The organism is Paracoccaceae bacterium (genome assembly GCA_033344815.1).
Taxonomy (GTDB): Bacteria; Pseudomonadota; Alphaproteobacteria; order Rhodobacterales; family Rhodobacteraceae; genus Roseobacter.
Map to the genome: position 1 here is coordinate 4313491 of JAWPMR010000001.1, position 57671 is coordinate 4371161.

The following is a 57671-nucleotide window of genomic DNA, read 5'->3' on the forward strand; positions in this document are numbered from 1 at the left end:
GATCCCGTGTATCGTGCCGGGCATGACGCGGATCGAGATGTCTTTGTTGGCCTGCACAGGTCCAAAGGCTTTGGAAATACCTTTGAGTTCAATGGCCGCAGGTGTGTCTGAAGCGGCAGTTGCCTGCCGCCCCGAAGTGTCGCTGGCGTTCATGCCTTAAAAGCTCAGAGCCGGGCAGCTGTCATCAGATGTATAGTCGTGCACGGCCAGATCGCCTGACGCGATTTTGCTCGCGGCATCATCCACCGCGGCCTGCATGTCACTGCTTACGAGGTCAGCGTTGAACTCGTCCATGGCATAACCAACGCCACCATTGGCCAGACCCATGACATTAAAGCCTTTTTCCATGCCGGGGCCATCTGACATTGCCTGATAAACTGCGTTGTCGACGCGTTTCAGCATGGAGGTCAAAACCTTGCCCGGGTGCAGATAGTTCTGGTTGCTGTCCACGCCGATGGACAGGATATCTTCATCGGCCGCGGTTTGCAGAACGCCCACACCGGTGCCACCGGCCGCTGCATAGACCACATCTGCGCCCTGGCTGATTTGCGCCTTGGTCAATTCGGACCCTTTTACCGGATCATTCCAGGCGGCTGGCGTTGTGCCGGTCATATTGGAGATCACGGTGGCGTCCGGGTTCACTGCCTTGACGCCTTGGGCATAACCACAGGCGAATTTGCGGATCAGCGGAATATCCATGCCACCGATGAAGCCGACGGTGCCAGAAGCGGAGGCTTTTGCCGCCATCATGCCGACGAGGAAGGATCCCTCATGCTCGTTGAAAACAACAGAACGCACGTTCGGGGCATCAACCACCATGTCGATGATCACAAAATCGGTATCAGGGTAATCACCCGCCACCTGACCCAATGCGTCACCAAAGGCAAAGCCGGTCATAACAATGGGGTTGGACCCGGACTCGGCAAAGCGACGCAGCGCCTGCTCGCGTTGGGCCTCGGATTGCAACTCGATGTCGCGGAAGCTGCCGCCGGTTTCTTCAGCCCAACGTTCGGCTCCGCGAAAGGCAGCCTCATTGAAGGATTTGTCGAATTTGCCGCCTAGGTCAAAGATCAATGCGGGTTCGGCCAGTGCCGCGCCCGCCGTCAGAGCCAAGCCAGCCGTTGCGCCAAGGAATTTTTGCATAAGGGTCATTCAGGTGTCTCCCGGTTGGTGATTTTGGAGCGTTTGCGGACCTTTCCCAGTCCATCGTCGCCCATTATGAGCAGATTAATTCTGTTCCTGCGCAAATTAGGACCCAGGTAGGCGGCAGGGTCAACCGGTTTTTGGGCCTGAGAGTGCGGATTCTGGCCGTGGACGTGGGGGCAATGCAACCGTCATGAGCACTGCGTCCACTGCCGGGCGGCACGCGCGCACATAATACCCTGTCCGACGACCTGTTTCGACGAATCCATGTTTCTGGTACAGGCGTTGCGCGGCGACATTGTCTGCCGCCACTTCCAAAAAGGCACTTTCACCTTCAGCCTGTACCATCCAATCCGACATCAACCCGTCCGCGACGCCCTGACGTTGACGGGCCGGTTCAACCGCAAGCGTCAGCAGTTCAACTTCACCCGCAACTGCACGGATCAGGGCAAAGCCGCCGGGGCGGTGAAAGACCGACACAAAGCGGCTGGAGAGCAACGTTTCGAATTCTTCTGCCGACCAAGGTCGTTCAACATTAAAGGCCGCGTGGTGAAGTCTGGCCAGGTCCTGGGGCGTCACGCAAGAATCCGCGGTGGGGCGTCACGCGCAGGTGCGGCATCCGCGGGGCGCATGTACAAAGGTGCCGGACGTTCGGTCACGTCACGAAAACGCGTCACGCTCAGACGGGCGATGGCTTCGGCAACGGGATAGGCCGCAGGAGCGCCGCCGTGCCCAATCAAGCGCCCGTCAACGGGCTTCAGATCAAGGGCATCAAGCATCTTCGGTTCGTGCGTGGTCTTGCCATCAAAAACCTGTGCATAGACCTGTTCCCGACGGGCATCAATTGCGCAAACACAGGGCGTCTGAGCACCATATTGCAAGGCTTCAAGGCTCGAAATTCCCACGGCCGGTATACCCAGCCCCAAGGCCAGACCGCGCGCGGCTGAAACGGAAATGCGGATGCCGGTGAAATTACCCGGCCCGATCCCGACACCGATGGCTGAGAGATCATCATAGGTCAGGCCGGCCTCTGTCATCACCTCCTGGCACAACACGAGCAGCCGTTCAGCTTGACCCTTGGTCATAGGTTCGTGGGCCTGGGCAAGGATCTGATTGCCGCCGATTACGGCCACCGCGCAATGCGCCGCTGAGGTATCAAAAGCCAACACCCTGGCCGTTTCGGGACGGGATGTATCGCTGCTCATTTCGGCGCTCTTTCGGTGTTCAACGTTGCACGGCCACTGCCTGCGTGCCGTTCCAGATCGTCGCGGATGTCCAGCCATGCCAGTTGCGAACCGGTATGACTGTGCAACGCAGGTGGAAGATCCTCCGCCTGATCCATTAACCCCAGTGGAACGTAGGTCTGATCCGGCAGGTAATCATATTGCGCTGCGAGAGGGGTTCCGCATGAGGCACAAAACCAGCGTTGAACGCCCGGCGTGTGGGTCACCGGTGCCCCGAGGCCCGGCTTGAAAGACACAGCATCTTCTGGAAACGCCGCAAAAGCCGCGACCGGGGCACCGCTCAATCTGCGACAATCGCTACAATGGCAATAGCTTACGATGGTGGGTTGCCTGTTTGAATGAAACGTCGTTTTCCCACAATAACAACGCCCGGTCAGGACAGGTAACGCCTGCGGTGTCATCGCGCGAACTCACTCAGGTTGCGACGGGACGTACTTCCGTCACTTCCGGGATATAGTGACGCAACAGGTTTTCAATGCCCATTTTCAGCGTAAGGGTTGATGACGGGCAGCCCGCGCAAGCCCCTTGCATATGCAGGTACACAACGCCGCGATCAAAGCCATGAAACGTTATGTCACCACCGTCTTGCGCCACGGCGGGCCGCACGCGGCTGTCCAGCAGTTCCTTGATCTGATCGACGATCACGCCGTCCTCGCCGTCGTGCTCCGCATGGCCTGAGGCAGGCGTGTGATCTCCGGCCATAACCGGTTGACCCGATTGGAAATGCTCCATGATCGCACCCAGAAGGGCCGGTTTAATGTGATCCCAATCCACCGCATCCGCCTTGGTCACGGTCACAAAGTCTGTTCCAAAAAACACGCCTGTGACACCATCGACAGCAAACACGCGTGTTGCCAAAGGCGATTTATCCGCGGTTTCCGCCGTCGGGAAGTCGGCGGTTCCCATTTCGAGCACGGTCTGGCCCGGCAGGAATTTCAAAGTTGCGGGATTCGGCGTCGATTCGGTCTGGATGAACATGGGCTACCTCCTGAGGATACTCCAGATATGCGGACCCCTGAGGTTTAAGTCAAGGTTTGGAATCATTCTAATCTTTGGGCATTCGCAATTGTCCGAGACTTTGCATCAGGTGATTGCTTCAAGCTTCTCTTTGCTCAGATCGCCGGGGACAATGGTGATCGGGATCGGCAAGTTACCGGCACTCTTGGTCAGCTGTGTCACCAGCGGGCCGGGGCCTTTTTTGCCCGTGCCCGCGCCAAGGACCAAAACCCCGATGTCGGCGTTCTCATGGATCTGTGCCAATATTTCTTCAACAGGAGGACCCTCCCGGATCACCAATCCGGGATCAATGCCCTGACGGTCCCGCATCCATTTGGCAAACACTTCATAATGAACCTGGATGCGCTCGCGGGCTTCTTCGCGCATCATCGCGCCCACACCAATCCAGTGATTGAATTCATCCGGCGGTATAACCGACAGGATTTCAACGCCGCCACCGGTATGGGCTGCACGCATTGCCGCGAACCGCATTGCATTCAGGCACTCACGACTGTCATCCAGAACGACAAGAAACTTACGCATCCTACCATGTCCCCCTTTTTTGAAGGATCATGACGCCAGTTGTGCAGGCGCGCAATCTCTATCTACGCGCGAATGGCTCTGGACAGCACGGACATAAGGGGCGTAGGTAATGCCGAAAAGCGGGAGGTAAAAAACCATGCCCATGCTGCAACTCATCTATGTCTCACGACCCTTTGGGTATGACCTGAACATGCTGGCGTCCATTCTGGCGACATCGCGGCTCAGGAATGCGCGGGATAATATCACTGGTGCTTTGATCTGCCGTTCGGATGTTTTTTTGCAATTGCTGGAGGGGCCGCACGCGCAGGTGGAATCGACCTTTCAAAGGATATGTGAAGATGACAGGCATCTGGATGTCACAAAGCTGGTGACGGGACCCGTAGAGGACAGGTTATTCCCCGATTGGGCGATGAAACATGATCCTGCAGCAAGCTGGCTATTTTCTCCGGAGGAAATCCACGACGGGGCCCTGACCGCCGCATCCAACGTTGATATTCGTGAGATCTTCATCCGATCAGCAATGGGCGACGGCTCATAGAGGTTCCGAAGCCGCCCAATCCCAGTACATATCACGCAGACGCCGTGCCATGGGACCAACCTGATACTGTGTCTCTTCAAAGGCCTTCACCGGGGTTATTTTCGACATGTTTCCGGTCATGAAGACCTCATCCGCGTGATGGAAATCATCGAAGGTCAAGACTTTTTCGTGCACGACAATGCCATCTGCCTTCATATTCGACATATGACGCGCGCGCGTGATACCTGCCAGAAAAGTTCCGTTAGCTATGGGGGTGAAAGCCTCGCCGTCCTTGACCATAAAGATATTTGCTGTTGCTGATTCCGCCACATTGCCCATCGCATCGGCGACCAGGGCGTTGTTGAAGCCACGGTTGCGAACCTCGACCAGCATACGAGCATTATTGGGATAAAGGCAGCCGGCCTTGGCGTTGACGACAGCATCCTCCAGAACAGGACGACGAAACCGGGTCTGCCCCAAGGTCACTGCCGCCTCTGGCGGTGCCATAGGAATTTGTTCCAGACTGATGGCAAAACCTGTGTGGTCCGGATTGGGTACGATCGCAGTCGCGTCCCCATGGATCGCCCAATACATCGGGCGAATATAGACTGCATCATCGGGTCCGTAGTGCCCGAGGCCCTCGCGCACGATCTCGACCATGTCCTCGGTACTGACGGTGGGGCGGATCATCAAGGCCTCAGCCGATCGATTGACCCGCGCGCAATGGGGTGCCAGATCAGGCGCGCGACCGGCGAAATACCGGGCACCATCAAAAACTGTAGTACCCAGCCAACTGCCATGATCGGCCGCGCGCATGATCGGCACATCGCTTTTGTGCCAGCGCCCTTCAAAATACGTAGTGATATTTGTGCCAATGCTCATGAAAAAAGAACTCCGGGAATATCAGGCGGGGACGTCCGCCTGTTTTTGGGCAGTTAAGGGACGCGGTATACGCCCTCGGGCAGATTGAGAGCCGCCGTCAAATCGCGCCATTGTTCCGGCGACAGCGTGATGGAGACCGTGCGGTCGGTGCGCGGGTCGTATTGGTTCAGCAAAATCGCGCTCTCGGTGGCATGCACCGTCACGTCTTCCTGCAGGGGCGTTGTCCCGTCATCGACAAGCGTTACTACGGTCGCGTCAAATTCGTGTTCGATGGTAAACATGCGCCCAGAGTACGCCATGCAACCTGCGATGCAAGAGGACAAAGCCTTGTGATCGGGGTGGTCCCGGCCGGTGAAGATGCTAAGGTAACAATCGGTGACTTTCCGACCACAAAGGACGCAATTCGATGCGATGCAGGCCGCTTATCAAAGTTTTGAGTGCAATCGCGCTTGCCGGGTGTACTGCCACCGGCCCGGCAACCACGTCGGGGCCTTTGCGCATCGAAAATGCGGCAAGCCCGCCCCAGTCGTTTGCGCAAATCGTCAGGACGGTCGAACCCGTTGCGGAGCAGGAGTGCCGCGAACGTACAGCGCGGGTCAATTGCAATTTCAAGATCCTCGTGGACGGGAGACCGGGTCAAGCCGCTAATGCCTATCAAACGCTCGACAGTTCAGGGCGGCCGATCATCGCCTTTACCCAGGCCCTTATTGATGACGCGCGCAATGCGGATGAACTGGCCTTTGTTCTGGGTCACGAAGCGGCGCATCACATTGCCGGTCACATAGCGCGCCAGCAGCAAAACGCAGTGGCGGGTGCTGTAATCGCCGGAAGTCTTGCGGTTCTGCTCGGAGGCGGTGCGGAGGCGGTGGAATCAGCACAAAGAACCGGCGCGCAGGTCGGGGCGAGAACCTATTCCAAGGATTTCGAACTGGAAGCGGATGCATTGGGCACGATCATCACCGCACGCGCCGGGTACAATCCTTTGCGTGGCGCACAGTTTTTCGCGCGCATTCCGGATCCGGGGGACAAATTTCTCGGCACACATCCGCCAAACAGTCAGCGACTTGAGGTGGTACGGCGCACAGCCGCCGGTTTGTGACAGATCTCCCAGAATCGACGTTGACACAGTTCAAGGAATGGGAACACGGACGGCCGTTTTGCATCCATTTTGGCATTTGCTGTTCGTCATGCCGTATTGTTTCCGCGCCATCGATTTAGGTTTGCGATGATCCGACCGCCGGGTTTGGGTTGGTTGGATAGATCATTTGATTTGGTCAGTTTCGGAGAATCCACGGTGCTTCGGTGGAATGTTTCTTTTTCCGGGTCACCGACATACGTCAGATGCGCGCTGGCGGACAGAGTGCCACGATGCCGCCGCGCGATTGATGGAAGTGTCCTTCATGGATTAGGAGGCCCATTCCCGTGACCAGGAAGCATGGTTGGAATTGTGTGTGGCGTTCTTCTTGATGCAACGAACGACACCAATTGAGCGGAATCCGCAAAGGCCAGATGCCGTCTGCTCAGCCGATGGTCGCGTGGCTAATCGTCTTTACCGCGACACGAGGGACGCGACGGCTTGGAAACCACGTCACCACTCAGTTCAAGAGGGCGAAGTTAAGTGAACTCAGACTCACAACCCGAGCCCTCGCAACGCGAGTTCATTTCGCAAAAAAACACTCACGGTGAGGCGTGGGCGGCGCAGATCTGCATGGCAATGCAGCGCCTCAAGTCCCATTACGGCATTTTGATTTAGAAACACGCCTTTGGTGACTGCGGTACAGGACAGGGGCCAACATGCCGTCGTAAATCCAATTGGCCACTTGGTAGATTCCGGGCTGGCTGACAACCTTCGCCAGCCAACGGTACCTTGGCAAACTTTGCCATAAAACAATGAACGCGGGGATGCCACTGAACACCTGATCGTCTTTCAACACATGAAGACGCTGTGCGGCCTGTTCGGCGGAAATTCCCCATCCGTCCAAAAGATCAGGCCGGTTCAGATCGTCAAACCGAACCGGTAGGGATTGCGCAGTGCTCATCCGCGCATAGTGATCTATTTCGCGGCTGCACACCGGGCATTCAGCGTTATACAGAACTTTTACTTTACTCATGAGTGTCAGATAAAACGCCACGCACCGCCGTCCAGCGTCCGAAGTGTCGCAGCCTACCGGGGTTTATTGCCGTCGATCCATTTCGACATCATCACTTTGTCGCGGAAACATTCCCGCGGGATATCGCGATGTTTGAGCCGCGCAATCCTTTCGGCAAAGGCAACTTGCTTGGATGATGGGTAATTGGCAAACCGACCGCTGGGCGGCTTTGGCTTGTGAACTTCAATCCACGCGGACAGTGCAGCCCGGTTGGCTGACGCATTGCTTGGAAGCGCCGCTCCTGTTTTTACAGCAATGGACTGTGCGTAGCGTATTTGTTTTTCGGTTGCCGGTTGAGGGGATTCTACCGGCAGGGCACCTTGAACTTTGGTGAAGAGGCCCGGAAATTGGGGTTCAAAGGACATGACGTGGTCTCCTTTCTCTCCAGAAGAGATAGAACATAAGGAGAACAAAATCAATATCTGCCCGTTAAGATTTCTTTAACGGCCTAGAGTTTTGAGTGACTGCCATCGCACAACGGCGCGTTCGACGTGGCTTTGCACCCGCAAAAAAACAGCTTTTTGTCGGCCTCGGCTTCGTATTTCAAAGGCGTGAATTCGGTTTCCTTGTGGGAGCCGTCACAAAAAGGTTGTTTTGCGGATCTGCCGCAAGAGCACCAAAAGTAGGTTTTGCCAGATATCACCTCAACGGGAAAGGGAGACTTCTGGGCGATTTTAGGGGCGTCGGTCATTGTATGGCTTTCTCTGTTGAAATGGCTTGCGGTGACGTGGGGGTCAACGTGGTGTGCCAATCCAAATAGCGCGCGATACGCCAGAGGCTAATTTGCCCGGTTGGCTATCCCGTCAATCGTCCCCAAAGGTCATACTCACCGGCTTCGTCGACCTCGACCGTAACGATGTCGCCAATTGACACTGCCTCGAACCCCGCGTCGATGAACAGATTGCCATCAATCTCCGGCGCGTCGGCTTTTGTGCGGCACGTGGCGGCCTCATCGTCAATATCATCAACGATCACTTCCATCCGCTGGCCGACCTTTGCTGCCAGTTTTGTTTCTGAAATGGCTTGTGCTTTTACCATGAAACGATCCCACCGATCCTGTTTGACGTCTTCGGGCACATGATCGGGAAGCGCGTTGGAGCGGGCACCCTCAACGTTTTCGTATTGGAAACATCCCACGCGGTCCAACTGCGCCTCATCCATCCAATCGAGCAGAGTCTGGAACTCAGCCTCCGTCTCCCCGGGGTAACCCACGATGAAGGTGGAGCGCAGCGTCAGATCCGGGCAGATCGCGCGCCAAGCCGCGATTTCGTCCAGCGTTTTTGCTGCCGCCGCCGGGCGCGCCATGCGGCGCAACACATCCGGGTGCGCGTGTTGAAACGGGATGTCCAGATAGGGCAGGACTAGCCCTTCTGCCATCAGCGGAACAAGGTGTCGTACATGCGGGTAAGGATAAACATAATGCAGACGCACCCAGGCCCCGAGTGATCCCAGATCCCGCGCCAGATCGGTGATATGCGCGCGATGCCCGCGATCCGTCGCGTGCTTGATATCAACCCCGTAGGCAGAGGTGTCCTGACTGATGACCAGCAGTTCCTTCACGCCGCTTTCAACCAGTTTTTCGGCCTCGCGCAGCACCGCATGGGCCGGACGGGATTGCAGACGTCCGCGCATGTCAGGGATGATGCAGAACTTGCACTTGTGATTGCAACCCTCTGAAATTTTTAAATAACTGAAGTGTCTCGGTGTCAGGCTGACACCAGAAGCGGGGAGCAGATCCACAAAGGGATCAGGGCTGGGCGGCACGGCGACATGCACCGCGTCCAGGACCTGCTCGTATTGGTGTGGACCCGTGACGGCCAACACATTCGGATGTGCACCGGTGATATATTCCGGCTCGGCACCCAGACAGCCGGTGACGATGACCCGGCCATTTTCCTGCAATGCCTCACCAATCGCAGACAGGCTTTCAGCCTTGGCGCTGTCCAGAAAGCCGCAGGTGTTGACGATCACGGCATTGGCACCTGCATAATCGGGTGAAATGCCGTACCCTTCCGCGCGTAGGCGTGTCAGAATACGCTCACTATCCACCAGTGCTTTGGGACAGCCGAGGCTGACCATGCCAATGGTGGGTTGGCCGGGACGGATGGGATCGCTCATCCGGGCCTTTGGGGCCAGATCGGGGCGCAGATTGGGTGGGTTTGTGCTCATGTCTTGCGCTATAGTGGAAGTGACGAGCCCCGAAAAGGGGGTGTGGACAAAGGTGGAGGGTGCGCCGTGAAGTGGATTTTGCGTCTTGTGGCGTTTATCGTCGTGATCTTGGCGGTCGCGTTCGTTTCAATCTTGTTGTTACCAGCCGAGCGCATTGCGCGCATCGCGACAGATCAGTTGAGTGCCGCGACCGGGCGCGATGTGTCGATCAGCGGTGATGTTGGACTGACCTTTTGGCCGGTTTTGGGCGCACGTGCCAACGGTCTGGCGCTTGGCAATGCCGACTGGGCGGAGGGTGGGGCAATGTTTGAAGCCGCCTCCGTGGCCATTGGCGTGGATGCCATGGCGCTGATCAGTGGCGATATACGCATCAAGAACATTGAAGCCGAAAGCCCGATCATAAGGTTGGAACAACGCGCTGATGGCCGTGCGAACTGGTTGTTCTCTGAACCCGCTGCAGCATCTTCAGAAACCGCGCCGCAACCAGAATCCGCACCCGTTGCAGAAAGCGCTCCCGCACGCCAGATCAGCATCGAGCAGGTCAAGATCACCGATGCAACCTTGATCTATGCCGCAGAGGGCAGTGCCCCGATTTCATATGAGGGTGTTAATCTGACGTTGGATTGGCCGGACCCGTTGGGATCTGCAGATATTGCCCTCTCCCTGCAACCCGGCGACAGCACAGTGACCGTGCAAGCAGCCATCGACGGATTTGCGGGCTTCATTTCAGGGGAGACGCAAACCCTGCGCGCAAGCGTGGAAACGACGTCGGGAACGCTGTCCTTTGATGGCAGGGGAAGCACTGCAGGCGCAGTTGCGGGAACACTTGCGTTGAAAACGGACAGTACGGATGGGTTCTTGCGCGCCCTGGGTCAGGCTGGTGTGGACCCGCCGGACAACCTTGGTCGCCGGGTCGATATGATGACGGCTGTGACGTTGACGCCGGATATGCAACTGGCGTTGCGCGACCTTGTGGTTGATTTCGGAGGCAATAAAATCACCGGCGCTGCAGACATTGCAATTGGTGATGTCCCTCAGGTGAACGCGCAGCTGAACGTAGGGGATCTGGACCTGAAGCAGGATACCACGTCTCCTGCAAACACCGGCGGGGGCGGCGCGAGTACCCCTGATACCGGGGCCGGGAATGCCGCCGCGACAAGCGGCTGGCCGACGACAGCGATAGATGCCAGCGGTCTGGCAGCGTTCAATGGCGAAATTGCACTGGCAGCCAACAGCATTGATTTGGGGCAATTCAAGATCGGCGCAACACAGGCGCTTTTGCGCAACGACCGCTCGCGCATGGTGTTTGATCTGCGCGACGTTCAGGCCTATGGCGGCAATGTGACCGGCGAGTTTGTCATTAACAATCGCGCTGGTTTGTCGGTGGGCGGTCGTCTGGACGTCAACAACATCCAGATGCAGCCTTTGCTGACTGACGCGGCTGACATTGATCGCCTGACGGGGCAGGGTACCGTACGCCTGTCGTTCCTCGGCTCTGGACCGTCGGTCGATGCAATCATGCGGTCCCTGTCAGGGGATGGATCCCTTTCTGTGGGCCGTGGGACGATCCTTGGGATTGATCTGGACCGGTTGATGCGCTCAGGCGACACCGGCGAGGGTACAACCGTGTTTGACAGTCTGGGCGGCACTTGGACCATCGCAGGTGGCGTGCTTTCAAACACGGATCTGCTTTTGCAACTCAAGAACTATCAGGCAAGCGGAACCGGCGTTGTCGGGCTGGGCGCGCAAACGGTGGATTACACCGCAACGCCCGTCGCTCTCAGAGCCAACAGTGGGCAGGGACTCTCGATCCCGGTACGATTTGTCGGGCCATGGACAGACGTGTCGATCCGCCCCGACTTGGAAGCGGCGTTTGACGCAGAGATAGACGCCAAAACCGATGAGCTGGAGAACAAGGCCAAGGAAAAGTTGAATGAAGAGCTTGGCATTACCCCACAGCCAGGCCAATCGACGGAGGACGCGGTGAAGGATGAACTCAAGGACAAGCTGCTGCGCAAACTCTTTGATTAACCGTCCAAGGTGCCGACGTGCCCAGGCGGATCAGATGATTACGGGCGACGCTTTGGCTAATCGATCGAAGCTCATCAGGGTTTCTATCAACGCCGGCATCTGATCGAGATAGACCATATTTGGCCCATCCGAGGGAGATTTGTCAGGGTCCTCATGGGTTTCGATGAAGACCGCAGCCACACCAATGGCCACGGCAGCACGCGCCATCACCGGTGCAAACTCACGCTGACCACCTGAAGAGCCGCCGCGCCCGCCCGGTTGTTGCACGGAATGTGTCGCATCCATCACGACCGGGTATCCGGTCTGCGCCATCTGGGGCAGGGAGCGCATATCCGCGACCAGTGTATTATAGCCAAATGACGTGCCACGCTCTGTCAACAAGATCCGTTTGTTCCCGGTAGATTCGATTTTCGTGACGATATTGGGCATTTCCCAGGGGGCCAGAAACTGGCCTTTTTTGACGTTGATCGCGGCGCCTGTTGCCCCGGCTGCTAACAGCATATCTGTCTGGCGGCATAGAAAGGCCGGGATCTGGAGGATGTCGACAGCCTCAGCTGCCGCTGCACATTGCGCCTCATTGTGGACATCCGTCAAAACAGGCACTCCGATGCTGCGACCAACAGACTGCAACACCTTCAAACCCGCGTCGATGCCGAGACCCCGGACACCGCTTAGAGACGTGCGGTTGGCCTTGTCATAGGATGCTTTGAATACATATTGCGCGCCGACGGCGTCACAGGCCTCCTTCATGCGCCCGGCGATCATTTGCGCATGATCCGCGCTTTCCAACTGGCAAGGGCCTGCAATCAGAGTCAGGGGTTGGTCGTTACCAATCGTCAGATCGCCAACTGCTACATGCGTCATTTTGGGGATTTACCTGTTCGCGAGATGTGAAACGTCGCCGCGATCATCAGACAGACGTCGCCGAAGATCAACCCGGGTTTCGAAGGGGCGCTCCAAACACATCGGCTGCAAAGGCGTTCCTTTGACGCATGGCTGACGGTGGTTGCAATATGTCCAAGCGTGTCACCGGGTGCGCCGATCTGTTCGCGGGGTTTAACCCAGCGTGCGACTTCGGTTTCAACCACGCAGCGGGGCGTATCAGGCCAGCGCTTGCCAGGCCAAACCCGCAATAACTGCACCGATCAGAGCAAAGGACAAATAGGCCGCAAAAACACGGGGTTTCACCAACGCCCAGACGGCCACAGCAGCAGGAATACAGCTGACACCGCCCGCGATCACAAAAGACATTGCAGCACCCGGCGCCATCCCTTGAGTCAGCAGCGCGTCCACGAGGGGGACCGCAGCATAGCCGTTCAGATAGGCTGGTGCACCGACAAAAGCGCCCATCAGGATTGGCCAGATGCCAGTGCCGCCCAGCAGTCCGGCAATCATTTCTGCCGGGATATAAGCGAGCATTATCGACTCGATGACATATGCCAGCGTGAGCCATTTGGTTAGGAAAAGCGCGTTTTCGAGGGCTGTATCACGAAAGGTATCGCGTCGGTCTGTTTCCTGCCAGAAGCGCCAAACAGGTGCTCCGCCAAATGGTTTTTTCACGCCACAACAACCGCCTATGGCCGGACGTTCACGCAAAGGATCAGAAAAAATCACGGTTCGGGCAAACAACATGGTGCCAAATCCGCCCAAAATGCCAAGACCGATGGCAGATATCGCTTTTGCCGTCGCAAATTCCCATCCCAATGTGCCGGATGTGATGGCGAACATCGCCGGATCCATCAGTGGGGACGCCAGCCAAAATGCCATCACCGCCCCTAAGGGCGCGCCAACGGCCAAGAGGGCCGCGATAAAAGGAATGACTTCACAGCTGCAAAACGGCGACAGCCCGCCAAGAAGGGCGGCCATAACGATCATGCGGGACTGGTTGCCCGAGAATGCCTTGGCCAGGAGCGTTTCCGCACCGGAAGCCTTCAGATAAGCCACAGCGAGCACTGCAAAGAGGATAAACGGCGCCGTGCCCGCCAGTGCTTTTGCCAAAAACAAAAGGGTCGGTGTCAATTGGGCCGTATCAAAAAGCGCAATCAATACCAGTAGGGCGAATGTAAATGCCCAGGCACCGGGGCGCGGGGAGCGGCGGGCGATGGTCTGTGTCGGAGTTGCATCAGCCATCTTTGTGGTCTCCATTTGGGGTTCTGCTATCGGCGCAGCATTCATTGAGCAGGAAGCTGGACAACGTCTGTACTTCCTCGAACGCTACCGCCGCGCAGATGATGCTGCGTCCTTGTTTGGCTTGCGTCACCAGACCTGCAGATGCCAGAATTTTCATGTGATGCGTCAGCGTCGAACCGGTGACGCCAGTGCGTGTGCCTAGTGCCCCGATGCTCAGACCCTCTGGGCCTGCCCTGACCAGCGTTCGCAAGACGCTCAGACGTTGTTCTGATCCGAGAGCGGCAAATTGCGCTGCCGCGATCGTCAAGTCACCAATTTCCAGCGAATTCATTTTCATGATTCTAGAAATATGGGAATATGAGTAAGGCTGCAAGTAATATTTCGATATTTGTCGAAATAATGCTTGGGCGTAAAAACCGGCCATCTGAAGGAGCGTAGCCGGCGGCCTGCGAGCCAGTGCCAAAATGTGTAGTGTCGCCGGTTTTTACTCGCGAGGAAATGCCTTGGCCCTCGTGGTGTTTGAGAAGGACATGTCACAGGCGCAGGTTACGATTGATCCGCGTGCAAACGAGCTCTCATGCGTAGGGCCATTGAGACGAGGGATTGCGATCCGTTGCAGTCTGTTTTGCTTGTGCCTCATGCCCGAAGCTTGCGTGTGGCGCATTGTGAGGAGGGCCGTTTGACTCGTCACCAGACCTGTCGACGCATGGGCCTTACCTGGGAAATGTCGCTTCGGAAAATGCGACTTCTGTTGGAAGCTATGCTAACAATGGATTTGGGGCGCATTTTCAAGAATGGCTTTGAATGCAACGGAGGGACAAATCATGGGAATTCGAAATACAGATGGGCGTGGCCAGCTTTTTGGCTCGATCTTGGACACGATAGGAAATACGCCGACAGTGCGCATTAATAATGTCGCGCCAGACCACGTGCAAGTTTACGTAAAATTCGAAGCCTCAAACCCAGGGGGATCGGTCAAAGACCGCCTTGCCGTTAACATCATCGAGGCTGCGGAGCGAGACGGGCGGCTCAAGCCCGGCCAGACCGTGGTTGAGGCGACGTCAGGAAATACCGGCATTGGCCTTGCGATGGTCTGCGCGGCAAAAGGTTACCCGCTTGTTGTTACGATGGCAGATAGTTTTTCTGTCGAACGACGCAGGCTGATGCGATTTTTCGGGGCAAAGGTCGTTTTGACACCACGTGCCCTGAAAGGTTTTGGCATGTATAGCAAAGCCAAAGAACTGGCTGAGGAAAACGGTTGGTTTCTGGCGAGCCAATTCGAAACGCCGGACAATGCTGACATACATGAGAATACAACGGCGCGCGAAATCCTGGGCGATTTTGACGGACAGCAACTTGACTATTGGATCACGGGATACGGCACAGGCGGCACTGTATCGGGCGTCGGGCGTGTGCTGCGCAAAAGCCGGCCGGAGACAAAAATCATTCTGACTGAACCGGCCAATGCCGCTATCGTGGCATCCGGATACGTCAACAGCAGAAACGACGCACATCAGCCCACCGAAAGCCACCCCTCCTTTGAGCCGCATCCGATTCAGGGGTGGACGCCAGATTTCATTCCCTACGTGCTGCAGGAAGCTTTGGATGGATCCTATTATGACGAACTCATCCCTGTGGCCGGGCCTGATGGTATCGCGTGGGCGCGACGTCTGGCGGCTGAAGAGGGTATTTTCACCGGAATATCGGGGGGGTCGACTTTTGCGATCGCCATGAAGATCGCGCAAACCGCCCCCGAAGGCACCGTGATGTTGGTGATGTTGCCGGATACCGGCGAGCGCTATCTGTCCACGCCACTTTTTGAAGGCATCGCAGAAGAGATGACCGAAGAAGAGATTGGAATTTCCCGATCCACCCCGAGTGCGCAGATGACGGGCACGTGACGTAATCGCAAACCACAACACAAAGGTAGGCATTTCCCTGGAAAGCGCCCAAGGCCGGATAGCGACACATACGGTTTCTGTGCGGACCGGAGTCCAATTCAGGCGTTTTCATCCATCTCGATTGATGGAGGGTTTTTGTCTGATTGGTATTATTCTTCCTGATGGACGGCGTTGTAACGACCAGCTTCACTGGGTTTAGCTCGTGCGCTTTGCGCTCTGAGGTCTTCAGCGGCAACGCGCTTGCATCCTTTTTCCAGCCATTCGCTTGATCAACAGGGGGCAGTCAAAACTTGGCACAGGTCGGTGTCACAGCTTTGCAAGGGGGGCGGATATGATTTGGTGCGGATAATGTCCAAGTTGCGAGGCTGCGTCTCTTGGGATGGACTTGGTTTGTCTTTACCTGAGGGGGAAAGGCTACCTCTTCATAGCACCAAGCTCAGCAAGATCGGTAACGTCAAGATCGCCAAAAGGGTGGAAACAACCACCAAACCCGCGACGGCCTCAGCGTCGGCGTCATATTTTTCTGCAATCAAATAACTGGTTACAGCCGCCGGGGCAGCAAGTTGCAAGACCAGAATTCCAAACGCAACATCCGGCAATTCAAACCAGATACCCAGACCCCAGGCAATGGAAACACACAGGCACAGCTTTGCAACGGCGATCCACAACGAGCGGCCAAGGTTGTTTGGTGTCAGACGCGCGACAGCGACGCCGAGCGTGATGAGCATCAAAGGGATGGCCATTTGCCCCATAAGGGACAAGGTGTTTGTGACAAATACAGGCGTTTGCCATCCCTGCCATAAAAACAGGGCACCCAAAAGCGTTGCAGCCACCATGGGTTCCTTGAACATCGCCATCGGCGAATTCGCCCGTGACACGATCCAGACGCCGACCGTAAAAGCGTAAATCGCTGAGATTGCGAAGACAACGACCGCATACCCCAGACCTTCGTCACCGTAGGCGAACAATGCCAGCGGGAGTCCGATGTTACCGGTATTTCCCATCACGACAGGGGCAAGGTAGGTTCGCAGATCCAGGTGGGTCAACCGCACCAACGCCCAGGCGGCCAACGAAGCAAGTGCGTAGCCGGAAATCGCTGCAAGGCTGATGCGCGAGAGCGATTGCGTCGGAATTTCCGTTTCCATGAGGGCCACGAAAATGAGCGCGGGTACGGCGAGGGTCATGGACAAGCGCGTCACGAACTGGACACGGTATTCAAATCCCACCTTGACCCAGACAAATCCAATGGCGGCGAGGAAAAACACGGGCGCTGTAATCTCGATAACTTTCAGGAAAAGCTCCAAACGGTGGCCCCATCGCGTAAAATTGGTCAGACGTGCATACCTAGATGGATCGCTGATCTGATCCAATAGCTATTATGGAAATTCCCGGTGGTTGCCTTGGACACGTCAGCCAAAGCCTGCCGGGAGAGCGCGGTGGAGTATGAACGACGGTCATCGGGAAGAGAGGGGTGGTCAGTACCCGGCTTATTGTGACGGTGGCCTTTGCGGGGCAGTTGTCCTCGGTGTGTGGTGACTGCCAAAATGTAGATGGGCAAATGGATGATGTAACGGTCGGTGAGCTCAATGTGGTTGCGGGTTTATCACTACGCAAACTTATCGAGGCAAAAAGCGCTGGCCACGCATGCATTGGAGATGCGCTGCCAGCCTTGAGACACCCTGTTCGACCGATCCCAGGAGTGCGTTAAACTCGTTTTCTTTCGAATACGGTATCAGGATCCACAACTGTGCAGGGCGAAACAAATGTTGAGGCCAGCGTTTTTTGCACAAAAAATTCGACAATACTTAAGCACCTTTAGGTATGGCAGGAACCGTTCGCACGTCCGAGGACCGAGACCATCTGTGCGCGGTCTTTCATGCCAAAGCGTTTGATTTGCGCTGACAAACAACTTTTGACTTGAGCATTGCACGGGACTGCGGTCGGAAGACATGTGGTCGCAAGATTATCGGTGTCCGACCAAATTTGTGAGGCGCTCAATCTGGCGGTGTACGCCTTCATAGGGGTCCGTCGGGCATTCTTGGCGCAGGGATCAACGCCGTGCGCATGCGCGTTCTCAAGAAGCTGGGTTTGCACTGCACCGCGTGAGGCTTGGCTAGCCGATCATTTTGATTGTACGGCTTGCCTTGTGAGTTCGCCTCAAAATGAAGCGGCATGGTCCATGTCGATAGTGCTGCTTGGAGCGGGAACGCAATTGTTGTTGCCAACCTTTTTACATCCACCGAATTGAAATCGCGGTGTTGCTCAAATTGTCTGTGTTGAAAGTCCCGCTATGCGCTCGCACTCATCAAACCACAGGCCAAAACAGGCATTGGCCTTGCAGGATACGATCAAGGATCATGGTATAGAAAGGACTTACAAATAAGACGGATATGCCTCGACCCCCGTTGGCATATTGCAGCACCTCAAGAACATTTTGTGCAAAGAACCTTCGGACCGATCAGCGCGGCCTAACGATCATCTCAGGTAAAAGATGAGTGTCCCAATGATCCTGGCGCTGAGCGATTTGCAGGTGGCCAGGCGTCAGCCGATGCCATTTTCCGGGCCCCAATGGGCTCGTCGCTTCTGACAAGCGTTCTGGCACGCCGAGCGGGCCCGGCAAGATCACCCCGGACGACGGCTGCGTCATAAAAGTAACATATTTTGACAACCGCCGCTGGCGTGCCGGTGCCTAAAAACGCGACACCCGGGATGCAGAGGGCAAAGGCGGGCATGGTTTGCATGAAATCCATGATTGGTTAAGTGGAGGTAAAGTTCAGAGGGTGTGCAAAAAGCATGCTTATTGGGATGTCGATCAGGATCGATTGGCAATCGGCAGTGCCATGCAGACCTTGGCCGTGGTTTTTTCCAAACCGCACAACAGGCTCTTGTAAAAGAAGAAAGCAACAGTCCGGGCGTCCGCCGTCGGCCACGCTAATAGGGGTATCGCGATGGCGACAGCAATTCGCGAGATACTGAAAAAATTTAGACGCATATTTGGTTAACCGGATCGCCTATTTGATGACATCAAATAGCCGCCCGCCATTGGTGATGGCGCAGCCGGGAAAGCCACGACAGATGCACTGGTAGCCAACCAGCAGTCGGATTGGTCTGGACGCCGGTCACAAACCTAAAGCGACGCGGCCCACCATATTGAAGCATGCCAGTCGTACGATCTCACAATCAATACGACGTTGACCAAGATTTTCTGCACAGCATAGCGAGAGTGCGTAGTGTAGTCTGACAACAAGTCAGAACACCGAGCTGGCATCGTCTAAGTGGCAACCGCGGCCTGCGTGGTTACGGCAGTAATCAGTTTGCCGTCCTTGCGAAAGCATGCCGGACGTCATGATGTGCCAGAATATCGGCGTCAGCCCGAATGCCTTGGAAAGCTGCCTCCCGCGAGCCTGTGGTCCTTTGATAAACCTCAACCTTATCCGGATCCGTATTTCATGGCGGCGGCAAGTGGCCATTGTCCGAGCCTTGAAACGCCTTCAATGGAAGCGACGCGCGGGCAACGGCGGTCCGATCGCCAATAAAACCACGCGACACTTTGACAAAAGCCTCCGCCTCAATGAATTGGAACGGCAAGGCATGACCACAAAATTTGGATAACTGCGCAGGACGATTTCGATATTTTTCTTGCATGAGCCGCCAAGGCATCCGCGCATTCGGGATACACTGCGTCGCGCGGATTTTTTGGAGGCTTTTACATGTCAAATCCATCCCTTGGAGACCTCTGGACAGACTGAGGGCGATATGGGGCAACGCCTATCTTGCAGCAGAGTTTCCGCGTGGGTGTCGTCTCAGCTTTCATTTCCTTTTCGCCTACGTATCAGGCCGTTTTGAAACGGAAGAAGCTAGCACTTGTTTTAACTGAAAATAGCTAAAAGCATTTATTCACAGATAAATAGACGATCTACCTACAGTAATAGATTATCCTTTTTAGCGTTGGTTACCTGCATCATCCCTCGAAGCAGAGGAACGCCGACGCAGTGCAGCTGGCACTGTTTCTCAATGACCGTTCAGGGCTGCATATATGCCAAAGGCACCGACGACAATCAGGCTGAACGCCCACAGGAGATCAAGGTTGAACCATGTTTTTGAAAGGAACCGCAAGCCAAGCCAGAAATAGATGACTGTGGCAACAAGACCACCCGCGACGGTCATGGCGAGGGTATGCACAAAGGCGACGGCAAAAGCCGTGAGGATATTGCCTTGCATCAAATCTGCCGCCGCTTTGTGCCCGGTATCAGCATCAATGCCGCACAGGCCCAGAAACAGGGGAACCAGCATCAAACCCGCGCCATGGGCGTTCGCGGCGAGAAAGGACCAGAGCGCCAAACGGGCCGGGTGGATGCGCGCGAGGATTTTGGGGTGTCTTCGGTTGATGACCAGATAGAGGCCCATCAGGATAACCAGAATTCCCGCGCCAACACGAATTTGCACTTCCCATTCGATCAACACAAACATGACCGAGAACGGCAGCAGGATCGCCAACATCGCCAGAAAGTGACCAAATGCGAGCAGGGACAAGGCCTTGGGCAAGGCCTTGTGGTCGCGTTCCATCAGCGCGGCAGATACGGCAAGCGGCCAGCCCATGCCCGGATTGATGCCATGATAGAGGCCAGAAAAAATGACGGCCCACCAAAGGGCCGCCACGGATGTCAATTCGGAGACCATTCAGACCGACGGATAACAGAAACTGTCAGTGGAACAGTCGCCCCCTTCGAGCCGGATCTGGTGTGCTCTCAGTCCTTTCGGGAAATCGATGTAGAAATCCTTGTCGAGCTCAAGCCCACCATTCTCGCCAACATTCGCCATGACCATCTGGCCCCCTTCGTCATCGGGATAGAACTGGTCGTCCCATGTGGAATACAGCGAGTTCGTCCAGTAGACACGCTTGCCATCGCGGCTGATCTCCACCATCTGCGGGCCATAGGCAAAGGGTTGGCCGTTGGGGTGGTTGGTGCCGCGTGCGATGCCGCCCAGTTCGACCTTGCCCGCCAGAACCGGGTTCATCGGATCGGACACGTCGTATTGGTGCATCTCGCCCAGACCCCAGCACGCGACATAGAGGTATTTGTCGTCAAGGCTCAGGTCGATATCCGTCACCAGCGGCGGCACGGCTCCGAATCCCTGCAACAAAGGCGGCAAGTTTTCAGGGTCCTCCGGGCGTGGATCAATGGTAATGGTTTTCTTGGACTGCCACACCCCGTCATCATCACGCCACCAGGTGAAAATCGACCCTTGCAGGTTTGTCGTATCCACCACAACGCCACAGAACCCATAGGATTTTGTCGGGTCATGTGCCGGGCGGATTTCAAGGGCCATTTGGTGGTTTTCGCCAAGATCCATCGTCTGGATATTCTTGCGCGCGCGCAGGTCCCAGAAATGGATCGAATGCCCGTATTTGTTGGACAAGAGATCTTCGGCGACAATGCCGTTTTCAAACTGCGGCGGCAGGCCCCACTCGGAACTGACCATGTAATCCTGCGGCAGGTTCCACCAGAAGTCATAGTGTTTGTCCTGTTTGCCACGGTCCATCTCGTAGCGGCCTATGACCTCGAAGGTTTCACAATCCATAATGAAAATTCCGGGCGGGCCGTCGGTGCCATCTTCGCCCCCCCCGCCAAGCGTAGAGACATATATGCCTTCAGGCCCGCAATGGATCGTGTGCGGCCGGGAATAGCCAGTTTTCTCGAAAATCTCTTCGGGCTCGATGGTTTTATGGATTTTCGCCTTGAGGGGTTCTTTCACGTCAATGATGTAAATCCGCGACGACCGAATGCCCGGCACGATCAGATAACGGCGTTCCAGAAAGGCATGACCGGTCAGCGGGGACAGGGACGAGGAACAAGCGTTCCAGCCGAAATGGTGAAATTCATCGCCCTTGTTGGGCACGATCACCTGATGCACGATCTGGCCATAGCTGTCGGACTTCGGGTTCACATCCACGACGGCGATGCCATCGGACTGTGTGCCATCCGGGCTAAGCATGACGGTAAATGCATAATTCTCAACCGGCGCTTGCATGGCGAGTTTGGGCGACGCGTGAAACGTCGGGTCTGGTCTTAGGTTCATATTTTCCTCCCGTTAGGTTTGTAGCCCGACTGGCGAGCCGATTGTTTCGGCCCGTGAGGGCCGGGTACTGAAAGGTGCCTCCTACACCTCCGCGACGTTACAAAGCTGGATGGCGCCACTCACTTTCTGAGCGAGGCTGATCAGTTTGCCGCCGATTTCGTATCTGTATTCCTTTGCAAAACGTCGGATTGGTCCTACCGCACCGACACTAAAGGTTGCCCCGATGTTTCCCACGGTGACAGGGGCGGCGACGCTGGCAATGCCAAGGTCGATTTCCTGGTCACAATCCGCAAACCCAAGCTCGACGATTTTGCTGAATTCAGCGCGCAGATCGTCGGGCGTGATCTTGGTGTGTTCAGTGTACTGTTTCATGCTGTTGGACAGGATACAGTCCTGAAAGGCAGGTTCGGCAAAGGCCGCGATCGCCTTGGAACACGAACAGGCATGCATGGGTCGCACCCCAAGGCCCGGGTGAATGAACGCGCGCGCAGGATCATCTGGAGTCTCGACCTGTATGATCTCTACTTTTCTGTCGCGGAATCGGGCGAGAAAGACAGTTTCGTTGAATTGTACTGCCGCTGTCTTGAGCAGGGGCGCTGCACATCTGCGCACGTCCAGGTCAGCTTTCCCTAAAAGCGCGATGCGGATCAATCGTTCGCCGATAATGTATTTGCCGTCTTCGCCGGGTTGATCCAGCAGTTTTTGCTCCTGCAAAGACTGGATCAGGCGGTAACATGTGGGTTTCGGCAGGCCGGTTGCCTTTTGTATTTCAGACACAAAGACAGGTCTGCCCGCAACAGCCACAATTTCCAACACCGCAGTCAGGCGATCAAGATGCATAAAACGATTCTCAATTCATGAGAGAGGTTTTCGAAAGGTGAGACTGTCGGCGATACAATGCAAGGTTTTTAATGCCCGTGTGCCGGCCTTTTGGTTCGAAACAGCCGGGTGACCTTGGCAAAGGACATGCAATTTCCTTTATCTTGAGGCTTTTTTCGGTCCAACTTCACGTGCGGCGTTCGTGAAATTTCGCTTCTGGGGCTGGATCGCGCTGATCCTACGGCAACAACAAACGATGCATCGGCTCGAGGCGCGCAGGGGGTTTCCGCCAGTACAAATGGTGTTTCGCGTATCGGGTTTTATTAGCGGCACGGCTCACGAAGCGAACTGTTTCGTCGGTTCCCTGCGTCCGCACTCTGCTCCACTCCATGGAAGCTTTATCTGGCGGACTTGGATCTTAGAGTGTGAGGTTACACCAATCGAGGGGCTGGCAACTGCGCGTCGCATTCTTCGGTGCCTATTGAACGGAATGCTTTCAACGGCACGCTGCATAGGCTGAGCGTGACATTAGCGTTGCCGGTCATTTGCATGTCGCATCCAGGGCGGGTTTTTCACAAAGTGATGAGAGGATGCACGCGTGGGCCGTTTCATTGTCACAACTCGCGCGTTCCGGATCAGGCGACATTTGCAAACAGCCGATCTATGCCAGTTTGCAAAGGCGTTCCAATCGGACAATTCACGTAGTTCGCCTGATCCCGAGGGTAACACCCACACTATCCCAAATGGGCGAAAGAGTTTGTGATCTCGACTTTAAATCAGAGCGCGAGATCTTGAATCAAAGCTTCTTTGGAATAAGCGGATTTGGCGTTGCGCCGCTTCACACGACCACGCTCCAGAATGATAAAAATATCGCCAAGCGCATAGGCAAAGTCAGCGTTTTGTTCGACCAGCACGATGGCCATGTCTCCAACCGTTCGCAGTTTGCGCAACGCATCGCCAATCTGTTCGATGACATTGGGCTGAATTCCCTCCGTCGGCTCATCCAGAAGCAAAACCTTGGGTTTCATGATCAGCGCTCTTGCGATTGCAAGCTGTTGTTGCTGCCCGCCGGACAGATCCCCCCCCCGGCGCGCCTGCATGTCGCGCAGCACGGGAAACAGGTCAAACACCGCTTCAGGAACGAAATGTTCCGTCTTTGGCAAACATGCAAAGCCGGTTTGCAAATTTTCCAGCACGCTCATCATCGGAAAGACTTCCCGGCCCTGGGGCACGTAAGCAATTCCGGCGCGCGCTGCGAAAACCGCAGGGATCTTCCGCCAGGATTGATCGCCAACGGAAATCTCACCTTTGGAGGCAGCCTGCCGTCCGGCGATGGCCTTCAGAAGGCTGGTCTTACCGACCCCGTTGTTACCCATCAGTGCGGTGATTTCGCCCCGTGCGGCCTTTAGCGAGACATCGTAAAGGATCTGGCTTTGACCATAGTGCAGATCGAGGTTTTCCACTTCAAGCATGACCACGTCCCAAATAGACATCGATCACAGTCTGATTTGATGTGACATGATCCAGACTGCCCTCGGCCAGAACGGACCCCTCATGCAGCACGGTCACCTTGCAATCGAGGCGGCGCACGAATTCCATATCGTGCTCCACGACAACAACGGCCCGTGTCTTGGCCGCCTTTTTCAGGATATCCGTGGTTTTCTCGCGTTCCTCTACGGTCATGCCGGCGGCAGGTTCATCCACCAGCAGCAGGCGAGGGTCCTGTGCCAGTAACATACCGATCTCCAACCATTGTTTCTGGCCGTGGCTGAGTTCTCCGGCAATGCGGGTCAGGCTGTCCAACAGTCCGATTTCGCTGGCAATCTCTTCGATCCGGGCCGCGTTTCTTGAGGTCTTTTTATGCATCAGAACGGCGAATGGGCCGCGCGGGGTCTTTAGCGCCATGGCGAGGTTCTGGCGCACGGTTTGCGCCTCGAATACGGTGGGTTTCTGAAATTTGCGGCCGATCCCTTCCATCGCGATCTCGCTTTCAGACATACCCAAAAGCGAGATGTTGCGCTCACCCCAGATCACGTGGCCTTCATCCGGTTTTGTCTTGCCCGTGACGATGTCCATAAAGGTGGTTTTGCCAGCGCCATTAGGCCCGATGATGGCACGCAATTCAGCCTCGGCAAATTGGATCGACAGGCTGTTTATGGCGCGAAAACCATCGAATGTGACGGTGACACCATCGACTTCCAGAAGCGTGCTCATGAGGGTTTCCTGACCAGATAATCGAAGAGCCCGCCAATGCCTTTGGGGAAAAACAATGTGACGGCGACAAAGGAAACGCCCAACAGCACGAGCCACCAGTCGGTCCACTGGATCGTGTAGAAACCAAGGTTGATGTCTGGTGCGCCGCCCCCGGTGAACCAGCTTGACAGCAGCGAGACAAGAGCGGCACCGATCACCGCGCCGTAAAGCCTGCCGCGGCCGCCAATGGCGACCCAGACTGCAAGATAAATGGAGGTGATGGGTGCGATTTCACCGGGATTGATAATCCCCGCCTGCGGGTAATAGAGCGCGCCGGCGATGCCGGAAACCACCGCCGTGATGGTAAAGATGAAGAGTTTGTAGCTTTCGACGTGGTATCCGAGGAAACGCACGCGAGCCTCATTGTCGCGGATGCCTTTGACCACGCTGCCCATCTTTCCCGAAAGGACCCAGGCGAAGAACACATAGCCTGCGGCCAATGCCAAGGCCGAAACAATGAAGAAAACGATGGAGATTGTGGCTTGCGGCGTGGCCTCGAAACCGGGGATGTTTTGCAGGCCTGACAGGCCGTTGTTGCCGCGCAAACCACTGTCGTTCTGGAACAGATAAAGTGCCAGCGCCAATGTCATCGCCTGGGTCAGGATTGACAGATAGACGCCGGTCACGCGGGAGCGGAATGCCAGCCAGCCAAAGACCAGCGCCAGCAACCCGGGGATGAGCACGACCATGGCCAATTGCAAGAACAGGCTGTCCGCGAAGGCCCAGATCAGCGGGAATTCAGAGCTGCCAACCACGCCAAAGATCTGGTTGCCAATGGCGTCTGAAATTTCCTGCGGCGTAGCAGGGAGCGTCTGGCCTGAGAGGCTTTCCAGCACGATGCCTTCGGTGCGCGCATACATCAGCCACATGCCCACGGCATATCCACCGATCCCGAAGAAGGCGAAATGACCCAGTGACAGGATCCCGCAATAACCCCAGACCACATCCATTGCGATGGCAATGAGACACAGACAAAGCGTTTTCCCAAGCGTTTTGACGAAGGACGTGGAGATCATGCCCACGCCGGTCACCTCTGACATCAGCGTAACGATGACCGTAAAGAGACCGAGGGCGGCGAGGAACCAGAGTACGGATGGGTTTTGAGCGATGAAGGTGTTTTTCATGGGGTCAATCCGCCGCCGCACGGCCCTTGGGTGCGACGATGCCCTTGGGTCGGAATTGAATAAACAGGATAATGAAAAGGATCATATAGGTTTGTGCCGCCAATGTGTTGGAGGGGTTAAGCCATTCAATGCCTTTTTGCAGGAAGCCGATCATTGAGGCGCCCGCAAGTGTCCCCCAGACATTGCCAACGCCGCCGACAACCACAGTCATAAAGCTTTGAACGATGTATTCGGACCCCATTTCGGAAGTCACTTTGGCGTAAAGCCCAATGGCCACACCTGCAATTCCCGCGATGCCGGAGCCCAATCCGAAGGTCAGCATATTGATGCGATCCGGGTTGATCCCCACGGAGGCCGCCATGCCGGGGTTTTGCGTCACCGCGCGGACTTCAAGCCCCAACCGGGTGCGTTTGAGAACGAACAGGATGAGCGTGAGGAAAATCAAGGCCAGTACAAAGATGGCGATGCGGATGTAGCTGACCTGAATGACATCCGAGATCACCCAGGCCCCGTCCAACCAGCCCGGCGAAGTGAGGGGGCGCGCCTGTGTGCCAAAAATATTTTTAGCCAGCTGTTGCAAAGCGACGGAAATGCCGAATGTCGCGAGCAGGGTTTCTAACGGCCGGTGGTAGAGGTGACGGATCACAAGGCGTTCCATCGCAACGCCCGCGCCAAAGGTCACCGCAAAGGCCAGCGGCAAGGCCACAAGGATCGAGACGGTGTAATCGGGGATGAACAATTGCACCACATAGCCCGTATAAGCCCCCATCATGATGAATTCGCCATGGGCCATATTGATGACCCCCATGACGCCAAATGTGATGGCCAACCCGATGGCAGCTAGGAAGTAGATAGACGCCAGAGACAGACCGTCAATCGCCAGATCAATGGTCTGTTCAACGCCGACCCTCTGCTCGACGGACGCCAGCGCGGCAGCGGCGGCATCGGTAATGGCGGCGTCTGTTTCATCATAGATTTCGTAGAAAACATAAGCACCTAAAGTAGCGTCGCGGGTCTGCTCGGTAATCAAGGGAGGTTCAAGCTCCGCCCTGGCAAGCTGTGCGTAAGCACGTTCGCGTGCAGCGTCGGTGTTCAGTTGTGCGACGGGAACATCTCCTACACGCCCCGCCTCGATGTGTCGCTCCAACGCGGCACGAATGACATCTGGTGGCGTGCGGGGTGGGGCAAATCCTGCGTCAACCAATTGTGCATAAAATGCATCCGGAGCCGTCAAGGGATCGAGAATCTGTGCGACATTGCCCTGCGGTGGCGTCGCAGCCACGCCCGCTTCCACAGTCAGGATCTGATTAAGAACACTGCGCGCTTCTACGCTTGTATCTTCGGCCAGACTGGCAATCGCGGTAATACGATCCTCGGGTGTGTCTCCAAACCGCGCCGTCATGAAGTTTGCCAATTGTGTCTTGCGGGCTTTCAGGGCGGGGTCAGGTTCGCCATCGATGGAAGCAATCAACGGGCCCAGTTGTGACGCGTCGGGACGGCGCGCGATGGAGGCCACGGCCGTTTCACGCCGTGTCAGGTCAGGATCTTCCAGTTGAAACTGAACAAGCGCGGTGCCGATCACGCGGCGTACACCACCATTGGGCTTGAGATTGGTGAAATCGGATTTAGGCGCTTTGCTCTCAGCGCCGGTATCAATGTCTTTCAGCGCGAGGTTGTCGCCATCAGCCGTGGCAATGAAAAACTGACCGTCGTCGCGTTTCCATACATTTCTGGCGGCCCATTCTTCAAGAAATTCAGTGACTTGGGGCAGACCTGAAGCGCTCAGATCTTCCAACAGCACATTCACTGTTCTGCGCGACGGTTTAGAGACCTCGTCAGCATGGATTTGCAGGAGTTGTTGCAGATCTTGCGCGTTGGCGGAAAAGGCGCTGCCACAACACAGGGCGATGGCAAGAAGGACGCGGCGCATAATTCTGGCTTTCGGTGGAAGAATGGTCGTGATGTGCGGGGCCGGGACAAGAATGCCCGGCCCCGCAGAAAAGGGTCAGTAGTTCGAGGTCAACTGAACGCAGGTTTTGGTCTCGATGTTATACATGCCGCAGCCCAGTTCCTTCCAGTCAGAGGTCAGAACCTTGGAGGCTGGCAGGAAATCGGTCCATGCATCACCGGGCACCTCTTTGGTCTGGGAAATGATGTCGAATTGACCGTCAGCGGTGATTTCACCTATCAGAACCGGCTTGGCGAGGTGATGGTTTGGCAGCATGACAGCTGTTCCGCCGGTCAGGTTCGGAAATTCCTGACCATACATGGCGGTGCGAACTGCATCCACATCGGTGGTGCCTGCCGCTGTGGCCGCATTTACCCACATGTTGAAGCCGATGTAATGCGCTTCCATTGGGTCGTTGGTCACGCGCTCTTCACCGGCGAAGTCCTTCCATGCTGAGATGAATTCAGCGTTGGCATCAGTTTCAGCCGACTGGAAGTAATTCCAAGCGGCCAGGTGACCAACCAGATTGGACGTGTCCAGTCCGGAAAGCTCTTCTTCACCCACCGAGAACGCCACAACGGGGATATCATCTGCCGAGACGCCCGCCGCTGCCAATTCCTTGTAGAAACCGATGTTGGCGTCGCCGTTGATTGTGGAAATCACACCAACCTGCTTGCCATCTTCACCCAAGGCCACAACGTCAGCGACGATTGTTGCCCAGTCAGAATGTCCAAAAGGCGTGTAATTTACGAAGATGTCGTCCGCCGCGATGTCGTTGTCCTTGAGATATTGTTCAAGAATATTGTTCGTGGTGCGCGGGTACACGTAATCCGTACCCAGAAGTGCGAATTTCTCGACGCCAAGTTCCTCAAGGAAATAATCCACCGCCGGAATCGCCTGTTGGTTCGGGGCGGCACCGGTGTAGAAAACATTTCTGGAGCTTTCTTCGCCTTCATACTGGACAGGGTAGAACAGCAGGCCATTCAATTCCTCGATCACAGGCAGAACGGATTTGCGACTTACGCTTGTCCAATTGCCAAAGATCACATCGACCTCATGCACGGTCAGGAGTTCGCGCGCCTTTTCGGCAAACAACGGCCAATCAGAGGCCGGATCGACCACAACCGCTTCGACCTGACAACCCAGAACGCCGCCGGCTGCGTTTTGCTTTTCGATCAGCATCAGCATGGTATCTTTGAGTGTGGTTTCGGAAATCGCCATTGTTCCGGAAAGCGAGTGCAGAACACCAACCTTGATAGGATCGGCACATTCCGCCCATGCCAGTGTCGACGTGCCCATCAGAGCAGCGGCAGTAATTGCAGTTAATTTCAGCTTGCGAGCCATAAATCTATCGTCCCTGTTATCGCTGCGGGTGGGTCGGAAACCGCGAGCAGCGCTTCCTCGAATGGTCCAACGAATATCGTCAGGACCCGCAACAGTTGTGTGTAGTCGCATGACGGAGAGTATCTGAAGGATAATCCGCCCCGCGGGATCTGCGCTCCAAAGAGCATGGACAGTTCGACGCAAGCGGACACAATTTGCCAGTCCGCGCCTGTTAAACAGGCGTGAATCGTGGGGTTTCAAAAAGAGCATCGATTAAAATATAGACTTATGCGCAAAATTTGAGCTTTGAGGGAATCTTGACTGCTTCTTGGGCATGCGGGCCTGTGATGTTTTTTATGTGCGCAGATGGGCTTGCAGCGCAAAATTGTTTAGGGTTCCCGAGGTTTTAGGTGTTGCTTTGGCGGCATTGGAACCTCACGCGGGCATCAGGTGCATCCATCAATTTAACCCGCATTCTGGCTGAGCTTGGCCAGAAGCGACCTGCGCCTTTGGGGGTTGTTGGGTAACACCAATGCGCGTTCGGCAGCAAACTTCCCTGTGTATGGTCCGTTAAACAAAACCCGCGACCCTTCGTATTCAGCAAGTTGCAGATTATTCGCAAAGCTATGTCCGAGGCCAGCAATGCGGTATCCAGGGGCGGTTGCGACAGGCTCGAGATACCCTTCAATCGACAGCTGGCCCAAGGCTCCTGCCGCGCCGACAAAGCGGTTGCTCACGAGGTCGGTGGCCTGGATCCGGCTGCGCGCAGCTTCATAGTTCCCTATGATGGTGGCAAATGAGCCACCCGCCAAGCTGGCGACACCGCGTCCACGGATATCAGTCTCACCCAAGCGAACAGCGCCAAATGATCGCCTCACGTCGCCCGAGATCAAATCGCGCTGCGACCTGGTCGGGGCCACCCGGCTTGCAATCACGCTTGTGCCACGCCACAGCCCAGAGACTGCGACACGCAGACCGACAGTGATATCGCTCAGCGCGGTCTCGAGCGCTACATCAATCCCGTTTACCACAATTCTTGATGCATCGGCTGAAACGGAACTGACCCGCCCGACAAGCGGATATGTGACGTGAACGCGTCTGGCCACAAGGTTGTCTGGTGATCCGGCGGCCTCAACGGTCAGGCTGTCTCCGATCATCAGATCCTTGCGATCAATCTGGCCAAAACCATCGCTGAATTTTGTAAGAGTATCGGTTTCCAAGCGGTTACCGCTTACGATCAGGTTTTCGGAATGCGTCAAAACGCCCACGATACCGGTGCCGCCGATTCCGCCTTCGACGTCCCGTTTGGCGGATTGTGCCCAAGCGGCACCAGGCAGAAATGCTGTTGATAATCCCGCCATGACTGCGCGGCGCGACAGGGTATCAATCGTCATCCGGTGGAATCCCTCTTATTTCAGCATCTTCGTCTTCTTTATAAAAGAAAACGCCAAATCTGAAGCGATGTGCATCAGGTCCGGTCTTTAAATCCTCAGATTGGCGTGCCGCCGCGAAGGCGTTGATCCTGCGCAGCGCTTCGTGACCATGGATGCGCGCTTCTTCTTCAATGTCAGACACGGATTGGGCGCTGAGGCTGTTGTAATACACGGCGCGTTCCATGTGCGGTGAGGGCTCGGACAGCAGATTGTCCACGGCAGACTGCATATGGTCGCCCAGATTATGCCCGAAAAAATGTAACTTCTGATCCGTATCGCCCGCTCCAATCAAACCATCCAGCACCAAAGTTACCTGATCATCGGCGACGGAAATGATTTGCTGCCGGAGCAGTTCATCAAGCACAGTGCGGGGGCGAATGTCGCGGCTGACGGAGCGCACAAGTGCCTCAAAGCTTCCCACATCCTCGCCAAATCTGGGAATGACGGCCGGGTCGTCACCGTTCTGGTAGGCAGGCTCAGAAAGCCAGCGTCCGATGACAGAGGAGAGAATAGATATTTTCTGGCTGACCGCGTTGTCCTCGGATCGATCGCGGTTGCGAAACTCCTTTACGTCGCGGCGATGAACGCCGGTCATGACATTAACCCGGCTGTCCGTCGCTTCCGCACCCAACTGTTGCGCGGCGACATCCACATAGGTTTGTTTCACGATGCTGTAGAGTGCTGGTGCCGTCACGCCCTGAGCGATCAGGGCGCGTACCAAAGGCTTTAGAATGCGCCTCAATGAGCGGTCAAATAAGCCGGACTTGGAGAATGGATCGGGGCTTGCCATGGGAGTAACATGATGCCCGGTGTGAAGTTTTTCCACAAAATAGTTGCCATCCACAAAGTTTGAGCCAATTCACGGCGTACTAAGTGTGCAAAATGCACACAAAACTATTCAAGGAGGGTCCATCCCATGAAATTTCGCAGTATTCTAAAAGCTTCCGTGGTTGCAGCCACACTCGCTGTTTCCGGTTGCGCGTCGCTGGCACCACAAGATCCCGATATCGTAGAAGTCGCCCAATCTGCAGGATCTTTTAACACGCTTGTGGCAGCCGTGAGCGCTGCGGATCTGGTGGATACACTCAAGAGCGATGGCCCCTTTACGGTTTTTGCGCCAACAGACGAAGCCTTTGCGGCGCTTCCGGCCGGTACGGTTGAAACGTTGTTGAAGCCTGAAAACAAGGACCAGTTGACGAGCATCCTGACGTATCACGTCCTACCGGGAAAGGTCATGGCGGCGGATCTTGCGGGCAAGCGGCTGAGCGTGGCGACGGTGAACGGTAAAAAGGTTCATGTCGATGGGCGCAACGGTGTGAAAGTCGAGAAGGCAAACGTGATCAGCGCAGATGTCGAAGCCTCCAATGGTGTGATCCACGTCATCGACAGCGTGCTATTGCCGTAACCACGGTCGACAATACCAGCTATGATGGTGTCGTGAGTTGGGCTGACCTCGGGGCGGGGAATTTTCTTTCTCTGATTGGTTTCGACCCGCCCCAAAGGTCAACAGGAACGCTCACATACAAAACTGGAAAGCATCACCTTGGTTCTTCTGCGTTCAGACGCAAAAGGCTTTTTGGTGCTTCCTTTTCCAGGACGCGACGTGTGATGCGTGCGCTAACAATACCCCCCGCGCATATTTTACCATTCAGTAAGTCTGTTTTCTGTTATGCTGGGCGTTATTGATGATTTTAACACAGGCGAAACCGTTCTTTGCCAAAACGGTTGCGAGAGTGTGGTTGGAAATTGAATATAGCGCGGCGATTGGGCCGCTTTGAACTGGGGGAATTTTTGTGAAACGTCGTGAGTTTTTGATAGGTGCAGGGTGTGGTGCGGTTTTAATTGGGGGGCACGCGGCACAGGCGGCGGTTCCCGCGCAACTGCCTGATTACAATATGCCGGAAGAATTTTTGCCTCGTGAAGTGCGGATCAAGAATGATTTCGCGCCCTTCGAGATCCATGTGGATCCGGGACAATATGCACTTTATTGGACTTTGCCAAAAAAGAAGGCCATTCGCTATTCCGTAGGCATTGGTCGTACAGCTTTGTATGAAGCTGGCGAATTCTTTGTCGGCGCCAAGAAGGAATGGCCAAGCTGGACCCCGACGCCGGAGATGATCGAACGTGATCCGGAGAGCTATGCCCAATATAAAGACGGTCTGCCGGGCGGTCTCAACAATCCATTGGGATCTCGCGGACTGTACCTGTTTCAGCCCGGACGCGGCGACACGTTCCTGCGCGTTCATGGCACAAACGAGCCTAAAACAATCGGCCGTCGCGTGTCCAATGGCTGTGCCCGGCTCATAAATGACCAAATGATTGAACTTTATGACCGCGTACCGATGAATTCTCGTGTGGTTTTGCATCCGATTTTGCAAGCCTGACCCCGGCGCGGGAAAGGTCTAGAATTGCTGCGCTTATTGCGCGCCATGGTTTTTCATGTTTATCACCAACGCAGCGTGCCTGCTGTAAGGTGATAAACAGAAAGACTGCCCGTGAAGGCGACGAATACTGACAGCCCGCGCGGGTTTGCATTTGCCATATCGGCTTATGTTTTCTGGGGATTTCTGCCCATCTACATGAAAGCAATGTCGCATCTTGCGCCAATCGAAGTATTGGCACATCGTATTCTATGGTCCGTTCCGATTGCGGCGATTGTACTGTTGATTTTGGGACGCACCGCTGACCTGCGCGCGGCGTTGCAATCGCGCAAAACCCTCGGAATGGCCTTTGTCACGGCGGCGCTCATTTCGGTGAATTGGACCATTTATATTTGGGCGATTGTTTCGGGCAACGCGCTTGATGCGGCGCTGGGTTATTATATCAACCCGATCTTCAGCGTCTTCCTGGGGGCTGTCCTTTTGGGAGAAAAACTGAACAGGATGAAGTGGGCCGCGATCGCACTGGCGACGGCAGCCGTTATCATTCTGACCATCGAAACTGGTGAATTGCCCGTCGTTGCCGTGGCCTTGACGGTCAGCTGGGGGTTTTATGCGTATTTCAAAAAATCTTTGCCGGTTGGTCCCAATCAAGGATTTCTGCTCGAAGTCTTACTGCTTGCGCCACCGGCAATTGGGTTCATCCTCTATCAAAGCATCAAGGGTGAGGGGCATTTCCTGATGGGTACCCCCGCGGATACCTGGCTTTTGCTGGGCTGTGGCGTCGTGACGGCGGTCCCGCTTATGCTTTACGCAAACGGGGCCAAGCTGTTGCGTCTTTCTACAATCGGGATGCTGCAATATATTGCGCCCACCATGATTTTTCTCGTGGCTGTTTTTGTCTTCGGAGAGAGTTTTGGCCCGGCACGCATGATTGCGTTCCCATTGATCTGGTTGGCGCTCTGTCTTTATTCGATCTCGCTGGTGCGTGAAGCGCGCCGCAATAAAGCCGCGGCAAGAGCATAACAGATATTTCTCTGCGCCGTGAGGCCTGCCTATCGCAGGCGGCGTAACAGCTCCAAGGAGGGCGTACCCGTTGCGCTCAGACCCTGACTGGCCTGATATGCACGGATGGCGTCGCGGGTGTTTGGCCCGATGACGCCGTCGCTGCCTTGTGTGTCAAAACCATTGGCGCTGAGCGCTTCCTGCAATGCCTTTCGATCTGCCTTTGTCATTCCGTTTTCGTCGGGGGGAAATGTGGAAATCAAGGGGCCAGCACCACCAATCCGATCGGCAAGATGTCCGACGCCAATGGCATAAGCATCTGAATTATTGTATCTTTTTATCACTCGGAAATTGCTTGTTACTGAAAACCGGGGCCCGCCAGGTTGTGGTTGAATAATATTGCCGGCAGGCGCGTTGTTGCCCACTTCGCCACCCCATCGCAAACCCCGTGTCCAACCATTGCGAGCGAGATAGGCCGCTGTGGAAGCAAGAGAATCGCTGGGGTCATCCGACCAGATGTCGCGCCGTCCGTCGCCTGTAAAATCGACGGCAAAGGCTTCATAAGACGTTGGAATAAACTGGGTGTGACCCATCGCGCCTGCCCAACTGCCGACCAGGCGGTTTGCGGGCACATCGCCGCTTTGCAGGATTTTTAAGGCGGCTATCAACTGTTTCTCAAAGAAGACGCCGCGTCGGCCATCATAAGCGAGTGTCGATGTGGCCGAAACGACAGGTACATCGCCCCGGCGTTCGCCATAAAAGCTCTCCAGACCCCATATGGCCGCAATGATTTTCGCATCCACGCCGTAAGTAGCGTCCAAAGCATCCAGCGTCGCGCCATACTTAGAATAGGCCGCTCGCCCCTTGCTGACCCGTTCGTCTGAAACCGCGATCGCGAGGTAGTCTTCGAGGCTGCGCTTGAATTCAGTTTGATTACGGTCGCGTTTGATGACACCCGGCAAGTAACCAGTGCCATTGAAACCTGCGTTCAATGTGGCTTCGGAAATGCCTTGCGCTCCAGCGCGCGCGCGAAATGCCGAAACCCACGCATCATAGCCAGCATTCGCGACAGGCCGCAGATCGTCCGGCAGACCAGTCGTTCTGGTTGGACGGTTCGAAGTGGATGACAACCCATTACTGCAGGCTGCCAAGCTCGAAGCCAGGAGGGAAATTCCAAACCATCGTCTCGTGAATGTCATGTCAAAGCCGCCTCAATTGTTTTTTGCAACCAATAGCGTAGTAAGACGCGAGATTACAGGTTTTGTTGTTGCAAAGGGCGTTATGAGGCGGCTGTTTCCTGCTGAGGGGGCACATTGGTTTGCAACGGCGAACAAGGTCGGGAAGCTGGCTTCAGTCTTTTCACCTTGGAAAAGGCACCCGCTTTTGCAACCTGCGCGGCGCTTGATCTGTGCCAGGCGTGTCCAAACACTCTGTTTTGCAGTCCAAAAGTCTGTGCATTGCCACATTTCCCATCCATGTTTTGAGCCAGATTTCTGGTGACGAATTTCATGGCGCGGAAATCATACGAAAGAGCGGATGCATACACTATTGAACATCGCTGACCTGCACATCCGAAAATCCGCCCACAACACGACCAAGCCAATCACGTGCATCAGGCATCACCTGTTCCAGTTGCGGCAAGTCATTGACGCATATAAATTTTACTTCCGAATTTTGGGCACGTGACAGGAGCGCTCTGGTTTCTGTGACAGAGCATCCCTTGCCGTGACCGCTTTTGATATGCAGGTGATCCCTCACTTCATGCAGAATGGCCTCGTGATCCACAATGCATGCGTGGTTATGCAATCCCTGAGGCAAAAACTGGTCAAGGTTCCTGAACCGATGTTTGATATTGCGTTCAAAAGCTCTTTTGTGCTGCTCAAACAGGCGTGCCATTTTGGAACGTTTGAGCGGATGAACCACATGGGCCGCTCGAAACAAGCGAGATGCATCAAAACCCATGATATTGGCCGCGTTAATCTGCATGAAGTGGTTGAATTTCGCGGGATCTTCTTGATTTTCAGGGTTGTCGGCCAGGGCGCTGTAATCCACCCACTTCCCGCGTAATACCGGGAATGTGTCCCTGAAAACGTCCGATGACTCCAGTGGAGATGTCAAAAACACATCGTCGTTGAAATACATGAAGCACTCGCTCAACCCCTCAATCCGCCAGATCAGGCTCTCTATCGCCAAAGAATTGAATGTCGGCAGCGCGTCCTCAAAGCCTGCAAAAATGTCGTTGTGAAACGCAAAATGTACTTTTGCCGTCAGCGCAGCAGGCAGGCTGGCCAGATCCGGGACGGCTTCGTCTACCACGATCCAGATTTTTCGCGTCCATGGTGCATAATTATGAATGGATTGAAGGCAATAGAGGATCTCATCATTGCAAATCCAACGATGCGGATTGACAGCGTTTTGATGCAACGGGAGTTCAACATTTGCCATATGATCGTGGCGCTTGTTGCGATGTTCTTGGGAATTTCCATTTACCCAGGTAATTACCGCGTCGATGGGCTCCAGATTTTTCTTCAATGTATTCATTCTTCTCGCAGTCTCATCTGTCGACGCTGTAACATAGGCTGGAGCCATTGAGTTGGTAGGGCTGTTCGCAATTCATGTGCCGTGATGCGCATTCCGGTGCAGGGAGAGTTTGAGGTGCAGTTATGACACGTCACCTGACCGCTTCTGACGGGTGTTAAGAGAGCATAGGGCAAAACACCAATTTTGTGAAAATCGCCTGCTTTTTGCGGCCGCCAAAACCGCTTCTTAGCAAGTGAGCAATCCACGTGAATGGACCGCGCTTCGCAATGCGCCGAATGAAGCCCGCCTGATACCGGATCATGGGTCCCACAGAGCGGCTTGCCTTATCCAGATGCCAATACTTTTTTTCCAAGACCCGCACCACGGCCGGGAGCATGCGCAAACCGTTTGGTATCGCGTCCGGTGAACGTTGCTCTATCCCGAAAAACGGCTACACTACTTCTGATTGAGCCAAGTTCTTGCGATCAACTGCACTTTGACGAACGTTGGCCCTAGAGTAATTAACTTCGAGAAATAGTCCGCTCAATTTATTAGGATCCTGGTAACAAATGTCCAAACTAAGTGTTCCTGACACCGACAGTGTCGCCTTTCTGGACGCATTGTCTGTGCCGATTTGGGTATTTGATGTGGATCGGCATGAGATATGGTGGGCAAATGATGCGGCCCTTGAGTTTTGGAGGGCGCCAAGCCTCGCGGACCTCAAAGCGCGTGACTTCTCGACAGATAGTTCGACCGTGCGCCAGCGCCTGCGTGAGATTTTGCGCGATACAGAAACATCTCCCAAACTGAAAGACACGTGGACGCTATATCCTGCAGAAGAGCCGGTTGTAGTGACGGTTTGTTGTCAACCCGTGCTGATTGAGCAGAGTCGGGATGCCGTATTGGTGGAACTCATTGACAAGCAGACGTCGGGTCATGACACCCGGTCGGCACGGCTGGTCGAAGCGGTTCGGTATTCCGGCGCGATGCTGAGCATGTTTTCACTTTCTGGTGAACTTCTGGTGCAGAATGCGCAAGCCTTTGAGTGTTATGGTCGTGGTGCGAAAGACGCGAATGATCTGACCAAGCGGTTGGGAAGTCGCGATATTGTGCGAAATTTGCTGGAAACCGTAGAGCGTTCCGAAGTTTTTGATGCGGAGCTGGCGGTTCAGGCGCAGGCCGGCCCCGTGACCCATCGGGTCAAAGCACGGGGCGGGCGCGATCCTGCGACAGGCGACGCGGTGGTTGTGCTGAACGAAGACGACATTTCCGACGTCATGCGGCTCAGGTCTGAACTGTCCGAATTGAATGCTCATCTCGAAGAGCGCGTTGCAGAGCGGAGCGAGAGTCTGAGGATCAGCGAAGAGCGGTTCTCGCTCGCCATGCAAGGGGCGAATGATGGCTTGTGGGACCGGAATCTGGAGAATGGGGAAATTTATTTCTCCCCGCGTTGGCTGGAGATGCTGGGTTATGATGCTGAAGCACCGCCGCCGGATCTCGAAACGATCCTGTCGCTTGTACACCCGGATGACCGAGAACATGTCGAAACATCCGTAATTCGACCAGAGCCTGGCGAAACCAGCGCGCCCGAAGCAGAGTTTCGCATACGCCACCAGGATGGGCACTGGGTTGATATCCTGTCGCGCGAATTTGTGGTGGTGCGAGACGGTAAAGTCGTGCGGATCGTCGGGACACACATCGACATAACAGAACGAAAACGCAGTGAGCGTTCCTTACGTCGCTTGAAAGAGATCCTGTTTGAAGGCAGCGAGGCGTTGCCTCTGGGCGTTGCGTACTACGACCAGGACTTCAAACTGGTCATGAACAATACGTTCTATGAGACCATGTTGCCTGTCAGCGCCCACCTTTTGGAACGAGGCGTCGATTTTGCCGATATTCTACGCAATTCAGCCGAATATATGGCGGGCCAGTTCGGTTATGATGATCCGGAAGCCTATGTTCAGGAACGTATCAAGTCAGCCCGTCTCAAGCCGCAAAGATGGGTGCATGAACAGTCTACCGGCCGCACCATCATTGCGTCCGAAATTCCGACGAGTGGCAATGGCGTGATTTCGATGATCGAAGATATTACCGTCGATCGCGCGCGTCAAAAGCAACTCCAGCAGGCGCAAAAGATGGAAGCGATCGGACAGCTGACGGGTGGTATTGCGCATGACTTCAACAATCTGATGGCAGTCATCATGGGTAATCTGGAACTGCTGCAAAGCGAAATCGGACTCCAGGATTTTGACGTTGAAGAGGCAAATACGCTCATTGATGCGGCGATAGATGCTGTCAAACATGGTGCCGATCTGACCAACAGCATGTTAGCCTATGCACGCAAGGCGCGTCTGGAACCTGCTATTCTGGATCTGAACCAAACGGTACGAGAAACCGAGCGCTGGATGCGGCGCACAATTGAATCAAACATCCAGATAGAAACGGTTCTTCAGGCGGGCGTGTGGCCAATCAAAGTTGATCAAAGCTCGCTTCAAAGCGCCCTGGTCAATCTGATATTGAATGCGCGCGACTCGATAGAGGGTAGCGGCAAGTTGACGATTGAAACTGCAAACCTCCGTATCGATGAAACCTATCTTGAAAACCGATCAGAAGACATCGATCCCGGTCGCTATGTGATGGTCGCGGTCACGGATGATGGGCATGGCATTGCGCCAGACGTGATCGATCAGATTTACGACCCTTTCTTCACAACCAAATCAGTTGGCAAAGGTACTGGTCTTGGCCTGTCCATGGTTGATGGTTTTGTCAGGCAGTCGGGCGGTACGGTGCGTGTCTATTCCGAACTTGGCGAGGGCACGAGTTTCAAGCTGTATTTCAAGGCGGTGTCACAGGACAGAGCGACCACACAAACTCCAGCGGTAACTCCGCCAGTGCAGGGCGCCCCCCCCAAGGTGCGACCGCGTCTGCTGTTGGCCGAGGACAAACTGGAGGTCATGGCAGTTCTGGAAAAAACGCTTGTCATGGCCGGTTATGACGTCACAACGGCAACAACCGGTGACATTGCCTATTCTGTCTTCAAAGCCGATCCCAGCTTCGATGTTGTCCTGACCGACATTGTGATGCCGGGACGCCTGCAGGGACCACAATTCGCCAGGGAATGTCGCCTGCTCAACCCGAAGACGCCTTTTATTTTCCTTTCGGGCTATGCCTCTGAAGCCACGGTGCATGGCAATGGTTTGCTCCCTGAGGACATTCGCCTGATGAAGCCGGTGTCGCGCGCAGACCTTCTGGGAGCCGTCGAAAAGTGTCTGAAACTCAATCGGGACAGTGACTAGCTGTGTCCCGACATCGGTGGGAACTGGCCTTGATGGCTGATTACGGCGTGGGCTGTGTGTCTGGTTTTGCCGCGGCATTGGCTTCAGCGAGCGCAGCGTTCGGCATATCTTTGCACTCCAGAAACACACGTAGTTTGCAGGTGGCGCAAATATCAGGATCCAATGTTGGAACCATGGCTTCCAGCATTTCTCTTTTCCGTCGAAAAATTCGATCTTTTCCGATGAGTTTTGTCACGTGAAACTGATCCATTTGTCGACGCAACGGCGGGTAGCGACCGATGATATAAAGGCTCCCTCCCAGATCTTTTCGGTTCCTGCTTTCTTCAACCAGCCATTCAGCGCCCGCCAAATCGATCCCGACGGAGCCGTCAACCAATAGTCCGAGGTGCTTTTGTTCTGGGCGTTGTTGTTCCAGTTTGCGAAATTCTTTTTCCAGATATTCCACCGCGCCGAAGTACATCGGCCCTTGCACCCGAATGAACATCGCCTGTGGACACTCTGGCAACCGCCAATGAATCGGGCTCATGAATGGCCGTCCGTCAACGCCTGCATTCGGCACATTTACCGGCAAGCCCGGGCGCATGGTTTTGCGCAGAAAAAGCGACAGGGAAACGATGACGCCGGAATAGATCGCAAATTCCAGATCAACCAGAAGCACGACAAGAAAAGTGATCAGAAATATGGCAGTTTCCGATGCGCTGGTGGTCAGAATATGCCTGATTTCCTTGAGGTCGATCAATTTCCAGGCCACCAGCATAATCAATCCGGACATGGCGGGGATGGGGATGTAGGCAATCAAAGGGCTGATCATCAACAGAATAATCAGCAGAAAAAGTGCAGCCAGAACTGCGGCAAGTGGCGTTCTCGCACCGGACTCCAGATTGAGTGAACTGCGTGTGAAGGATCCGGACCCCATGTAGGCTGAGAAAAAAGAGCCACCGATGTTTGAAAGACCCTGTCCGATGATTTCCTGGTTCGAGTTGAGAGATTGGTGGGATTGCAGTGACATTGCACGCGCAATGGAAACAGCTTCAAGCAACCCGATCAAAGCCAACGCAAAAGCGCCCTGCGACAGATCGCGAACCACGTCGAACGACATTTCAGGCACAGCCATGGGTGGGATGCCTGAGTCAATTGCCTGGACGAACGCAAGCCCGGTGGCGCCGGCACCAACCATATGCGACAGCGTATCAAGGGTATAGGCAAGCAGACTGCCGACGATCAGAGCGATCAGATAATTTGGCCAGACGGGTTTGTATTTCTTGAGCGCCACGGCAACAATAAGTGTCGTCACCGATACGGCGAGAACGTAGGGGCTGAGATGGGGCAGGGCGTTCCACAATTCCTTGCCAAATTCGAACAATTCGTCCGGTCGGGGAAGTGATTTCCCAATAAATCCAGGCAATTGGCTGAGAAATATCAAGATCGCAGCGCCCGCAGTGAAACCGACCATTACGGAATGGGACACCAAGCTCACAAGTTGCCCCAGATTGACGAGACCGAGGCACAGCTGGAAGAGACCTGCAAGCAAGGTGATGCTGAAAACTGCGCTGATGAATTCCGGAGACCCGGGTACAAAATTTTCTGACAATGTCGCAAAAATTACAACGGATATTGCCGTGGTCGGGCCCGAGACGAGATGCCATGAACTGCCAAAAAAGGCTGCAATAACGGGTGTGACCATCGCTGTATAGAGCCCGTATTGCGGCGGCAAACCTGCGATCGCGGCAAAAGCAATCCCCTGCGGCAGGACGATTGCAGCATTGGTCAATCCTGCAAACACATCCGCACGAAATGTTTCCCGGTTGACCATGGGAAGCCAGTCAAGAAATGGCATCATGGAGCGCAAACGGTCCCGTGCACTTGTTTTTTGATTTTTGGCGGAGGGTGCAATATGCGGCGCTTCGTCAGCGGGTCGTCCAAAACGCCATGTCATTGCGGGACAGCTTTCTCTCTTCCAATTCAGGTCTACGCTATGTCAAATCTGTAGAGATTAATAGGGTCGTACTTGCTGCGCTCTATCGTCATTCAAACCCCTTGTATACGATTTCAAGACTGGAAGACTTGAATTTTGCTGCTCGCACGGTTGGCAGTGCTAAACCGTATGTTGCCTTTCATTTGCTATTTTCGTCGCTGCTGGAAACCATTGTTTTTTCTGCAGGCGTCCAATCAGGTTTTGAGAGTTGTTGGATGGGTTGAAGTATGTGTGCCGGCACGAGAAATGCTCAAGCTGCTTGGCCGTGTCTCATGATCTTGCACCAACACATTTATCAGTGAGCAATGAACTCTTTGTCCCGCGACCCCCTTGTCCATAACGGGAGATGTCGGGTTCATATGGCTTATCCGGCGATCTCAGTTTGGGCACGCGCGTTTTTGCAGTGTACGTGTCAAACAGGCATTCGGCGCGTTTTTGCGGATGTTTTGTTGCCCAACGATGGGTGCGCATTGATGTAATTGCAATCTGATCGCCATCGCACCAGCTTGAGACGGGCATCGTCCGGGCCGTACCATAGATTCTGTTTGACCGACTGGTCGTGCTGGCTGGCAATGAGGCGTCAACGAAGGAGTTCTACTTCAATCTGCTATCAGACCGATTTTCTCACGGCAGTCCTTGTCATGCGAACGTAGAATTGGGACTTCACGTGATGCGCCAATCCTGAGGACGCAAACATTTGAGCATTTGCCTTCCGGGTTTCATAAGAAAACTTCGGATGGCTAGGGGCACGATAGCCAGAACCAGGGATTGATCCTTATTGACCAATGGTCGCAGATTTCAAAATCAGAATGCCGCATTACCCAACAGGAATTGGCGAATACATCTACGTTGAGCCGCCCATTTCTGCAATGTTCCCGTTCGCGGCCTTTTTGCGAAAATGCGCGTTTGCATCGCTATGTTTTATGAGTGACGAAAACCCCAATGATACGCGTTGACATGCCGCCGGGCGGATCACATGTGATGGATTCCAGCGACAGGGAAGACGGATTCAAGGTGATGGATCAGATACGTTTTACGTCAATTTTTTCGAAGCGGCTGTGGGTCATACAGACAAGTTTACGATTCTGATCGCTGTTTTGAGTTCTTCAATAGGAATTGGTGGCGATAAAAAGAACCCCTGGACTTCGTCACAGCTGTGATCCGCGAGCCATTGGAGTTGTTTTTCGGTCTCCACGCCTTCAGCAACGATGGTTGCTCCAATCTGCTTGCCAAGGGTCACGATCAGATCGATGATGGGTCCCGATTTTGGCAATTGGGAAATAAAGGATTGGTCAATTTTCAGGCAGTTCAGAGGAAAGCGTGAAATGTATGACAGATTGGAATAGCCGGTGCCAAAATCATCGATGGCAATACGATATCCCATTTGTGAAATGGCCGCGAGTTTTTCCTCAATCAGGTCATGATCTCCGATCAATACGTTTTCAGTAATCTCCAATTCGACTTTGCCTCGCGGAAACTCCGGGTGCTGGGAAAACTTCTCGAGCGACTGCAACAGTTTATAGTTTTCAAATTGCCGCGGCGAGATATTGACAGACATGTCTATCTCCAGACCAGAACGATGCCAGGAAATGGCTTGTGTACAGGCCAACTCGACGACCAGTTGGCCCAAGTCTTCAATCAACCCGGTCTCTTCGCAGATCGCGATGAACTCGCTTGGCATGATAAGACCGCGCCTTGGATGAACCCACCGCACCAACGCCTCCACCGAAACAACTTTTCCAGTCTGCAGGTTGACCCGAGGTTGAAAATGCAGCGTGAATTCCCGGTTCTCTACGGCTTGTTTCAGTTGTATTTCCACAAGATCGCGCGCCTTGGCTCGAACACCCATATCGTGGCTGAAGTAAGTTGCCCTGTTTCGTCCCGCTTGCTTGGAAGCGTAAAGGGCGATGTCAGCTTCGCGCATTGTGCTGGCGAAATCCACTGAACTTGTCGAAAAAGTGGAAATTCCCACACTCACGCTTGTGCTGACACGCGTGGCATCATTGAAAATGGGTTGGCCCAGTCTGCCCAAAAGAAAATCGATTTTTTCGCTAAGTATTTCTTCGGATGAAGCGTCTTCAATTACAACAACAAATTCGTCCCCGCCCAGCCGGACGAGTATGTCACGCGGGCCGATTACGTCAGTCGTTCGTTTGGCGATCTCTTGAAGGACGACATCCCCCATCTCGTGACCGAGCCTGTCATTGATCTGTTTGAAACGGTCCACGTCAAAACACAATAATGCGGACCGCCGGCTTGGGCGTTGTTCCAGTGTCACCAGATGCTGCTGAAGATACGCCCTGTTAAAGCAGCCTGTCAGCTGGTCTCGTTCCGCGAGGTATCGCGCCTTGTCACGCGCAGTTTTAAGTTCGCTCACATCAATCGCTGTGACAAGAATAGCCGGGTTGCCAGTTGCAGCATCAAGGCAGCGTTTTGCTGTAAGGTCATGCCACCTTGGACCCGCCGAAGTGTTCACCTTCGAGACAATCCTATACTCTCCTGACCGTTCGACTTCGTCACGAAGTGTTTCGTAGTCCGACCGATCTATAAATTTTTCCGATATCGTCTGGGCGGCATGCGTCGCGGTGTTTCGGGCGGCAGGATTCATGTAATGCGGTGGACCATTGAGATCATGAAGGGCGATCATGACGTCTGTATGCAAAAGTGCTTCGGCGCTGCGCAGGTTTTCGGGTTCATCATCAGCGCGCCCAATGACTTCACATTGCATGGCCATGCGCCCGTCAGCCAAAAGATGCCCGCGAAAGATCACCCTGACGCTGGTCGGTTTACCGTTGGGATAGAGCGTCCACATTTCGCTAAATGTGGCATCGCGTTCAATAAAATCGTTCTGATACTGCTTCAATCGTTTTGCAACGGCCGGAGACATGTCCTGCGTAAGATCACGCGCGCGCAATGTCACTTCACAGTCAGCTTGCCAGAGTTTGCACGCCGATGGATTGGCAAAAACAATGCGGGAATGGTCAATGTCGTAAATCCAGATAGCGGTTTTCAATCGCTCCACCGCTACAAGTGACCCTGCGGATGCGTCGGTGGTATCCGGTGCAATGAGATCAGTCGTCACGATAGAACCTTGCTGGATCTTTTCGGTGCGCATTAGGTTATTGCTCCGGGAACGGTGCGTCAGGCGACTTTGGTCTTGGTGTGTCCAAGCTCTGAAAGCGGGCGGAAACCTTTGGTTTTTTCGACAGAAGCGACCCAATTTCCGATTGCGGGATAATCATTCATGGAGAGTCCTGCTTCTTCCAAAACATGGACGTATCCAAACACTGCGATGTCGGCGATTGAGTATCCCGACGCCAAAATGAAATCACGCTGCTCAAGATGTGCATCAAGACGGAACAAACCTGATTCTGCCAGGGACTGCCAATGGGCAATCTCATCCGCGCGCACTTGCCGCTGATCTGGCAGAATTGTTGTGAAAAACCGGGCAGGTGAAATAAACGGTTCAAGTTTTGACTGTTCAAAAAACATCCATTGGAGAGCCTCCGCCCGTTCCTCACGGCTGGCCGGCATCAAAGAACTGCCTTCCGCGAGATACCAGAGCATTGCATTGCTTTCGCCCAGGTTTTTGCCCGTATCTGTCACCAGATGAGGAACCACGCCAAGCGGGCTGATTGCGAGATATTCTGGCGATTTTTGCGCGCCGTTCAAAACATCAATGAGCGACATGTCAAAAGGGATTCCCAGTTGATGCAGCGCCAACCAAGGTTTGAAGCAATTTCCCGATCCCAAACATGCGTATAGTTTAATCACCACGGCGTCCTTTACCGGCTTCTTTGATGCATCTGGCTAAAGAACCGTCGTTAATACCTGATAAATTCAACTGCAGATTGTTGAGTGAAAGAACTTTCAAATTGCATATACTTTTTAACATGTTCTGATTGATCAACGACTGTTGGCGCGCCACGGTATGACCAAGAACATTCACATCCCACATCTTGAAACTCAGTTTTCCTGCGTGTCGCGTTAACCGGCCCGGCAGTCTTTCCTTGTGTGCCGGGATTGAGCGTCTTAATGATTTGTTAACTCATTCTTAATTCCAAAATCATAATTAGAGCATACTTAACAAATAGTTAATGGATGGATCGCTGGTGAATAATCTCTTGTTGAACAAAAAAATCTTTGGTGAATTGCAATGCTAATGCTTAAGGTCCACGGTTCGCCCGTAGAGTCTTTTGACCAGCCGATATCGGAACAGATTTGGCGGTCAAAGTATCAATATGTCAGCAACGGAAAGGTGATTGACCACTGCGTGCGCGACACCTGGGTCCGGGTTGGCGATAGCCTCGCACAACCAGAACATCCGGGCGAGCGTGCACAGGTTTCCAAGTTGTTTTTGTCGGCCATGGAGGAGTTTAAACTGCTGCCCGCCGGACGTATTCTCGCCGGCGCTGGCACGCACCGCAATGTGACGCTTGCGAATACTTTTGTCATGCGCACTATCCCAGATTCCCTCGCGGGGATCATGGATACGGTCAAGGATGCAGCTCTTACGATGCAGATGGGCGGCGGTATCGGGTTTGATTTTTCGACCCTACGCCCAAAAGGCGATTTGGTGCAGGGTTTGGATTGTCCGGCGGCGGGACCTCTGGCGGCCATGGATATTCTTGATGCGGTCTGCAAAATGCTCGTCGCGGGCACAGGACGGGGTGCCATGATGGCAACGATGCGGGTTGATCATCCTGATATCGAGGCATTCATCGAGGCAAAGTCCGACCCGTCGAGGCTGCGAAACTTCAATACCTCTGTTATGATCTCAGACCCCTTCATGAAGGCGGTTGACCTGAATTCAGACTGGGACCTTGTATGGAATGATACGCTGGTAAAACGCGTCAATGCGCGCGAATTATGGGAAAAAATAATGCGCCGCACCTATGATGCGGCTGAGCCGGGCGTTCTCTTTATCGACAGGATCAACGCATCAAACCCGTTGGGATACCTTGAAGACCTGCGTGCGACCAATTCCTGCGCGGAGCAACCGTTGCCGCCAAATGGGACATGCCCCTTGGCATCTATCAATCTGGCCAGGCTGGTCACGCACCCATTCAGTTCTCAGGCAGAACTCGACATGCAGCAGGTTGAACACCTGGTGCGGGTCGCTGTGCGCATGCTTGACAACTCGATTGAGGTGACCCGCTTTGCCGTAGCTGCACAGTTGCAGGAAGCGCAGCAAAAACGACGCATCGGTGTGGGCGTAACCGGTGTGGCGGATGCATTGATTATGGTTGGGGTGCGATATGGCACGGCCAAAGCTGAGCGTCTCGTGGAATCCTGGCTCCGCGCAATCCAAAATATGGCCTATCTCACCTCCGCACAGCTTGCTGCGGAGCGCGGAGCCTTTCCACTCTATGATGCAAATGCTCATCAGCAAGGAGCGGGAATAATGGCGCTTGACGCTCATGTGCGCCGCGCAATTTCAATGCACGGATTGCGCAACGGCGTATTGACCACGATCGCCCCCACAGGCACGACCTCGATGTATGGTGGCAATGTCTCCTCCGGAATCGAACCAGTTTTTGCAACCACATACAAACGCAAGATTGCCCGCGCGGATGGTACCAAAAGTGAAGAGGCTGTCGAGGACTATGCTGTCTGGCTTTATCGTCAGATGTTTGGCACACAGAGGCCGTTAACGGATGCCTTTGTCACCGCGCAAGACTTGCGCCCGACTGATCACATTCGCATGCAGGCCGCGGCGCAGCGCTGGATCGACAGCGGAATTTCCAAGACTGTCAATTGCCCTGAGGACATTCCCTTTGCGGTCTTTGAGGATGTGTACCGGCAGGCTTACGAAACTGGTTGCAAGGGGTGTACGACCTACCGACCCAATGCCATCACCGGTTCGGTGCTGTCTACGTGAAGCCGGGTCAGATTCTGCGCGCACTGTTTTTGCCCAATTCGAAGATTGAATCAGAGCAAAATGCCGAGACACAACGTTCAGTGTATGGGTCCTCCTTGGAGGAGAGGCTTTCTGTGTCATCCGATCCTTGGATGCCGACCCATCGACATCGCAAAGGCGGCCTCTATCGCGTTTTGGGTCAAGGCATTCTGGAGGCTGATAGGACCAAAGCAGTAATATATCAGGATCAAGAAGGCACGATCTGGATTCGACCGCATTGCGAATTCGAGGACGGCCGTTTTGAGCGCTTGGAGCAGTAGTTACGCGTCCGAAGACAGCCCAAAGGCCGGAAAGAGTGAAACACCACTGATTTTTATTGCTGGTAACTGGATCTCAAAGTCGTGACGCGGCAACGACGTCCCTTTGCTCAGATCATCGGCAGCGTTTGCAGGCAATGTTGGGAACAGGCGGAAAAGTTGTGCGCAGCGACAACAATACTATGCGCCGTTACATTGAACACGGTGTGTCGCCCCGTGATCTGCTCGGCAAAAATGTGATGCGTCGCGGGACTTATATTGCACGGAAGCAAGTGGTCTGTTTCCCTGATGCGATTGGCGGGGCACACAGTTTTGTCTTCGAAAAGTCCCGAATGGCATGTTTTTGAAAGTAACACCCATGGAACAAATTGCCTTGCCTTCCTATCTAAAGCGGGAAGGAGTGAACATGATGTCCACGTACTCCAAAACAAGGGAACTCCATGCACAAGATTTCTTTGATGCCCATGCTGTCAGTTGGCGCTACTGCCGTTTTTATCAGTTCCGCTCTTGCGAGCCAGGACACCGAACAATCAGTTGCCGATGACGTCATCTCTGCGCAACGCGCAGCGCTGGCCGCAAGTACAGAGGGCGTCGGTTTTGGGCCCCAGTCGCCGCGAGACATTGACAGCACGTCGGGCGAAAACGACCGGGCTTTTGCCCGCGCACCTGCACATACTGACATGAATTTGTGCAACATCCATTTTCACAAAAATGCGGAGCATCGGGGCGGCGAATTCACGAAGTTTGCTGGTAACGGCGATGGCAAGGGCGCGGGGACCGGGTACAAATACGATGGTACATTGACCTCAACGGATCTCGCGCCGCTGGACAGCCCCATCGGGTCGGGCGCCTACGGTGATCTGAAGCCCGGTGACACCATCGAAGTCCATTTTGTGCATACAACTGCGCAGGTTGACCCCGGCCCGACCCTAGGATCATGTTTGAGTGAAGCGATTGGCAATCCGCAGCTACGCGTCGAAACCCAGGTGGTCGTTCTGGTCAACAACGATACGGCTTTGGACTTTGTCGAGATGACGAAGGTGCAACGCGTAGAAGGCTACCACCAAGCGCCCAATATTCCCAACGACATGGGGACACCCATTCAATACGCGGGTTCGACAACAGGTCCCAGCTTCAATGAAGCCGGCTCACCTTTTCAAGTCACCTGGTCGGTTCGACCCGAAGTCGCACGTGTCAACATCCACTCTGTTGGTACATGGTTGGCGGGCAATATCTTTGATGAAGCCGATGCGCATGGGGTGCGCAATCTGGTGGTCAATCCAGATTTGTTGTCGCAAATCGGGCATTAGCACGAAATGCCAGAAAGCGCCTCGGATCAATCTGTCTCTGTAACGCGCCTGAACCAAGTCGATGTTCCAAAGCAACGGGCTGAGTGGTTCGGTTTATGTGTCGTGATTTTGGCTGATCGGCGATGGCGTCGTCTGTCCAACTCAGAAGGATCTATCCGCGGACCGACGAAAACAACGAAACCCTTGGCACTCGGTGTCGCTGCATAGCCAAACTGTCGTCAATACCTGTCCACGTCACGGTCAATTGGCGCTGAGACTAAGGCTTGATGATTCTGCTGTGTATTCTTCGCGAGTCTTTGACGTTGCACAAAGAAGATTTGAATTCGAACGCGCAAAATCCTTTCGGGCACTTAGCTGAGAAGACTCGCGGCCGTCTGAATCGAGAAAAATCGGATTTGTATCTTGGGCGAGCTCGCAACGGGAGGAGCCGAGGCCGTTTTTGCTAAGATGAGCCGCTTGCGCTTTGACTTGGCACATATGCCAATTTCGTGCGTTAAGTGCCGCCCAAATGACACGCGGATCACAAAAGCACTATCTTATGGCGTTTTTTTAGCCTTCACGGCAGTTGTGTCAGGTCTGACCGGCGATGTGCATCGCGCTGTCAATTTCAGCACCGTTTTGCGCGGTGACAGTCTGGGCGGAAATGTCGGCCTGAACGTTTGCGGTCGAGGACAGGGTGAGGTCATCGCATTGCAATGTGCCCTGGTGCCGGCCTTCAAGAAGGACTGTTTTACCCGAAAGCGCTCCCTGAACCAATCCGCCAGCGCGCACGACAATCGACAAGACGTTGATGTCTCCGCTGACAGAACCCTTGATTTCGACGCTTCCGTCGCCTGACTTGATGTTGCCCTCTATTGTCAGATCTTCGGCGATCACTGAGTTTGGCATTGAATATTCCTCTTAAGACAGATGTCTAAAGCACAGATGGACGACGAACGGCGGTATTGCCGTCGCTTTCGCGAGCATGGAGGATTATGGTAAACAACTCCTTACCAACGGTAAAAATGTATTATGAGGCATATATCGTGGTCGCGCACGAAATGCGCATCACATGTTGTGTTGCCTGGAGGCGGCGCTAAAGCAGGGGCTGTCAGAATGCCCCATAATTGTCCTTCAATTAACCAAACCATCGCCGCATCCAACCACAAATTGGACGATGTCAGTTCTTGAAACGCGGACGCCAGATCTGGCGGATGGTTTGAGAATTTGACCTATCGCAAATTCATGTTTCCAAAGCCCGATTGACAAGACGATTGGAAAACAGAAGCCTGCACAAAGGGAATTCAGCGCAATCGAGCTATACTCAGATCAACCCGGTCGCCTTATGCCGTACGCACGGCGTTCATTTTGCACCTTTCAGGTGTCTTGCACGTCGAAGGCAGACCGGAGTTGGCGACCGCAAGAAAGGAAAGAAAACCTGTGCTTAGAAAAATACTTGTGCCCGTTCGGGGCGATGGCCTTGTCGAAACAGTGTTGGGGCACGCCGCAACACTCGCACGGCGCCACAAAGCGCATATTGTGGTGGCGCATTGCCGCGCGCAGGCCGAAGATCTCATGCCCTATAGCATGCCCTTGCCTGCCTTCGCGCGAAAAACCATGCTCAAACAGGCTCAGGAACTGGCAAACCAGCAAGAGAGTGACCTCAGAGAAGAACTTCATCTGTTGGCCGAGAAGCTGGAACTTACGGAAACGGAGGCTGCGCCCGGGTCACGGACGACAGTTGAGTTTGTCGAGGAGACGGGTCGCATGGTGGATGTGATCAAACATAACGGCCGGCTTGCCGATCTGATCGTTGTGGCAAAACCGAACCGGGATAGCAACGTTGGAACAAATTCGCTGAAGACGGGGCTGTTTCAGACCGGCCGACCCGTCTTGATGTGTCCGCCGCGCGATACGCCGCCAGAAACCTTTTGTGACAGGATCGCGGTCGCATGGAATGGATCGCTTGAGGCATCGCGTATGGTGGCGCTGACGCTGGATTTGGCTGCGGCAGCGCAACAAGTCTCCATTCTCTCGGGTGGTAAGGGTGAACCACATGGCGCGACGGCACAGGAGCTTGTGGACTACTATGGGCTGCGCGGTGTTACAGCGGATATCCATCGTTTTGAGGCACAGAATCCAGGTGTGGCACTGCTTGAAAAAACCAGGGAAGTCGGTGCGGGAATGCTGGTCATGGGGGCCTATAGCCTGAGCCACGAACGCGAGACACTTTTTGGCGGAAATACCCAAGCCGTTGTCGATTCGGCAGAAATTCCCGTTATACTGGCGCATTAAAATTTCGAGGCGCAATAAAATAATTCTTGAAATAGAATGTGTGCAACATAGTTACTCGTGAACCAATCGGGAAACGAGCTTGAACAGCCGAATTGACACCCGAAAAACACTGATGGAGGAGGAAAGTTATGCTCATTACGAAACGCCAAATGTTGGGGATGGCCGTGGCGAGTGTTATGGCCTTAGTGCCGGGCGTCACACTGGCGGAGGGCTGGACCCCTCGCAAACCAATTGATTTCGCGATCATGGCCGGCCCGGGTGGTGGTGCGGATCAGATTGCGCGCTTCATCCAATCAGTGGCAGAAAAAAAGGACCTCACAAACCGTCCCTTGGTGCCCAACAACAAAGGCGGTGGTTCAGGTGCTGAGGCGCTGATCCATGTGAGCACGGCGAGTGATCCCGATCACACCATACTGGTGACGCTGAATTCATTCTTCACGACCCCTTTGCGTCAGCAAAACCTCGGCATTGATATCCAGACCTTTACGCCGATCGCGATGATGGGCGTCGATCCATTTGTTTTGTGGGTCCACAAGGATTCCGGCATCACGACCTTTGAAGAGTACATTGAAAACGTGAAGTCGATGAACGGCGAGTTTGTCATGGGCGGTACAGGTCAGGGCCAGGAAGATTCGATTGTGATCGCCTATATGTCCGATGCTTATGACCTTGATATCAAGTATATCCCCTATAGTGGCGGCGGTGCCGTGGCAAAAGATCTTGCGGGCAAACAGATCATGGCGACAGTGAACAACCCGGCCGAAGCCAAGGGTTTTTACGAGGCCGGTGATTTTGTGCCCTTGCTGGCGTTTTCAGACGAACGCATGCCTGCCTATCCGGATGTTCCCACGATAAAGGAAAAGGGCCACGATTTCTCATACTATAACCAGCGTGCAGTTGTCGGCGCGCCGGGCATGTCACCTGAGGCTGCGGCCTATTACCAGGGCGTGTTCACCGAGATTTTTGAAAGCGAAGACTGGCAGGGCTACCTGACATCTGAAAGCCTGTCTCCGTTGTGGATGAATGCAGCCGAGCAGCAGGACTATTGGGGTCTGCAGGTTGAGAACCACAAGAAACTACTGGCCGCACTGGGCGAATAATCCCACACAACTTCGCGTGACAGAATAAGAAATGAGGGCCAGATGCGTATCGGTGAAATTCTAACCGCGGGCATTCTGGCCCTTTTCTCAATCTACCTGATGTGGAAAAGCACGGAACTCCCCATCGGATATATCGCTGGGCAGGGTCCCGGCGGCGGAGCATGGCCATTTTGGTTATCCGCAATGATGTTGATTTGCTGCGGGATGATCGCGTTGAACTGGTGGCGCGGGACCAGCCCGCCGTCGCAATCTGATGAACCGGTTTTGGATGCCTACGGCTGGAAAATGCTGATACTCGTGGGTGGCGGCATCGTGGTTTTCGTGGCCCTCGTGAACATCATCTCGATGTATGGGGCCATTGCGGTGTTCTTGCTTTATTACGTGAAATATCTCGGGCGACATGGATGGCCGTTAAGCCTGTCCCTTGCTCTCATCACGCCGGTGGCCTTCTTTTTCTTCTTTGAAGGGGCAATGCGGATCACTATGCCCACCGGCATGTCCTTTACCGACCCGGTATTCAACATCCTCTATGAGATCATTTACTGACCTCTTTTCGCAGGCTTTTTAAGGAAACCGGCTGACCATGGAAGTTTTCGCTCTACTGCTCGACGGCATGCTACTGGCTTTGCAGCCGTTGAATCTGACAATGATCGTAATCGGGGTTAGTGTTGGCCTGTTGATCGGTGCCATGCCCGGCCTGGGGTCGGTCAATGGGGTCGCGATCCTGTTACCGGTCACGTTTCTGGTGCCGCCCGGTTCGGCCATCATCTTTCTGGCCGCGATCTATTACGGGGCGATGTATGGCGGCGCGATTTCTTCCGTTACCCTCGGTATTCCTGGCGCGTCCACGGCGGTTGCGACAACCTTTGACGGCAGACCGCTTGCCAAGCAGGGGCGGGCCAGTCTGGCGCTTGTGACCGCAGCACTTGCCTCCTTTGTTGGTGGCACAGTGGCCAATGTATTGTTCACGCTATTCGCGCCTGCGCTGGCTTCTGTGGCCTTGTCTTTTGGTCCACCAGAAGTATTTGCGCTGATGCTGCTGGCCTTTGCGACCTTTGTCGGTCTGGGCGGCGATGACATCCCCAAGACCATCTTCTCGATCTGTTTCGGCCTTGTGCTGGGTTCGGTTGGTTTTGACCAGATTTCCGGCGCGCCACGGCTCGTGTTATTTGAGATGAACGGTTTCCTGCAAGGCATCGGATTCCTTGTGCTTGCGATAGGGGTTTACGGGATCGGGGAAATGCTCTGGACGATTGAGCAATCCCGCGGTGAGGTATCTAAAACGACCCCGAAAATGACAATTAAGGGCATGAGCGCTGATGCCAAGGAAGCCACCAAGAAAGGGTGGAAGGGGACGCTGATCGGATCATTCCTGGGTTTCTTTGTGGGTGTGTTGCCCGCCGCCGGGGCCACACCCGGATCGCTCATGTCCTATGGCGTCGCCAAAATGGTCTCGCGCAGGCCCGACAGCTTTGGCAAGGGCAACCCGGACGGTGTGGCCGCACCGGAGGCTGCGAATAACTCTGCGTCCACAGGCTCCATGCTGCCCATGCTTACGCTTGGCATACCCGGCTCGCCGACCACTGCCATCCTGCTGGGCGGTATGGTCATCTGGGGTCTCGTGCCTGGCCCGCGTCTGTTTGTGGATGAGACCGAATTTGTCTGGGGCCTGATCGGGTCGTTTTATGTCTCCAACGCGGCAGCGGTTCTGATCAACCTCGCCTTTATTCCGCTGTTTATCTGGATGCTGCGCATGCCCTTTACAGTTCTAGCACCAATGATCTTTGTGCTGTCCATCGTTGGCGGGTATGCAGCGACACGCGACATGTTTGATATTTGGTTGATGGTTGTCTTTGGGATCGGGGCGTTTTTCCTGCGAAGATTTGACTACCCCCTTGCACCAGCGGTCCTGGCGATTGTTCTGGGCCCGATTGCCGAGCCGACCTTGCGCCAGTCGCTGCTGCTGTCCTCTGGTGATCCGTCAATCTTCTTCACCCGTCCCGTGGCCGGGCCGATCACGATCATCGCCCTTATCCTGATCTTCCTACCTGCTTTGAAACTCCTGCGACGCGCCCGCAAGACGGCATGACCTATCAAACCAGCGCCTGAAATAACGTCTTGACCTGAAGTTACTCCGGGCTGGTAGACCTTGCATGACTGACATGGGAGGTGACTATGCGCATAGCGGAAGCGGCAGCAAAAAGCGGTCTGGGCATCGATACAATCCGGTTTTACGAAAAATCCGGTATCGTGCCGCCGATTGATCGCGGCGCGGATGGGCACAGACGTTTCACACCGGAAAACCTGGACTGGCTGACGCTGCTGTATTGGCTGCGCCAGACCGGTATGCCATTGAAAACCATGCGGCACTTTGCGACGCTCTACCGTGCTGGCGACCAGACAATTTCCGAACGAAAGTCCGTGCTATTGGCACATGCTTCTCATCTCGCGGAACGACGACAAGAGTTGGATCAATGCGATGCGGTTTTGGCTCGTAAACTGGCAATCTATAAATCTCATGAGGAGGGCGGCGCATGAAAATCATTATGCTGGGTGCACAGGGCGATATTGGTCGTGCAGCATGCGCCGAACTTGGTCCACGCCACCAGATTATCAAGGCGGGGCGCTCCAGCGGTGACGTGATGGTGGATATGTCGGACCGGGCATCGGTTGATGCGATGTATGCCCAAACCGGTCCGGTGGATGCGGTGGTTGTAATGGCAGGTGATGTGCATTTTGAAATCCTGACACGCTTTACCGAGGATCAATACATGCAGGGTCTGCGCGAGAAAGTGATGGGGCAGGTCAATGTGGTGCTCTCCGGGTTATCGCAGGTGAATGACGCTGGATCGCTCACATTGACCAGTGGCATATTGGACCGTGACCCGATCCGAATGGGATCCGGTGCCGCCATGGCCAATGGTGCATTGGCGGGTTTTGTGACGGGTGCAGTTATCGAAATGCCGCGCGGGATCAGGATCAATGTGGTCAGTCCTGGCCTGCTGGATGTGTCCGTTGAACGTTATGGCGAATGGTTTCCTGGTCATAATCCGGTTTGCTCGCGGCGCGTCGGGCGCGCCTACGCCAAAAGCGTTGAAGGCCCCACCACAGGCAAGATCATCCCGGTGGATTAAAACGCATTTTCAAACGCAACTAGCCGATTTTTTGAGAGGTCTTATGCGCATCGCTTATGTTAAGGAGCCGCCCTTTAATGATGTTGACCCTTCGGGAGATGTCGTCGGGTGTGATATTGAGTTGGCACGTTTTGTGTGCGCCCGACTGAATGAACCATTCGACCCGATCGAAACCGAGTTTTCCGATCTTTTACCCGGTCTTATGGCTCGACGTTGGAATATGACCACCGGACTATTTGCGACTGATGCACGGCGGAAAACCGTGCTCTTCAGTCGGCCTGTGTGGGCACTGAGCGATGGTTTTTTGGTGCGTGCAGGCAATCCGTTTGATCTGTCGGGATACCGTGCGTTGGCCGACCATCCCCTTGCGACGCTGGCTGTCATACGGGATCAGGTTCAGCATCAAACGGCATTGGAAATCGGCATTCCAGAGGAGCGGATCAAAGTTTTCGCGACATACGATGAAGCCGCTGGCGCCGTTGGTTCTGCTGCTGTGGACGCTTATGCCAGCGTTGCACGTGCGCATGCCGGATTCATACAGCAAAATCCGAACATCGACGCCGAATATCTGACCGTGCCGGAATGCGAAAAACCGCCTGAATTTGGGTGTTTTGCCGTGAACAAACAGGACCGTGATTTGCTGGCAAATGTGAATCGCATTTTGGAGGGATATATTGGCACATCAGTTCATTGTGAAATGATGGCGGGCTTTGGCTTTTCAACAACGGATATAGACCTGGTGCGACTGGAGTGGCATGATCCGTAAGTCGCTAGGTAAGCACCTGCGCGCCTAGCAAGGGCGCGACTTGGCATTCTGTGCCAGCAATCATTTGCAAGACCGAAGGCTTAGGAACCGGTTGAACGGCAAGTTGTTTTTAGAGCGGTTGTGCATATCTGGATGGCCGGCTCTTTCAGATTCAACGACCAATTTTCACCGTACGCTTTGTAAAAGCCTGCTTGGCTTAATATGTGAATAGCCAAACCGTTTTTGGTGCTGGTTTTCACGGTGGGTTCTCACCGATGCGGTTGATCTGGCGATCGGTCTTGTTCAAACCATTTGCGATGTCGGTCGCAGGCTGCTTGGCTTGGTGTTGAGCGTCGCGCGCGTCCGCATGGCTGGGGATATGCATTTGCTTAAAGACTGACCCACTCAGGTATGTGGCACTGCGCCTCCCAAGTTCTTGTCGAGAAACCCACGCGTCGAAAATGCCTGCTGCCATCACTCCGAAACAGATTAAACTTTGTCGTTCTTTGCTCTGCGATCCTCGCCAACCCGAATCTTCAAACGCTTGCAAAAGAGCGCGGCCAAACCGAGATGTCGCGTTTCCATTTTCCGACAGTCTTGCCGCATCCATCCACTTTATCCGCCGCCCGGTGGTTGTTTGACAGGGTGAAACAGACGCGGGACCCTTGCCAGATGCATGGTGACCACGCGGTGGGAGACCGCTTCAGTTTTGAAAATTCCGACGCAAACCAAATTGCCTAGTTGCGCAAGATGTGATCCGGTGAAACTTGCTATCCTGCGGCGACCTGCCATCCGTCTTGCTCAGCACAGGCACGCAGGTCTGCACTCAATAGGTTGCCCGCCCGCCCGATAAGTCAAACGCCGACCCGGTCGTGAAGCTGTTTTCACGACTGACCAGCCAACAGATCATTGCGGCGGCTTCTTTCAACTCCAGAAAACGACCTCTGGGAATTTTGGACAGCATGAAGTCGATGTGTTCCTGGCTCATTTGATCAAAGATCCGAGTGCGCGCAGCGGCGGGCGTCACGCAATTTACGGCAATATCCTTGTCAGCCAATTCCTTGCCGAGA

At 54.6% G+C, this 57671-nt stretch carries 53 protein-coding genes (2 of these 53 only partly in view); 18 read left to right on the forward strand and 35 right to left on the reverse strand.

The features are described 5' to 3' along the window. The 7 genes from R8G34_20040 to R8G34_20070 all read right to left on the reverse strand — a co-directional run. A protein-coding gene (locus R8G34_20040; GenBank protein MDW3225148.1) for an ABC transporter ATP-binding protein crosses the window boundary here: on the reverse strand, positions 1 to 153 show its 5' portion. Its footprint begins 1413 nt before the window's first position; only the first 153 of its 1566 coding nucleotides appear in the window; the start codon lies at positions 151 to 153; its stop codon lies beyond the left edge, outside the window. Between the two features lie 3 nt (positions 154 to 156). Next, positions 157 to 1152, reverse strand: coding sequence for a BMP family ABC transporter substrate-binding protein (locus tag R8G34_20045; protein MDW3225149.1), 996 nt, complete (start codon positions 1150 to 1152; stop codon positions 157 to 159). Between the two features lie 120 nt (positions 1153 to 1272). Further along, a complete protein-coding gene (locus R8G34_20050) occupies positions 1273 to 1722 on the reverse strand; it encodes a GNAT family N-acetyltransferase (GenBank protein ID MDW3225150.1) in 450 nt (149 codons plus the stop codon). Beyond that, a complete protein-coding gene (gene tsaB, locus R8G34_20055; GenBank protein MDW3225151.1) occupies positions 1719 to 2348 on the reverse strand; it encodes a tRNA (adenosine(37)-N6)-threonylcarbamoyltransferase complex dimerization subunit type 1 TsaB in 630 nt (209 codons plus the stop codon). The genes R8G34_20050 and tsaB overlap by 4 nt, the downstream gene beginning before the upstream one ends. Continuing rightward, positions 2345 to 2764, reverse strand: coding sequence for a GFA family protein (locus tag R8G34_20060; protein MDW3225152.1), 420 nt, complete (start codon positions 2762 to 2764; stop codon positions 2345 to 2347). Before R8G34_20060 ends, tsaB begins: the two co-directional genes overlap by 4 nt. Before the next feature lie 37 nt (positions 2765 to 2801). Then, positions 2802 to 3365, reverse strand: coding sequence for a NifU family protein (locus R8G34_20065; GenBank protein MDW3225153.1), 564 nt, complete (start codon positions 3363 to 3365; stop codon positions 2802 to 2804). A 105-nt stretch (positions 3366 to 3470) separates the two neighbouring features. Continuing rightward, positions 3471 to 3926 (reverse strand): universal stress protein, encoded by a 456-nt coding sequence (locus R8G34_20070; protein MDW3225154.1) that lies wholly within the window; start codon positions 3924 to 3926, stop codon positions 3471 to 3473. 136 nt (positions 3927 to 4062) lie between these two features. On the opposite strand from R8G34_20070, the gene R8G34_20075 reads away from it, so the two are divergent. Then, positions 4063 to 4464: a BLUF domain-containing protein gene (locus R8G34_20075; protein MDW3225155.1), complete on the forward strand. Its 402-nt coding sequence runs from the start codon at positions 4063 to 4065 to the stop codon at positions 4462 to 4464. Here the strand turns inward: R8G34_20075 and R8G34_20080 are convergent. Together R8G34_20080 and R8G34_20085 are read right to left on the reverse strand one after the other, a co-directional pair. Beyond that, positions 4459 to 5325 carry a branched-chain amino acid aminotransferase gene (locus tag R8G34_20080; protein MDW3225156.1) on the reverse strand — a complete coding sequence of 289 codons (867 nt, stop codon included), beginning with the start codon at positions 5323 to 5325 and terminating at the stop codon, positions 4459 to 4461. The two genes, R8G34_20075 and R8G34_20080, sit on opposite strands and share 6 nt — an antisense overlap. A gap of 53 nt (positions 5326 to 5378) precedes the next feature. Next, positions 5379 to 5606 carry a hypothetical protein gene (locus tag R8G34_20085; protein MDW3225157.1) on the reverse strand — a complete coding sequence of 76 codons (228 nt, stop codon included), beginning with the start codon at positions 5604 to 5606 and terminating at the stop codon, positions 5379 to 5381. 125 nt (positions 5607 to 5731) lie between these two features. On the opposite strand from R8G34_20085, the gene R8G34_20090 reads away from it, so the two are divergent. After that, positions 5732 to 6424 carry a M48 family metallopeptidase gene (locus R8G34_20090; GenBank protein MDW3225158.1) on the forward strand — a complete coding sequence of 231 codons (693 nt, stop codon included), beginning with the start codon at positions 5732 to 5734 and terminating at the stop codon, positions 6422 to 6424. 625 nt (positions 6425 to 7049) lie between these two features. Here the strand turns inward: R8G34_20090 and R8G34_20095 are convergent. The 4 genes from R8G34_20095 to rimO all read right to left on the reverse strand — a co-directional run bounded on the left by R8G34_20095 (position 7050) and on the right by rimO (position 9644). Continuing rightward, entirely contained in the window at positions 7050 to 7436 is a 387-nt protein-coding gene (locus R8G34_20095; protein ID MDW3225159.1) for a DUF393 domain-containing protein, read from the reverse strand. Positions 7437 to 7489: 53 nt separating this feature from the next. Beyond that, on the reverse strand, positions 7490 to 7888 hold the full coding sequence (locus tag R8G34_20100; protein ID MDW3225160.1) for a hypothetical protein: 399 nt from the start codon (positions 7886 to 7888) through the stop codon (positions 7490 to 7492). 35 nt (positions 7889 to 7923) lie between these two features. Continuing rightward, positions 7924 to 8166, reverse strand: a complete 243-nt coding sequence (locus R8G34_20105; protein ID MDW3225161.1) for a CDGSH iron-sulfur domain-containing protein — start codon at positions 8164 to 8166, stop codon at positions 7924 to 7926. Positions 8167 to 8270: 104 nt separating this feature from the next. After that, positions 8271 to 9644, reverse strand: a complete 1374-nt coding sequence (gene rimO / locus R8G34_20110) for a 30S ribosomal protein S12 methylthiotransferase RimO (protein MDW3225162.1) — start codon at positions 9642 to 9644, stop codon at positions 8271 to 8273. Between the two features lie 66 nt (positions 9645 to 9710). Between rimO and R8G34_20115 the strand changes: the two genes are divergently transcribed. Continuing rightward, positions 9711 to 11675 carry an AsmA family protein gene (locus R8G34_20115; GenBank protein MDW3225163.1) on the forward strand — a complete coding sequence of 655 codons (1965 nt, stop codon included), beginning with the start codon at positions 9711 to 9713 and terminating at the stop codon, positions 11673 to 11675. Between the two features lie 30 nt (positions 11676 to 11705). On the opposite strand, the gene kdsA is transcribed toward R8G34_20115, so the two are convergent. From kdsA to R8G34_20135, 4 genes are read right to left on the reverse strand one after another with little or no spacing between them, the layout of a single operon-like run. Next, positions 11706 to 12539: a 3-deoxy-8-phosphooctulonate synthase gene (gene kdsA / locus R8G34_20120; GenBank protein ID MDW3225164.1), complete on the reverse strand. Its 834-nt coding sequence runs from the start codon at positions 12537 to 12539 to the stop codon at positions 11706 to 11708. After that, positions 12536 to 12763, reverse strand: a complete 228-nt coding sequence (locus R8G34_20125; GenBank protein ID MDW3225165.1) for a hypothetical protein — start codon at positions 12761 to 12763, stop codon at positions 12536 to 12538. Before R8G34_20125 ends, kdsA begins: the two co-directional genes overlap by 4 nt. A 13-nt stretch (positions 12764 to 12776) precedes the next feature. Further along, positions 12777 to 13805, reverse strand: a complete 1029-nt coding sequence (locus R8G34_20130; protein MDW3225166.1) for a permease — start codon at positions 13803 to 13805, stop codon at positions 12777 to 12779. After that, on the reverse strand, positions 13798 to 14142 hold the full coding sequence (locus tag R8G34_20135; protein ID MDW3225167.1) for a metalloregulator ArsR/SmtB family transcription factor: 345 nt from the start codon (positions 14140 to 14142) through the stop codon (positions 13798 to 13800). The genes R8G34_20130 and R8G34_20135 overlap by 8 nt, the downstream gene beginning before the upstream one ends. Before the next feature lie 487 nt (positions 14143 to 14629). On the opposite strand from R8G34_20135, the gene cysK reads away from it, so the two are divergent. Next, positions 14630 to 15706, forward strand: coding sequence for a cysteine synthase A (gene cysK / locus R8G34_20140; protein ID MDW3225168.1), 1077 nt, complete (start codon positions 14630 to 14632; stop codon positions 15704 to 15706). Positions 15707 to 16128: 422 nt separating this feature from the next. Here the strand turns inward: cysK and R8G34_20145 are convergent, their stop codons facing one another. The 11 genes from R8G34_20145 to R8G34_20195 form a co-directional block, all read right to left on the reverse strand. Further along, the gene (locus tag R8G34_20145; GenBank protein ID MDW3225169.1) at positions 16129 to 17010 is read right to left on the reverse strand and encodes an AEC family transporter; all 882 of its coding nucleotides are present in this window, start codon (positions 17008 to 17010) and stop codon (positions 16129 to 16131) included. Between the two features lie 2707 nt (positions 17011 to 19717). Continuing rightward, positions 19718 to 20386 carry a hypothetical protein gene (locus tag R8G34_20150; GenBank protein MDW3225170.1) on the reverse strand — a complete coding sequence of 223 codons (669 nt, stop codon included), beginning with the start codon at positions 20384 to 20386 and terminating at the stop codon, positions 19718 to 19720. Next, entirely contained in the window at positions 20387 to 21787 is a 1401-nt protein-coding gene (locus R8G34_20155; protein ID MDW3225171.1) for a selenium-binding protein SBP56-related protein, read from the reverse strand. An 81-nt stretch (positions 21788 to 21868) separates the two neighbouring features. Continuing rightward, positions 21869 to 22627 (reverse strand): IclR family transcriptional regulator, encoded by a 759-nt coding sequence (locus R8G34_20160; protein ID MDW3225172.1) that lies wholly within the window; start codon positions 22625 to 22627, stop codon positions 21869 to 21871. 755 nt (positions 22628 to 23382) lie between these two features. Beyond that, positions 23383 to 24078 (reverse strand): urea ABC transporter ATP-binding subunit UrtE, encoded by a 696-nt coding sequence (urtE, locus tag R8G34_20165; GenBank protein ID MDW3225173.1) that lies wholly within the window; start codon positions 24076 to 24078, stop codon positions 23383 to 23385. Then, positions 24071 to 24820 (reverse strand): urea ABC transporter ATP-binding protein UrtD, encoded by a 750-nt coding sequence (gene urtD, locus R8G34_20170; GenBank protein ID MDW3225174.1) that lies wholly within the window; start codon positions 24818 to 24820, stop codon positions 24071 to 24073. Before urtD ends, urtE begins: the two co-directional genes overlap by 8 nt. Next, the gene (urtC, locus tag R8G34_20175) at positions 24817 to 25983 is read right to left on the reverse strand and encodes an urea ABC transporter permease subunit UrtC (GenBank protein MDW3225175.1); all 1167 of its coding nucleotides are present in this window, start codon (positions 25981 to 25983) and stop codon (positions 24817 to 24819) included. Before urtC ends, urtD begins: the two co-directional genes overlap by 4 nt. Positions 25984 to 25987: 4 nt before the next feature. After that, positions 25988 to 27913, reverse strand: a complete 1926-nt coding sequence (gene urtB / locus R8G34_20180; protein ID MDW3225176.1) for an urea ABC transporter permease subunit UrtB — start codon at positions 27911 to 27913, stop codon at positions 25988 to 25990. Positions 27914 to 27988: 75 nt separating this feature from the next. Continuing rightward, positions 27989 to 29275, reverse strand: a complete 1287-nt coding sequence (urtA, locus tag R8G34_20185; protein MDW3225177.1) for an urea ABC transporter substrate-binding protein — start codon at positions 29273 to 29275, stop codon at positions 27989 to 27991. A 443-nt stretch (positions 29276 to 29718) separates the two neighbouring features. Beyond that, positions 29719 to 30648 carry a DUF5666 domain-containing protein gene (locus R8G34_20190; GenBank protein ID MDW3225178.1) on the reverse strand — a complete coding sequence of 310 codons (930 nt, stop codon included), beginning with the start codon at positions 30646 to 30648 and terminating at the stop codon, positions 29719 to 29721. Next, a complete protein-coding gene (locus tag R8G34_20195) occupies positions 30638 to 31477 on the reverse strand; it encodes a DUF6502 family protein (protein ID MDW3225179.1) in 840 nt (279 codons plus the stop codon). The genes R8G34_20190 and R8G34_20195 overlap by 11 nt, the downstream gene beginning before the upstream one ends. Before the next feature lie 126 nt (positions 31478 to 31603). On the opposite strand from R8G34_20195, the gene R8G34_20200 reads away from it, so the two are divergent. From R8G34_20200 to rarD, 3 genes are all read left to right on the forward strand, one after another. Next, the gene (locus tag R8G34_20200) at positions 31604 to 32092 is read left to right on the forward strand and encodes a fasciclin domain-containing protein (protein ID MDW3225180.1); all 489 of its coding nucleotides are present in this window, start codon (positions 31604 to 31606) and stop codon (positions 32090 to 32092) included. Positions 32093 to 32480: 388 nt separating this feature from the next. After that, positions 32481 to 33071, forward strand: a complete 591-nt coding sequence (locus R8G34_20205; protein MDW3225181.1) for a L,D-transpeptidase — start codon at positions 32481 to 32483, stop codon at positions 33069 to 33071. A gap of 111 nt (positions 33072 to 33182) precedes the next feature. Beyond that, on the forward strand, positions 33183 to 34091 hold the full coding sequence (gene rarD / locus R8G34_20210; GenBank protein ID MDW3225182.1) for an EamA family transporter RarD: 909 nt from the start codon (positions 33183 to 33185) through the stop codon (positions 34089 to 34091). Positions 34092 to 34120: 29 nt separating this feature from the next. On the opposite strand, the gene R8G34_20215 is transcribed toward rarD, so the two are convergent. Continuing rightward, on the reverse strand, positions 34121 to 35269 hold the full coding sequence (locus tag R8G34_20215; protein ID MDW3225183.1) for a lytic murein transglycosylase: 1149 nt from the start codon (positions 35267 to 35269) through the stop codon (positions 34121 to 34123). A gap of 346 nt (positions 35270 to 35615) precedes the next feature. Next, positions 35616 to 36611 carry a Stealth CR1 domain-containing protein gene (locus R8G34_20220; protein MDW3225184.1) on the reverse strand — a complete coding sequence of 332 codons (996 nt, stop codon included), beginning with the start codon at positions 36609 to 36611 and terminating at the stop codon, positions 35616 to 35618. Between the two features lie 548 nt (positions 36612 to 37159). Between R8G34_20220 and R8G34_20225 the strand changes: the two genes are divergently transcribed. Continuing rightward, complete coding sequence (locus R8G34_20225; protein ID MDW3225185.1) at positions 37160 to 39886, forward strand: ATP-binding protein; 2727 nt, start codon at positions 37160 to 37162, stop codon at positions 39884 to 39886. Positions 39887 to 39926: 40 nt separating this feature from the next. Here the strand turns inward: R8G34_20225 and R8G34_20230 are convergent, their stop codons facing one another. Beyond that, positions 39927 to 41726 (reverse strand): SulP family inorganic anion transporter, encoded by a 1800-nt coding sequence (locus R8G34_20230; GenBank protein MDW3225186.1) that lies wholly within the window; start codon positions 41724 to 41726, stop codon positions 39927 to 39929. A gap of 23 nt (positions 41727 to 41749) precedes the next feature. On the opposite strand from R8G34_20230, the gene R8G34_20235 reads away from it, so the two are divergent. Then, positions 41750 to 42085, forward strand: a complete 336-nt coding sequence (locus tag R8G34_20235) for a hypothetical protein (protein ID MDW3225187.1) — start codon at positions 41750 to 41752, stop codon at positions 42083 to 42085. 839 nt (positions 42086 to 42924) lie between these two features. Here R8G34_20235 and R8G34_20240 read toward each other — a convergent pair. Together R8G34_20240 and R8G34_20245 are read right to left on the reverse strand one after the other, a co-directional pair. After that, positions 42925 to 44976 carry an EAL domain-containing protein gene (locus R8G34_20240; GenBank protein ID MDW3225188.1) on the reverse strand — a complete coding sequence of 684 codons (2052 nt, stop codon included), beginning with the start codon at positions 44974 to 44976 and terminating at the stop codon, positions 42925 to 42927. A gap of 26 nt (positions 44977 to 45002) precedes the next feature. After that, a complete protein-coding gene (locus R8G34_20245; GenBank protein MDW3225189.1) occupies positions 45003 to 45638 on the reverse strand; it encodes a glutathione S-transferase family protein in 636 nt (211 codons plus the stop codon). Positions 45639 to 46023: 385 nt separating this feature from the next. Between R8G34_20245 and R8G34_20250 the strand changes: the two genes are divergently transcribed. Together R8G34_20250 and R8G34_20255 are read left to right on the forward strand one after the other, a co-directional pair. After that, positions 46024 to 47742 (forward strand): adenosylcobalamin-dependent ribonucleoside-diphosphate reductase, encoded by a 1719-nt coding sequence (locus R8G34_20250; protein MDW3225190.1) that lies wholly within the window; start codon positions 46024 to 46026, stop codon positions 47740 to 47742. A gap of 736 nt (positions 47743 to 48478) precedes the next feature. Continuing rightward, on the forward strand, positions 48479 to 49348 hold the full coding sequence (locus R8G34_20255) for a delta-class carbonic anhydrase (GenBank protein ID MDW3225191.1): 870 nt from the start codon (positions 48479 to 48481) through the stop codon (positions 49346 to 49348). A gap of 570 nt (positions 49349 to 49918) precedes the next feature. Here the strand turns inward: R8G34_20255 and R8G34_20260 are convergent. Beyond that, positions 49919 to 50236 (reverse strand): polymer-forming cytoskeletal protein, encoded by a 318-nt coding sequence (locus R8G34_20260; GenBank protein MDW3225192.1) that lies wholly within the window; start codon positions 50234 to 50236, stop codon positions 49919 to 49921. Between the two features lie 531 nt (positions 50237 to 50767). On the opposite strand from R8G34_20260, the gene R8G34_20265 reads away from it, so the two are divergent. From R8G34_20265 to R8G34_20295, 7 genes are all read left to right on the forward strand, one after another. Continuing rightward, positions 50768 to 51622, forward strand: a complete 855-nt coding sequence (locus R8G34_20265; protein ID MDW3225193.1) for a universal stress protein — start codon at positions 50768 to 50770, stop codon at positions 51620 to 51622. Positions 51623 to 51750: 128 nt separating this feature from the next. Further along, positions 51751 to 52722, forward strand: a complete 972-nt coding sequence (locus tag R8G34_20270; GenBank protein ID MDW3225194.1) for a tripartite tricarboxylate transporter substrate binding protein — start codon at positions 51751 to 51753, stop codon at positions 52720 to 52722. Between the two features lie 42 nt (positions 52723 to 52764). After that, entirely contained in the window at positions 52765 to 53268 is a 504-nt protein-coding gene (locus R8G34_20275; protein ID MDW3225195.1) for a tripartite tricarboxylate transporter TctB family protein, read from the forward strand. A gap of 37 nt (positions 53269 to 53305) precedes the next feature. Further along, positions 53306 to 54811 carry a tripartite tricarboxylate transporter permease gene (locus R8G34_20280; protein MDW3225196.1) on the forward strand — a complete coding sequence of 502 codons (1506 nt, stop codon included), beginning with the start codon at positions 53306 to 53308 and terminating at the stop codon, positions 54809 to 54811. 86 nt (positions 54812 to 54897) lie between these two features. Further along, entirely contained in the window at positions 54898 to 55260 is a 363-nt protein-coding gene (locus R8G34_20285) for a MerR family transcriptional regulator (GenBank protein MDW3225197.1), read from the forward strand. Continuing rightward, a complete protein-coding gene (locus R8G34_20290; GenBank protein ID MDW3225198.1) occupies positions 55257 to 55856 on the forward strand; it encodes a short chain dehydrogenase in 600 nt (199 codons plus the stop codon). Before R8G34_20285 ends, R8G34_20290 begins: the two co-directional genes overlap by 4 nt. Positions 55857 to 55899: 43 nt before the next feature. Beyond that, positions 55900 to 56622 (forward strand): transporter substrate-binding domain-containing protein, encoded by a 723-nt coding sequence (locus R8G34_20295; GenBank protein ID MDW3225199.1) that lies wholly within the window; start codon positions 55900 to 55902, stop codon positions 56620 to 56622. A gap of 805 nt (positions 56623 to 57427) precedes the next feature. Here the strand turns inward: R8G34_20295 and R8G34_20300 are convergent. Continuing rightward, positions 57428 to 57671, reverse strand: partial view of an SDR family NAD(P)-dependent oxidoreductase gene (locus tag R8G34_20300; GenBank protein MDW3225200.1) — the final stretch only. The gene runs 497 nt beyond the window's last position; 244 of the gene's 741 nt are visible here — the last part of the coding sequence; the start codon falls outside the window, past its right edge; its stop codon occupies positions 57428 to 57430.

Bases quoted from the DNA above. Each gene is read 5' to 3' on its own strand.
- R8G34_20045 (MDW3225149.1), bottom strand. From the start codon at position 1,152: ATGACCCTTATGCAAAAATTCCTTGGCGCAACGGCTGGCTTGGCTCTG.
- tsaB (MDW3225151.1), bottom strand. From the start codon at position 2,348: ATGAGCAGCGATACATCCCGTCCCGAAACGGCCAGGGTGTTGGCTTTT.
- R8G34_20065 (MDW3225153.1), bottom strand. From the start codon at position 3,365: ATGTTCATCCAGACCGAATCGACGCCGAATCCCGCAACTTTGAAATTC.
- R8G34_20070 (MDW3225154.1), bottom strand. From the start codon at position 3,926: ATGCGTAAGTTTCTTGTCGTTCTGGATGACAGTCGTGAGTGCCTGAAT.
- R8G34_20075 (MDW3225155.1), top strand. From the start codon at position 4,063: ATGCCCATGCTGCAACTCATCTATGTCTCACGACCCTTTGGGTATGAC.
- R8G34_20080 (MDW3225156.1), bottom strand. From the start codon at position 5,325: ATGAGCATTGGCACAAATATCACTACGTATTTTGAAGGGCGCTGGCAC.
- R8G34_20085 (MDW3225157.1), bottom strand. From the start codon at position 5,606: ATGTTTACCATCGAACACGAATTTGACGCGACCGTAGTAACGCTTGTC.
- R8G34_20090 (MDW3225158.1), top strand. From the start codon at position 5,732: ATGCGATGCAGGCCGCTTATCAAAGTTTTGAGTGCAATCGCGCTTGCC.
- R8G34_20095 (MDW3225159.1), bottom strand. From the start codon at position 7,436: ATGAGTAAAGTAAAAGTTCTGTATAACGCTGAATGCCCGGTGTGCAGC.
- R8G34_20105 (MDW3225161.1), bottom strand. From the start codon at position 8,166: ATGACCGACGCCCCTAAAATCGCCCAGAAGTCTCCCTTTCCCGTTGAG.
- rimO (MDW3225162.1), bottom strand. From the start codon at position 9,644: ATGAGCACAAACCCACCCAATCTGCGCCCCGATCTGGCCCCAAAGGCC.
- kdsA (MDW3225164.1), bottom strand. From the start codon at position 12,539: ATGACGCATGTAGCAGTTGGCGATCTGACGATTGGTAACGACCAACCC.
- R8G34_20130 (MDW3225166.1), bottom strand. From the start codon at position 13,805: ATGGCTGATGCAACTCCGACACAGACCATCGCCCGCCGCTCCCCGCGC.
- R8G34_20135 (MDW3225167.1), bottom strand. From the start codon at position 14,142: ATGAAAATGAATTCGCTGGAAATTGGTGACTTGACGATCGCGGCAGCG.
- cysK (MDW3225168.1), top strand. From the start codon at position 14,630: ATGGGAATTCGAAATACAGATGGGCGTGGCCAGCTTTTTGGCTCGATC.
- R8G34_20150 (MDW3225170.1), bottom strand. From the start codon at position 20,386: ATGGTCTCCGAATTGACATCCGTGGCGGCCCTTTGGTGGGCCGTCATT.
- R8G34_20155 (MDW3225171.1), bottom strand. From the start codon at position 21,787: ATGAACCTAAGACCAGACCCGACGTTTCACGCGTCGCCCAAACTCGCC.
- R8G34_20160 (MDW3225172.1), bottom strand. From the start codon at position 22,627: ATGCATCTTGATCGCCTGACTGCGGTGTTGGAAATTGTGGCTGTTGCG.
- urtE (MDW3225173.1), bottom strand. From the start codon at position 24,078: ATGCTTGAAGTGGAAAACCTCGATCTGCACTATGGTCAAAGCCAGATC.
- urtD (MDW3225174.1), bottom strand. From the start codon at position 24,820: ATGAGCACGCTTCTGGAAGTCGATGGTGTCACCGTCACATTCGATGGT.
- urtC (MDW3225175.1), bottom strand. From the start codon at position 25,983: ATGAAAAACACCTTCATCGCTCAAAACCCATCCGTACTCTGGTTCCTC.
- urtB (MDW3225176.1), bottom strand. From the start codon at position 27,913: ATGCGCCGCGTCCTTCTTGCCATCGCCCTGTGTTGTGGCAGCGCCTTT.
- urtA (MDW3225177.1), bottom strand. From the start codon at position 29,275: ATGGCTCGCAAGCTGAAATTAACTGCAATTACTGCCGCTGCTCTGATG.
- R8G34_20190 (MDW3225178.1), bottom strand. From the start codon at position 30,648: ATGACGATTGATACCCTGTCGCGCCGCGCAGTCATGGCGGGATTATCA.
- R8G34_20195 (MDW3225179.1), bottom strand. From the start codon at position 31,477: ATGGCAAGCCCCGATCCATTCTCCAAGTCCGGCTTATTTGACCGCTCA.
- R8G34_20200 (MDW3225180.1), top strand. From the start codon at position 31,604: ATGAAATTTCGCAGTATTCTAAAAGCTTCCGTGGTTGCAGCCACACTC.
- R8G34_20215 (MDW3225183.1), bottom strand. From the start codon at position 35,269: ATGACATTCACGAGACGATGGTTTGGAATTTCCCTCCTGGCTTCGAGC.
- R8G34_20220 (MDW3225184.1), bottom strand. From the start codon at position 36,611: ATGAATACATTGAAGAAAAATCTGGAGCCCATCGACGCGGTAATTACC.
- R8G34_20225 (MDW3225185.1), top strand. From the start codon at position 37,160: ATGTCCAAACTAAGTGTTCCTGACACCGACAGTGTCGCCTTTCTGGAC.
- R8G34_20230 (MDW3225186.1), bottom strand. From the start codon at position 41,726: ATGATGCCATTTCTTGACTGGCTTCCCATGGTCAACCGGGAAACATTT.
- R8G34_20240 (MDW3225188.1), bottom strand. From the start codon at position 44,976: ATGCGCACCGAAAAGATCCAGCAAGGTTCTATCGTGACGACTGATCTC.
- R8G34_20250 (MDW3225190.1), top strand. From the start codon at position 46,024: ATGCTTAAGGTCCACGGTTCGCCCGTAGAGTCTTTTGACCAGCCGATA.
- R8G34_20255 (MDW3225191.1), top strand. From the start codon at position 48,479: ATGCACAAGATTTCTTTGATGCCCATGCTGTCAGTTGGCGCTACTGCC.
- R8G34_20260 (MDW3225192.1), bottom strand. From the start codon at position 50,236: ATGCCAAACTCAGTGATCGCCGAAGATCTGACAATAGAGGGCAACATC.
- R8G34_20270 (MDW3225194.1), top strand. From the start codon at position 51,751: ATGCTCATTACGAAACGCCAAATGTTGGGGATGGCCGTGGCGAGTGTT.
- R8G34_20275 (MDW3225195.1), top strand. From the start codon at position 52,765: ATGCGTATCGGTGAAATTCTAACCGCGGGCATTCTGGCCCTTTTCTCA.
- R8G34_20280 (MDW3225196.1), top strand. From the start codon at position 53,306: ATGGAAGTTTTCGCTCTACTGCTCGACGGCATGCTACTGGCTTTGCAG.
- R8G34_20285 (MDW3225197.1), top strand. From the start codon at position 54,898: ATGCGCATAGCGGAAGCGGCAGCAAAAAGCGGTCTGGGCATCGATACA.
- R8G34_20290 (MDW3225198.1), top strand. From the start codon at position 55,257: ATGAAAATCATTATGCTGGGTGCACAGGGCGATATTGGTCGTGCAGCA.
- R8G34_20295 (MDW3225199.1), top strand. From the start codon at position 55,900: ATGCGCATCGCTTATGTTAAGGAGCCGCCCTTTAATGATGTTGACCCT.